We start from the raw sequence: 56,155 nt of genomic DNA on the forward strand, positions 1-56,155 counted from the left end.
CACACAGCCGAAGATTTGTACCTCACAAACATCACATACCCGATTCGCTGGAGTGTCTTAAACAAGACCTTCTGGCAACAGAATTTCTTGACGACCATAGAGCATTGGAACCACCTGATCCCATCCCGAACTCAGTAGTGAAACGATGCATCGCCGATGGTAGTGTGGGGTTTCCCCATGTGAGAGTAGGTCATCGTCAAGATTAAATTCCGAAACCCCTATCTGCATATGCAGGTAGGGGTTTTGTCTTGTAGGAGCGGGCTTGCCCCGCGATAGCATTCTGTCAGCCACATTGCATCGCGGGGCAAGGCCCGCTCCTACAGCAGTGAACGCCAGCCAAAAAAAACCACCCCGCAGGGTGGTCTCTTCACATCCAACACCTTCTCAGTCGCCGTAATACTCGCAACCGCTGGTGCAGGTCTCATGAATCCGCACCTTGGAGAGCTCCGGCAGCAGCGGCTTGACCTGGTCCCAGATCCATTTGGCGATCACTTCGCTGGTCGGGTTCTCCAGGCCAGGAATGTCGTTGAGGTAGTTGTGGTCCAGTTGCTCGTACAGCGGTTTGAAAATCGCCTTGATCTCGGAGAAGTCGCGGATCCAGCCAGTATGCGGATCGAGCGGGCCGGTCAGGTGTAAGGCAACCTTGAACGAATGACCATGCAGGCGGCCGCACTTGTGGCCTTCAGGCACGTGGGGCAGGCGGTGGGCCGATTCGAACGTAAACTCTTTGAAAATTTCCACGATGTCTTGACTCTGTAAACCAATGCTGGCGGCCAGTTTACCAGCATGGTCACTTCAGTGGTTGCAGATGCGCGTGCAGCTCGCCGGTTTCTATCAGCTCAAGCAGTTCGTCGCCCAGGCGCTGGCTCTCGGCCATCGCCTTGTGCCAGTAGCGTTGCCGGCTGCCGGCATCCCCCATGAAGCGCTTGAAGTCGCTGCGGTCCGGCAGCTTGCCGTAAGGCAGGCTGGCCAGGTACTCAGGTGAGGGTGCCAGCAGCAGGACATTGCGCAGCCGCTCAGCATCGCCGCGGCGCCACGGCAGGGCCTTGTCGAACCAGCCGGGGATGACCTTGTCGGTAAAGTGCGGGTAGAGCACGAGGTCATCGCCGGCGTAGGGCAGGTCCAGGTGGTAGTCCAGCAACCCGCCATCGCGATAGGTTCCCGGGCCCACACCGGGGATATCACGTACGCCTTCCATGACCATGGGGATCGACCCGGAAGCCAGCAGGGCATGCCGCAAGTTGGCGACATCCAGGGGCAGGCAGCGCGAAGGGAAGTCTGTCAGTGGCCGCAGTGGCGGGGCACTGCGGGCATCATGAAGGATGATCCGTTCGAAGTGCCGCGACAGGCGCGGCCGGCCGATCAGGTTATCGGCGATGACCGATGACAGGCCCATGCCCAGGCGCCCACGGTGATCGTCGGTAAGCAGGCCATGGCTTTTCACCACCATGATATTCAGTCGGTAGTGCGGGCTAGCCAGGATCTGGGCGTCACGCCCCTGGAGCAAATCATCGAGCATGCATTGACTGCTGCGGCTGACCTCGGTGGGGGTCACGCCCTTGGCAAAGTCCTGCTCGGTATACAGCTGTCCCAGGCGTTGCAGGGCCTGGACCGGGTTGGGCAGGCAGGCACTGGCAAAGCGCCAGGAGCCGACCGAAGCACCAATCAACGCTCGTTCACGGGGTGCGCCAGGCAGCCAGTGGCCGAACAGAGCCAGGTCCAGGCCCTGAATGCCCAGGGCCTTGGGGCCGCCGGCCGCACCTGGCAGCACGCCTACATCGGCGGCCTGCAAACCGCCTTCGCGTATGCGCTGCAAGGCATGTCTGCCGGCCTTGAGGGTCAGGGCCGGGTACTTGATATGGATTGCGCTCATACGGGCCTCACTACCTTGAGCCGAGAATTATAAAGAACAGCGGTCCAGAAGTGGGGCAGGGCTGCGCTATCATGTCGCCAGTTGTTTTCAGCTTCAATTAAGTTCGGTTGGATATTCTAGGTCCCGTAGAAACAATTTTGATCTCAACGGAGAGACACGATGAAAACTTTGACTGCCCTGTTCGCCACCGCTGCCCTGGTCCTGAGCGCCAACGTTGCGCTGGCTAAAGACATTCTGACCAGTGACGTGGTCAAGCTGGTTCAAGCCAAGACCATCATGTCCCTGGATGACTTGAACGCCAAGGCATTGGCCAAGCACCCAGGCGCTACCATCAAGGATTCCGAGCTGGAAGACGTTTATGGCCGCTACGTCTACAAGGTCGAGCTGCGTGACGCCCAGAACGTTGAATGGGACGTGGATCTGGATGCCAAGACCGGTGAAGTTCTCAAGGACGCCCAGGACACCTGATGAGCCCTTGCATGCGAACAGCACAGACCGTTCTCATTGCGCTGTTGGCCCTCAGCTCGCTGGTATCGGCCCGCGACCTCGATCAGGATGAAGCCCTGCAGTTGCGTGAGCAGGGCATCATCCTACCGCTGGAACAACTGCTCAAAGATGCCCTGGGACGCTATCCCGGGGCAACCTTGCTGGAGGCGGAGCTCGAAGAGAAGCACGGCCGGTACGAGTACGAGGTCGAATTGCTGACCCCAGAAGGTGTGGTGCGCGAGATCAAGCTCGATGCAACCAATGGAGCGCTGCTCAAAGACGAGGAAGATGACTGATGCGCCTGTTACTGGTCGAGGATAACGTGCCGCTGGCCGATGAACTGACCCAGAGCCTGCAACGCCAGGGCTATGCCGTCGACTGGCTGGCCGATGGCCGGGACGCGGTCTACCAGGGTAGCAGCGAACCCTACGACCTGATCATCCTCGACCTCGGCCTGCCCGGCTTGCCGGGCCTTGAGGTGCTGGCTCAGTGGCGAGCCTCGGGGCTGGTGACCCCCGTGCTGATCCTCACTGCGCGTGGCTCCTGGGCCGAGCGTATCGAGGGCCTGAAGGCCGGTGCCGATGATTACCTGAGCAAGCCGTTTCACCCGGAAGAACTGCAATTGCGCATTCAGTCGCTGCTGCGTCGCGCTCGAGGCCTGGCCAACCAGCCGACCCTGGAGGCTGCTGGCCTGCAGCTGGACGAAGGCCGTCAATGCGTGACCCGCGCCGGTGTCGACATCCAACTGACGGCTGCCGAGTTTCGCCTGCTGCGCTACTTCATGCTGCACCCGCAACAGATCCTGTCAAAAAGTCACCTGGCCGAACACCTCTATGACGGTGAGACCGAGCGCGATTCCAACGTCCTGGAAGTGCACGTCAACCACCTGCGTCGCAAGCTCGGCCGCAGTGTGATCGAAACCCGCCGCGGCCAGGGCTATCGCTATGCCGGGAGCACCGAGTGAAGTCGATCCAGGCACGCTTGAGCCTTGGCCTGATCGCGGTACTGGTGCTGGTGGGTCTGGCCTTGGCCCAGCTAAGTCTGTGGTTGTTCGAGGCGGGCTTGCAACGCTACCTGGAGACCGGCCTGCGTAAGGAAAGCGAGAACCTGCTGGTGGCGCTGGTGCGTGGCCAGAGCGGTCTTGAACTGGATGAGCGACGGATTTCCTCGGCCTACAAGCGGCCTTTTTCCGGCTACTACTTCCGCATCGATTTTGAAGGCGGCAACTGGCGGTCGCGTTCGTTATGGGACCTGGACATGCCAGCGCCGCAGACGCCAGGGCTGCATGCTGGCCTGGAACTGGGGCCTGAAGGTCAGCAACTGCTGGTGTTGCGTGCTGACTACCGGCGCCTGGGCCAGGCCATTTCCATCAGCGTCGCCCAGGACTATACCCCGGTACGCGATGGTTTCAGGCGCATGCAGCAGATCGGCCTGGGCCTGGGCCTGGTCGCGCTGTTGCTGATTCTGGTGCTGCAGCGCATCACCGTGACCCGCTCACTGCGCCCGCTCGAACGTACCCGCGAACAGATCGCCCAGTTGCAGCAAGGCCAGCGTTCGCAGCTCGACACCCAGGTGCCCAGCGAGCTCGAACCCCTGGTGGCGCAAATCAACCATCTGTTGGCCCACACTGAAGACAGCCTGCGCCGTTCGCGCAATGCCCTGGGTAACCTGGGGCATGCGCTGAAGACGCCGCTGGCGGTGCTGCTTAGCTTGGCTTCGAGCGAGCGCCTTAAAGACCTGCCGGAGGTCCGCGAGCAGTTGCGTGACCAGCTCGGGCAGATCCAGCAGCGCCTGAGCCGCGAGCTCAACCGTGCACGGCTGGCCGGTGATGCCTTGCCGGGCGCGCAGTTTGACTGTGATGCCGAGTTGCCCGGGCTGCTGTCGACCCTGGGCATGATCCATGGCGAAGGCCTGGAGCTGAGCAAGCACGTGCCGCCAGGTTTGCTCCTGCCCTGGGACCGCGAGGATCTGCTGGAGCTGCTCGGCAACCTGCTGGACAACGCCTGCAAGTGGGCCGACCGCGAAGTGCAACTGAGCATCCAAGTACAGCCGCAATGCTATTGCCTGTGGATCGACGACGATGGCCCGGGAATCCCGGAAGCGGCCCGTGAGCAGGTGCTTGAGCGGGGCACCCGGCTCGACGAGCAAGTCGACGGCCATGGTCTGGGCCTGGGCATCGTGCGCGACATCGTCGAAGCTTGGGGGGGGCAAATGGCACTGCAGGAAAGCCCCCTGGGCGGCTTGCGGGTCAGCATTGAACTGCCGCGCAGGAAGGTGCTCAATTGATGATGTAGCGGTGCTCAGTCGTGCGCTTGCGCCAGGTAAGTCAGCTCGCTTTCGAGCAGGTTGTGCAACGCCTCTATTGATACCACCTCCATGCTGTCATCCAACTGAAGTTGGATCTGTACGGTGGCGCCGGCGTGCTCAAGTGCGCCGATGAGCGTCAGCAAAAGGTTGTACTGCATCGTGATGCCGTCCTTTTCACTGATTTCCAGCGAAAAGTCCTGGGTGTCGAGGCTGATCACCGGCTGCGCTGTACCGATCTTGCGCGCAATCGCGGCAACACTTTCGGTGCTGAACGCGCGTACGAGCTTGATGATGCCGGGCAAGTTCCCGGCAGCAAGTATGGCGATGGTGTACTGGGCCATGGGCGCTCAATAGAAATCGTAGTAAATGGCCCATTCGCCAGTGACCCTGTGCTTCCAGAACATCAGGCTGCCGCTGTCGACGACATTCAGGTTGATCTTGCTGTCGGACGAGATCTGGAACACGAATTCGAAGCCATCACCTGGGTCGATCCCTGATTGGCAGAACGAAGGGTAACCGCCAATCTTGTGTTCATAGGCGTGGGTGACGTGGTCGTAGTAGCTTTCGATGACGCCATCGCGCTCCAGTTTAACGATCTCACTGACCAGCTCATCCGGAGCACCGCCGCCATCCCATAGCGGATAGTCCTCGGCAACCGCTTCGGCACGCAGGGGGAAGGCCTTGAGAAACGAGTTGGGTGTGTTCAGGTCCTTGCGCACCCGTTCATCGTCCGCCCGGTATTCGCGGATCAGCCAGTTGTTGCCCATGGGTTCGAAGTGCTCGGGAAACTCATAGGCGATGAACAGCGTCAGTACCTCAACACCTTCGAGCAGTGGACTGCAGTAGGGCAGGTCGGCCAGGTGGAACTGAGCATAGGGTAGCAGTTGCTCGCCAGCATCGTTGCACGGGATGCCTTCATCGGTGCCATACAGAAATACCCGGCCCAGCCAGCTTTCGCTGTCGCTGTCATCGGGGCGAAAACCGCCGGCGAAAAAACGTGTGGCGGGTTTGGCCAGTTGTTGCTTGATGCTTTCGATGTCCATGCGGTACTACAGTCCTTGTGCTTTATACATGTGCGCTGCTGCACTGCATGGTACGGGGCTTGGGTTGTGTTGCAAAGTTGGCAGTCTGCTAATCCTTCGTCGGGCGCGGCTGAGGAGGGCGTCCATAGGCTTGGGTAATCCGGTCGATCACCATCGCCAACGCCACAATCGCCAATCCCGCCTCGACCCCTTTACCGACATTGAGTGTCTGAATCCCCGCCAATACATCCTCGCCCAGCCCGCGCGCGCCAATCATCGAGGCGACCACGACCATAGACAGCGCCATCATCACCGACTGGTTGAGCCCGGCCATGATGCTCGGCATCGCCAGCGGCAGTTGCACCCGCCGTAGTCGCTGCCAACGACCGGCGCCCAGGCCGTGAGCGGCCTGGGTCAGGCTCGGGTCGATCTGGCTCAGGCCCAGTTCGGTCAGGCGGATCAATGGCGGCAGGGCGTAGATCAAGGTGGCGAAGATCGCTGGCACTTTGCCCAGGCCGAACAGCATCAATACCGGAATCAGGTAAACGAAACTGGGCAGGGTCTGCATGACATCGAGCACCGGCATCAGCAGCTTGCGCGCCAGGGGCCGGCTGGCCAGCAGGATGCCCAGCGGAACGCCGATCAGCACGCACAGGCCGGTGCTGACCAGCACCAGTGCGCAGGTTTGCAACAGCTTGTCCCACAAGCCGACCACGCCGATCAGAAACAACAGGCCGCTGAGTACCAGGGCGCGGCTGATGCTGCGGCTGGCGTGCCAGGTCATCAGCGCGACGATCACCAACAACAGCCACCAGGGTGTCAGGCGCAGCAGGTTCTCCAGGCCAACCAGCACTTGCAGCAAAGCATCGGAGACGTTACGCAACTGATCGCCGTAAGCCAGTACCAGCCCGTCAACGAAACGGTTGACGAGGTCGGCGAAGGAAAAGTGCAGAGCTTCGGGAAAGCCTCCACTCACAGGCCCGCCTCGACTTTTTCCGCGACCTCGGCGGGTAGCCAGGCTTTCCAGATGGTCGGGTTATCGCGCATGAACTTCAAGGCAGCGTCCTTGGGCGACTCGCGTTTTTCGCTCATCTGCGCCAGGGTCTTGTTAAGCGTGTTGATGGGCAGATCGACCTTGGCGAAGAACTCGACCAGTTGTGGGTAGTCCTTTTTGAACGGCGCGGAAACACCGATGGACAATTTCGCCGGCAACGAGCGCGTGCCTTGCGGGTTCGGGTGGCTGGCGTCGGTCAGGGTCTTCCACGCCTGGGCATTGAAAGAGGGCTCCTCCAGGCGTACCAGCTCGTAGCGCCCCATCAGCGGGGTAGGACTCCAGTAGTAGAACAAAACGGGCTTTTTACGTTTGATGGCAGAGGTGATTTCAGCATCGAGGGCGGCGCCCGAGCCACTGCGAAAGTTCACGAAGTCGTTGTTCAGGCCATAGGCCTTGAGCTTCTGGCTATTGACGATCTCGGAGGTCCAGCCGCTGGGGCTGTTGAGGAAGCGGCCCTTGTCGGGGGACTCCGGGTCTTTGAACACGGCCTTGTACTGCTTGAGGTCGGCCACCGAATGCAGGTTCGGCGCCAGATCCTTGATCACGTACGCCGGCACATACCAGCCCTCATCGGCATTTTTTACCGTGTCGCCAATGCTGAACACCTGGCCGGCTTGCTCGGCCTTGATCCAGGCCGGGCTGCGGCCGGCCCATTCTTCGCCGATGACTTGGATGTCGTTGCGGGCCAGTGCGACCTCCATGCTCACGGTACTGCCGGGCAGGGTGTCGGTAGAGTAGCCATAGCCTTTCTCGACGATCAGCCGCAGGATTTCGGTGGTGAGGCTGCCGCTTTCCCAGGTGATGTCACCAAAGTGGATGGGTGGGGTGGTGTTGGCGGCGTGGCCGGTGGTGACCAGGCTCAGCGCCAGGAAGGTGCTGGCCAGCAGGGAGGTGATCGGCTTCATTGTGCCTCGCTCGCAGGGTAAGGAGTCTGGCAAGTGTAGTAGACCGATCGCGGGGCAAGCCCGCTCCTACAGATGAGTAGGAGCGGGCTTGCCCCGCGAAGCTGTTACACCCTGAACTGATCCATTAATCCCTGCTGCTGGTTGGCCAGGCTGTTGAGCGACTGGCTGACCCGCGCCGATTCGTTGGCCTGCTCAGACAGCGACTCGGTGACGTCACGGATGGTCGCCACGTTGTTGTTGATCTCTTCGGCCACGGCGCTCTGCTCTTCAGCTGCGCTGGCGATCTGCAGGTTCATGTCGCTGATCACCGTGACCGCATCGCCGATCTGCTGCAGCGCGGTAACCGCCTGGCCGACCTGTTCGACGCTGCCCTGGGCCTGGCGGTGGCTGCTGTCCATGGCGCCGACCACTTCCTGGGTGCCGGCCTGCAGCTCTTCGATGACCAGGCGGGTTTCTTCCACCGATTCCTGGGTACGGCGGGCAAGGTTACGGACTTCGTCGGCGACCACGGCAAAACCACGACCGGCTTCACCGGCACGCGCGGCCTCGATGGCGGCGTTGAGGGCCAGCAGGTTGGTCTGCTCGGCGATCGAGCGAATCACTTCAAGCACCGAACCGATTTTCTCGCTGTTTTCAGCCAGGCCCTGGACCTGGCCCATGGCGGTGCTCATGTCGGCGGCCAGGGTGTCGATGCTGCTGGTGGTGCGGTCGATCACCGCCAGGCCCTGGCGGGTGGCCTGGTCGGCATCGCGGGCAGCCTGGGCAGCTTGTGCGGCGCTGCGGGCGACGTCCTGGGCGGTGGCGCTCATCTCGTGGGAAGCGGTGGCCACCTGGTCGACCTGGCGGTACTGCTGCTCCATGCCGGCGCTGGTCTGGCTTGCGATGGCCGAGGACTGGTCGGCGGTGTCGCGCGCGGCCTGGACCGAGCGTTTGACCTCGGCAATGGTCGGCTGCAGCTTGTCGAGGAAGCGATTGAACCAGCCCGCCAGTTCGCCCAACTCATCGTGCTTGTCGTAGTTCAGGCGGCGGGTCAGGTCGCCTTCGCCGCTGGCGATGTCCTTGAGCATGGCGGCCACGCCGAGGATTGGCCGGGTCACGGTGCGCGCCATCAGCCAGATCAGCAACAGGCCGACAACCGCCGCCAGCAAGCCCAGGCCCAGTTCGATCAGGGTGCCGCTGGTATTGCGCTGATCGAGCTCTTGCTTGAGGGCCTCGGCCGGGCCGGTCAGGGCGCTTTCCGGCACATCGAGGAGCACGCCCCAGGGCTTGCCGCCGGGGATCGGCGCGAACGAGGCGAGTACTTTCAGGCGCTGATTGTGGTGGATGCTGTGCAGGGGCGTGCTGTCGCCGAGCAAGCGGATCAGCTCGGCGCCTTTTTCCGGGTCGACCTTATCGAAGCGCTGGGCCAGTTTGCTGGCGTCCGGGCTGTAACCGGCCAGCAGGCCCACGGGGCTTAAGATGCCGACCTGGGTCTGGCCCTGGTACAGGTTGCGGCTGGCCTGTTGGCTCATGGCCTGCAGGCTGTTGAGGTTGATGTCGATGGACAGGGTGGCGATGACCTTGTCGGCCACTATCAGCGGGAACACGATGCTGGTCATCAGCACCTGCTGGCCGTTGATCTCATAGAAGTAGGGCTCGACCACGCAGACCTTGCGGGTCGTGCGCGGGCACACCGACCAGGTATTGGCCGGCTCGCCGCTAGGGCCGATGCTGGTGTCGTTCATGTCGCGCTCAGGCAACGCCATGGAGGTCAGTTGGCCTGGGGTCGGCTGCGACCAGTAAAGGGCGAAGCGACCGGTCTCGTTGCTGCCCAGTTCTTTCTGGTCGACGAACAACGAATCCTTGTTGTCCAGGGCGTTGGCTTCGAACACCAGCGACAGGCCGAGCAGATCGGGGTTGGCCTGCAGCGCGGCACGCACCTGGCGGGTCATGTCTTCGCGCAGGTCGAAGGCATCGAGAAAGCGCTTCTCGGCCTGTTCACGCAAGAACAGCACCTGGCGGGAGAAGCCGGCACCGTACTGGTAGGCGTCCATGAACTGGCGGCGGATGTTCAGCGCCTGGACTTCGCCCTGGGACTCGATGCGTCCCTGGGCCGCTTCGGTGAGCATCTGCATGCTACTGGCCTTGACCAGTTGCGTACTGTGCTCCATGCGGTACAGCGAGAGGCCAACCAGCAGGGTGACGATGCCGGCCAGGCACAAGCCGGCGAGCAGGGTGATTTTCCACTGAATGGAAAGTTGTCTGAACGGCATGGCGAAGTCCTTGGATCCTGAAAGATTGAGGCTGCCGACTGTATCGGCTGCGATGCCGTTTTCTTTATTCAAACGTTCAATTCAAATGCGTCGTTTTGATTTATTCAAGCGACACGTTGTCACAGGCCGCCAAGGCGTTTTTTTGACAAGCGCGCAGGGCTGCTTCAGAGTGTGCGCCCTCCCATAAAAATACCTGTCGTTCGGCCACTGCTCCCGAGCAGTCTGTCGCCGGATCGGTCGCTTTTTGTCTGGTTTCTAGAGGTCACAGAATGAATGCAGTAATTGCCGCGGTCGGCATCATGCTGATATTGAGCCTGTCCCGCGTGCATGTGGTGATTGCCCTGATCATTGGCGCCTTGGCCGGTGGCCTGGTTGGCGGGCTGGGTATCGAGGGCACGCTCAAGGCCTTCAATGGTGGCCTGGGTGGCGGTGCCACGGTGGCGCTTTCGTACGCCTTGCTTGGTGCCTTTGCCGTGGCCATCGCCAAGTCGGGCATGGCCCATGCCCTGGCTGATCGCGCCCTGGCCATGATCGACCGTCAAGGGCACAGCAACGGTGGCAAGGTCAAATGGCTGCTGATCGGCCTGCTGCTGGTCGTGGCGATTTCCTCGCAGAACATCCTGCCGATTCATATCGCCTTCATTCCGTTGCTGGTGCCGCCGCTGCTGTACGTGCTGACCAAGCTGCAGATCGACCGGCGCCTGGTGGCCTGCGTGATGACTTTCGGCCTGATCACCCCGTACATCTTTTTGCCGGTAGGCTTTGGCAACATCTTCCTCAATCAGATTTTGCTGGGCAGTGTCAGCCGCAGCGGCGTGGATGTTAGCGGCGTAAGTGTGACCCACGCCATGGCCATTCCGGCGGCGGGCATGCTCTTCGGCTTGCTGGTTGCCGTGTTCATCAGCTACCGAAAAAAACGCGTCTATGACCTAGAGAAAATCGAACAGGTCGAGCAGGTGACGGTGAGTTACAACCCGCTGACCCTGCTGGTGGCCGGCGTCGCCATTGCCGCGGCGTTCATCATCCAGCTGTGGCTGGATTCGATGATCATCGGCGCCATGGCTGGTTTTCTGATCTTCTCGGTGTCGGGCATCGTGCGCTGGAAAGACACCGACGACCTGTTCACCGAAGGCATGAAAATGATGGCCATGATCGGCTTCATCATGATTGCCGCCTCCGGCTTTGCCGAGGTGATGAAAGCCACCGGCGAGGTCAAGACCCTGGTCGAGGCTTCGGCGGCCTGGATCAACCACAGCAAGGGTGTCGGCGCGCTGCTCATGCTGCTGGTGGGGTTGCTGGTGACCATGGGTATCGGCTCGTCGTTCTCCACCGTGCCGATTCTGGCGGCGATCTTCGTGCCGCTGTGCGTGCAACTGGGCTTCGATCCCGTGGCGACAGTGTGCATCGTCGGTACCGCCGGCGCCCTGGGCGATGCCGGCTCACCCGCATCGGATTCGACCTTGGGGCCGACCTCGGGGCTGAACGTGGATGGCCAGCATCATCATATCTGGGACACAGTGGTGCCGACGTTCATCCACTACAATCTGCCATTGCTGGCATTCGGTTGGCTGGCGGCGATGATGCTCTAGTTGCGGCAAGAGGGCTGAGCGCCAGGCTCAGCCTTTGGCGGGGGGCGGTGAGATGCGGTTGAGGACCATGTTGCCGCTCTTGTTCTGGGTCAGGTACACCGGCAGCACCTTGGGCAGGGTGCTGACCAGGCGCTTGATCTCGCTGGTGTTGTAGATGCCGCTGATGCGGATACTGCCGGTGCTGGTATCGGCGAGCAGCAGCGGTTTTTCCAGGTAGCGGTTGATCATCGGCAGGGCTTGAGCCAGGCTCTGGTTGTCGAGGATCAACTTGCCGTTGCGCCAGGCCAGGCTGTTGTCCTGGCTGTAGGTCTGGCTCAGGTGCGGCTCGTAATCGCCGGCCTTGTAGCTGGCCTGCATGCCCGGGCCCAGGCGGTAGCTGCTGTCGCTGGCATTGCCATCACTGCTGACCAGCACCGAGCCTTCCACCAGGGTCACCCTGACTTGATCATCGTACTTCCACACATTGAACTGGGTACCGGTCACCCGCGTCCAGCCGTTGGCCGCATGCACTACAAAAGGGTGCTGGCTGTCGTGGCTGACCTTGAAGAACGCTTCACCCTTTATCAGGGTGACCCGCCGCTCGTCCTTGTAGTTGGAGTAGCGCAGTTCGGTATTGAGGTTCAGTTCCACCGTGCTGCCATCACGGAGCACCACACGATTCACCCGATCGCCCGTCTCCAGGGACTGATAGCTGCTGGGCAGCCAGCCTTGTTCCCAACCGATCCAGGCGCCTGCCGGCAGAGCGACCAGAGCGATGGCTGCGGCTGTGGCGAATTGCTGCCAGTGGCTGCGCCGCGGCTGCGGCAGGGGGACGACGTTGTCCGGGAAGGTTCGCGGCAGATGGTCGGCAGTCTGCCAGATGTCCATCATCGCCTGGTATTCCTGCAGGTGCAGCGGATGGGCCATCAGCCACTGCTCGAACGCACGTCGTTCAGCGGCACTGCAGTCTTCAGCTTGCAGGCGCAGGCACCACTGCGCGGCGGCATCGGTGATGGCATCTAGTTCGGCGGCGCTGAGACTGGTGTGGTTCATTGAAACTCCCGATTTTGTCCATTCTACCTTGCAGGGTAGGTGGGCGAGAACCGAGATAATGGCGAATGACTATCAGTTGTAAGATTTTTTACCGCTAAAAACCAGCTAAATCGTGGATCTGACAATGATTGCTTACAAATCTGCGAGGCAAAAGGTCGGCCTGTGGCAAGCCCACTCCCTCAGAGTTTGAGGTTATCGATGTGGGGCGATGCGGCGACCCGACTTGCCTCGCGGTGGCTACTAAGACCTGCGGCCCAGCAACAGGCCGACCACCAAGCCAAACCCGGCTGAAATCGCCACTGTCTGCCACGGATGGCCGCCGATGTAATCCTGGGTCGCATCGACCACCGGTTGCGCTTTGCTGCGCACACCAGTGACCGCGTCACGGGCCTGCTTCAATTTCACCCCGACCTGGGCCCGCAGGGTTTCGGCTTCTTCGCCAACCAGCGCGGCGCTGTCATTGAGCAGCTTTTCCGACTCTTCGATCAACGCCTGCAGTTCGCTGAACGCCTGATCCTTGATTTGCTCGGCATCGCCTTGCACGGTGGTTTTCCTGGCCATGGGTGCTTCCTCGTCAGTTGATGGGCATTGAACAGTGGATGCCAGCGGGTGCGGAAAGTTGCAGTGGTTTGCCGAGCGTCGGCGGCTACAGTGTAAGATAGCGCCTATTTTTCAGCGGCAGGACACCCTCATGAGTTTCAATCTGGCCAACAAGAGCTTCGCCGAACGGGCGCAGATCGAGGACGAGAAAGCCCGACTCTTCGAGCTCTGGCAGACCAACCTGGGCAAGGCCAAGGCCGACGCCGCCCGGCTGATCGCGGAAAAACCGCGGCGCAAGGGCAAGTGGGCCGAATGGGTTCGGGCAGAACTGGACGGCATGTCACCGCCCGAGTACGCCAACATGGTCCGCAGTGAAGTCAACAAGCTGATGGCGGCGGCCAAGTAAGTTTCAGGCAAACACCGCGAGCACCGCTTCGCGGACTTTCTCCAGGGCCGGGTCCGGTTGCCCACCGGTGCGCCAACCCAGCTCCACCGGGTAGTGCGGCAAGGCCAGCGGGCACGCCACCACCACCAGGCCTGCGACTTCGGCAATGGCCCGGGCGGCATGGCCGGGCAGGGTGGCCAGGCGCTGGCTGCCCTTGAGCAGGTAAGCCAGGGCGGCAAAATGACTGGTCGATGCCGCCACCCGGCGGCTCAAGCCCCGTTCGGCCAGGGCCTCGTCAACGATGCCGATAAAACCTTGCGACGACACCAGAATCTGCTCCCGCGCCACGAACTCATCCAGGCTTAACGCATTTTGCCCGGGCGCCAGGCTGTGCGGGTCGAGCAGGCACAGGTAGTCCCCTTCATCGAGTACCCGGCGGCTAAGCAGGTGGGCAGAGAACCCGCCCGAGGTCAGTGCCAGGTCGAGGCTGCGCTCAAGTAAGGCGCGGCGACGATCTGGCTGTGGGTCTGGCGAAAGATCAGGCGCAGGCCCGGGGCCAGCTGTTGTACCTGCTCGATCAGGGCGCGGCCATAAGCGATCTCGAAATCATCCGACAGGCCCAGGGTCACCGCCCGGCCTTCGAACTGCTCGGCCTGCGGATCGAGCAGGGCCAGGCTCTGCCGGCATTTGTTCAGCGCTTCGCTGATCAGCGGCTTGAGCTGGTTGGCCCTTAGGGTGGGTGCCAGGCCGCGCCCGGTGCGCGTGAACAACGGGTCGCCATAAACCTTGCGCAAACGCCGCAAGGCCGCGCTGACTGCCGATTGGGTCAGGCCCAGGCGCACGGCCGCGCGGCTGGCGCTGACTTCGTCATGGAGGGCTTCGAAGACCTTGAGCAGGTTTAGGTCGATGTTGGTGATATTCGCAGGCTTCATATCATTCAGAAACGAAGTGGTCTTTATTCATGATTGGCCCGGCGCCGACAATCTGCAACACCTATCGCCCATCCGGAGCATCCACGCATGACTAGGTCCATTGTCGCCGCCTTGCAGATCGGTTCATCGCCTGAAGGCAAAGCGCATACCCTGGAGCAGATCCTTGCCTACGAGCAGGCCATCAGTAACGCCGGCGTCAGCCTGGTGGTGATGCCAGAAGCGCTGCTGGGCGGTTATCCCAAGGGCGAGACCTTCGGCACACGCCTGGGTTACCGCCTGCCTGAAGGACGTGAAGCGTTCGCCCGCTACTTTGCCAATGCCATCGACGTGCCCGGCAGCGAAACCGATGCCCTGGCGGGTTTGTCGGCACGCACTGGCGCCAGCCTGGTGCTGGGGGTGATCGAGCGCTGCGGCCATACCCTGTATTGCAGCGTGCTGTTCTTCGAGCCCGAGCAGGGTCTGGTGGCCGTGCACCGCAAGCTGATGCCCACCGGTACCGAGCGGCTGATCTGGGGCCGTGGCGACGGCTCGACCCTGCCGGTGATCGAGGGCCGTGCCGGGCGAATCGGCGCCGCCGTGTGCTGGGAAAACTACATGCCGCTGCTACGCACGGCGATGTACGCCAAGGGCGTGGAGCTGTGGTGCGCCCCCACCGTGGACGAACGTGAGCTGTGGCAGATGAGCATGCGCCATATCGCCGCCGAAGGCCGTTGCTTTGTGATCAGCGCCTGCCAGGTGCAGGACTCGCCCAACGCGCTGGGCATCGAGGTCGCCGACTGGCCGGGTGAGCGCCAACTGATTGCCGGTGGCAGCGTGATCGTCGGGCCGCTGGGCGAGGTGCTGGCCGGACCGCTGGTTGCCGAGCGTGGGCTGTTGTGCGCCGAAATCGATACCGCAGAACTGGTGCGCGCCCGTTATGACTTCGACGTGGTCGGCCACTATGCGCGGCCGGATATCTTCGAGTTGAGCGTGGATGAGCGCAGCAAACCCGGCGTGCGCTTCATCAAGCAGGACTGAGCCTTACCAGGGTGCACCGCCCGCTTGCGGCAGGTTGAGGCGGCCACTGTCGCTGAACCGGCGAGTGCCGAACGCGCCGCCGGCCAGTTTGCCGTGCACGGTGTACGGCAAGCCATCGAGGCTGCGCACCTGGCTCAGGCCCACGGCCTGGCGCAGCACCGAGAAGGCGGTGATACTCACCGGCACCACCAGCACGCTTTCACTGAAGCGACCGATGCTGCCACTTTTGTCACTCACACCGGCTGCCAGCGGCTGGCCGTTGACCTCCAGGTTGAGGGCGATGCCGTTGTAGTCGATCGCGGTTTCGTTGGGGTTCTGCACGCGGATCTTCACTGCCATGCGCAGTTCCAGGTCCTGGCCGGGCAGAGGGTCGATACCGATCACGCTGATGTTGACCGGATCGCGGGCCTGGAACAGGGCGCAGGCGCTCAGGTTAAGAAACAGCAGCAAACCAAGGCACAGGCGCAAGCTATGGCTCATTCGGGTGGTCCTTGAAGCGTAGAGATCGACCTCCATCATAGACAGGCTTTGGTCATTGAGGGCACTGGCCGCTGTTTAGGCACGGTGAAAATCCACCCGGGCGATAAAACGCTCGGTTTCCTGGCGGGTAGTCAGGTGCCACCCGCAATACGTACATAGCCGCTGCACGATATCCAGGCCATAGCCGAACCCCGACGAGGCAGCGCAGTTGCCATCCATGCCGTTGACCAGTTGCAGGTGGCTGGCCTGAGCCTCGATATGCAGGTAGTGCGCGCCATGCTGCAGGGCGTTGCCGAGCAGATTATTGACCAGCACTTGCAGGACGCTGGGAGGGGCTTCAATGGACAGTCGCGGGTCGACTTGCATGACGATGCACTGACGCTTGCTGGCGATCAACTGTGCGTGTTTGTGCTCGCATGCTTCCAGCAAAGGTCGCAGGGCCACGGCCTGTGCCGGCAGGCGTTCATCTTCGCGGCCTAGGTAGAGGAACAGTTGCACCATGGTTTCCATTTCGCCACTGGCTTGCTCCAGGCGTGTCAGGTTGCGCGCGCGTTTTTCCTCGCTGCAACCAGGCAGGCGTAACACCGCCAGGCTGTTGCGCATCACCGCCAGAGGGGTGCGCAGTTCGTGGCTGGTGTGGCGGGTGAAGGCGCGCTCACGCTCCAGCGCATCATGCAAGCGTTCAACCAACTGCGACAGTGCGCGGCTGAGGGTGCCGACTTCGTCGCGGCGTTCATGTCCGGGCAGTTGGGTACCCGGTTGCCAGCCGCGATTCACGGCGTCAGCCAGTTGCGTCACCGGGGCGGCCAGGTGGCGAGCGCCGATGACCGCCAATAGCGCGCCGGCAATGATCACCAGCCCGGCTACCCCCCAAAGAATGCTGAACAGCAGGTTGGCATGCCGGTCCAGGGAGCTGAGCTGCGACTCGTCCAGTTCGATATAGAGGTTTTGACCGGCCGCTGGCAGGTAGATCACTTGTACATGGGTGCGTTCATCATCCAGTTCATGGCGCCCCAATGGCAGGTTGCGGTAGTCGGCGGGCAGTTTCTGGTCATTACTCCAATAGCTGCGCAGGTAGCTGGTGGCAGGCAGTTGGGCCTGCTTCGGGGCGCGCGCATGGTTTTGCTGAAAGCGCGTCACCTCACGGTCCAGATAGCTGTTGACGATATGGTCTTCGGTGACGGTGATCGAGGTCCAGATCAGCAGGCTGTAGAGCACGGCGACGATCACCGTGAAGGGCAGCAGGGTATAGAGCGCGCGGGCGAAGAACGACTTAGTCGGGTATAGCAAGGCGATAACCCTTTCCGTGAACGGTTTTGATCAGCTCACGCTCGAAGGGCCGGTCCAGGGCCTGGCGCAGGCGGTAGATATGGCTGCGTAACGGGTCACTCTCAGGCAACTCGTCAGGCCACAGGGCATGCTCCAGTTTTTTGCGGCTGACCGCATCGGGCGCCGCTTCGGCCAACAGGGAAAGCAGGCGGATCGGTACGTCTTGTAGCTCGATGGCAATGCCCTGGCGGTAGACTTTGTGGCGCTTGAGGTCGATCAGCAGCTCGCCACATTGCTGCTGCTCGGCGTTGGAGGGCAGCTTGCCGCGGCGCAGCAGGGCATGCAGGCGGCATACCAGCTCCTGCGGCTCGAAGGGTTTGATCAGGTAGTCATCGGCACCCGCCTCGTAGCCGTCCAGCTTGTCGGCCAGGGTATCGCGGGCGGTAAGGAACAGAATCGGCGTCTGGTCCTGGCGCTTGCGCAAGGCCTTGCAGGCGCGCAGGCCATCGAGCCCGGGCATGGTCACGTCCATGACGATGGCGTCATAGCGCTGCTGCAGGGTGCGCTCCAGGCAAGTCTGGCCATTGAAGGCAAAGTCGATGTCAAAGCCGACTTCGCTCAGGTAGTCGGCCAGCGAGCCGGCCAAGGTGCGGTCGTCTTCGACCAGAAGTATCTCGATCATTGTGCAGTTTCCGCGTTGACCGTCCATTGCGCACCAATGGCCTTGATGCCGGCCTCGGCACAAAGGCTATCGAAGTCCTGGCCCAGGGCATTTTGCCCCGGCGCACCGGCCACGCCAACTGCGCCGATCACCTGATTGTCGAGCACCACCGGCACACCGCCACTCAAGGTGGTCAGGCCGATGGTGTGGAAGGCCAGGCTCAGGCTCTGCTCGTGGTCGTTGGCACTGGCGATGGCGGCCGTTGGCGCGCGTCGCGAGGCGGCGGTGCGCGCCTTGCGTTCGCTGGTCTGGCGGGAGTGGCCAAAGGCGTCGTCGGACACCAGCAACACCAGCGGCTGGGCCTGGCGATCGACCACACTGACTGCCACGGCAAAGCCTTGGCGCGCACAGGCCTGGCGGGCGCTGATAGCCAGTTGCAGGGCGGCCTCGAACCCCAGGGTCGCTGGCGAGTGACTTAACGGACGGGCCTGGCAGGCGCTGATCAGCGCCACCATGGCGAAACACAGGACAGTGCTGGAGCGCTTCATTGCAATCATCTCGGGAAGGGGGAGTGCGCAACCTAGCGAACCGGGCGTGACCCAGATGTGATCTGCGGTGACATGACGTTCACCTGTGCCTCCCTAGCATGGTAGGGCAGTGCCTGTGGCGCGGCCTTGGGCTCAACCGCCGGCACTGCTTCACACGTCGCGACGCTCAGTCTGACCGTGTTCGGGATTGTCATTCACCGTCATTGGACCTATCACCATGCTGACCTTGCCCCAGCCACCTTCTGGCGCTGAACCGCGCCTGAGCATCATTGTTCCCTGTTATCAGGAAGAGCAGGTTTTGCAGGCGTTTCATCAACGCATTGGCGAGCTGATCGAGCGCCTGCCGGTGCCTTGCGAGCTGCTCTACATCAACGATGGCAGCAGCGACGACACGCCGGCCTTGTTGCGCCAGTTCCAGCAACAGCCGGGGGTGCGCTGCTTGCACTTGAGCCGCAACTTCGGCAAGGAGGCCGCCCTGCGCGCGGGCCTTGATCATGCCAGCGGCCAGGCCGTGGTGTTTATCGACGCCGACCTGCAGGATCCGCCGGAGCTGATCGGGCTGATGGTCGAGCACTGGTTGCAGGGTTATGACGTGGTCAACATGCAGCGCTCACGTCGCGATGGCGATTCATGGCTAAAGAAGTTCACGGCGCGACTGTACTACCGGATCATGCGTCATTTGGTTGGGCGTGGTCAGCTACCCGCCCAAGTCAGCGATTTTCGTCTGATCGGCCCGGCGCCCCTGGCGGCCTTGCGGGCGATGGATGAACGGGTCGGGCTGTTCAAGGGCCTGGTTGGCTGGGTCGGCTTTCGTACTATCGAACTGCCGTATGAGCGAGTAGCCCGAGCCGCCGGCACTAGTAAATGGGATTACCCGGCCCTGCTCAACCTGGCCCTGGAGGGTGCGCTGGCGTTTTCGCGCAAGCCACTGCGCTGGTACAGCGTTGCCAGCCTGGTGATTGTACTGGTGTGCCTGGGCTGGATGCTGGCCGCGCTGATTGCTGGGAGTTTCTCCCCGGTGCATCTGCTGCTGGGGGTTGGCGGGTTTCTCTGTCTTGGTGTGGCCATGCTCGGCGAGTACCTCGGCGCGACCCTGTTCGAGGTCAAGCGCCGTCCGCATTACCTGCTGCAGGGCGACTCACGGGTGCCAGGCGAACCGGTTGTGCGGCGCCCATTCGCGCGCCGGAGGCAGGCATGAGCGAGTCGCTACGCAACGCAGTGCTGTGGGCGGTGCTGGGCTTGATACTGGCGTTGCGCCTGGCCGGCCTGGGCTTGTATCCGTTGATGGATACGTCTGAGGCGCGCTATGGCGAAATGGCGCGCAAGATGCTTGAACTCGACGACTGGATCACGCCGATGTTCGACTACGGCGTGCCATTCTGGGGCAAGCCGCCGTTATCGTTCTGGACCCAGGCGGCGAGCATGCACTGGTTGGGAATCAATGAGTTTGCCCTGCGTCTGCCGGCCTGGCTTATGCATTTGCTCAGTTGCCTGCTGATCATCCACCTGGGCCATCGCGAGCGTAGCCTGGCGGTAGGGCTGCTGGCGGCGATCATCTATTCCAGTTGCACCCTCGGGCTGATCGCCAGCGGCGTGGTCCTGACTGACCCTGCGCTGAGTCTGGGGCTGCTGCTGGCCTATCAAGGCTTCTGGTATGGCATGGCCCATGGTGAGGGTAATGCCGTGCGGCTTGGCTTTGTCGGGCTGGGGTTGGGCTTGTTGGCCAAAGGGCCACTGGTGCTGGTGTTGTTCGCTGTGCCGGCGCTGACTTGGGTTGCCTACCAGCAGCAGTGGCGGCAACTGTGGCGGCTGCCGTGGCTCAGCGGGCTGTCATTGATGCTGTTGCTGGCCATGCCCTGGTATGTGCTGGCCGAGCTGAAAAGCCCGGGCTTTCTCGATTATTTTCTGCTGGGCGAGCATTGGAAGCGCTATGTCATCAGCGAGTGGAGCGGCGACCTCTACGGCAATGCTCACGCCAAACCCTTGGGGACCATCTGGTTGTATCTGCTGGGGGCGTTGTTTCCCTGGAGCCTGCTGTTGCCACTGCTGTACTGGTCTGGCAACACCCACAAGGGCAGAGCGCTGCAGGGTTTTCTCTGGTGCTGGGCATTGGCCGCGCCAGTGTTCTTCAGTTTGGCCGGCAATATTCTCTGGACCTATGTATTGCCAGCACTGCCAGCCTGGGCGTTGCTGTTGGCTAACGCTCTGACGCGCTGGCGCTGGTGGCGCCCCGTGGGGGTTGGCGGCTTTGCCCTGATTTTGCCGCTGTTTGCTCTGTTGCTGGTGCTTGAGGGCAGCCTGGAGCAGCGCCCGCAAAACCAGCGTGACCTGGTGCTGACCTGGCAGCGAGCCAGCGTCGAGCAGCCGGGCCCGCTGATCTATCTGGGGCGACGCTCCTATTCGGCCGAGTTCTACAGTGCTGGCAAGGCCCGCCGGATCGATGCGTTGAGCCAATTGCCGACTGGCAAAGTGTTCTACCTGGCCCGGCGCCTGCGTGACCTGGATTCGCCTCTGCCCGCGCCTCTGAACTGCACGTCCCTGGCCCAGGCCAATGCCAGCCTGCTGCTGCGTTGCCAGCCTTTGCCTGTACCGCTGCTCTCTAAAACTGTTAGTGGAAACCCATCTTCATGAGTCGTATCAAGTCTGCATTTTCACGCCAATGGCCTGCCGTGCGACGTTCTCCCTTGGTTTGGAGTGTCTGCCTGTTTGCATTGTTGATAGCCGTGCTGTCGCTGTTTGAAATCGACGATGCCGTGGGGCAGCTCTGGCAGGAGCGCATTACCCCAGCTCAGGTTCGCCAGCGCAGTATCTGGTTGCCCGATTATCGATTTACCGGGCGTTTGCAATTGCCAGGGGTCCAAGCCAATGCCTCGGATATTGTCTATGTCGCCGAGAGGCGCAGCTACTTTGTTGTGGTAAACAGCCCGGCACAACTCTACGAATACACCGAAGACTTTGCGCTCAAAGCGCGTCATGAGTTGCACGGATTCGAAGATCCCGAGGCGCTGGCGTATGACGGCAACGGCAACCTGCTGATTGGCGAGGAGCGTCGACAAAGCGTGGTGACGCTGCCATTGAGCCGTTTGCAAGGCCCGATTGAACGCAGCGAGCTGGGTACATTGACCATCGCTGAACGGGCAGACAACAACCGTGGCCTGGAAGGGATGGCGTTCGACCCGGGCAGCCAGGTGCTGTTCGCTTCTCGTGAACAGCGGCCGCTGCGTCTGTTCGAGGTGGCGGGCGCTGTGCAGCCCGGGGCTGCAGTCAGCTACCAGGCGGCGGTCTCGGTGTTGGGTGTGCAACGCCTGCGCATGGACGATGTATCAGCCATGCACTATGACCTGCAGAGTCGGCATCTGCTGGTGCTAAGTGACCAATCACGCTTGCTGGCGGAACTAGATAGTGGCTATGCGCCGGTCAGCTTCATGGACCTGGAAGGTGGCTTCAATGGCCTGGACCACAGTATGCCGCAGGCGGAAGGGGTGACACTGGGGCCACAGCGGCAGTTACTGATCGTCAGCGAGCCGAATCTGCTCTATCGCTACCAGCGTGTGACCGACTAGCCGGGCACGGCGGAGTTTGACGTTGAAAGTTCAGTAAGTTTTGAAAGATACTGTTTCTCATTAACGTCCGATAACGCCTCTTACTGGTCTCCCTCCTTTCCATGTTGACCTCTCCCGTGTCCGGGCTGCTGGCAAGCTTCCAGGAACATTACGATGACCTGCTGCAGTTCCTGACCCGACGCATGAGCGATCGTCAGCGCGCCGCCGACGTCGCCCAGGAGACTTACCTGAAGCTGGTGAAGATCGAGCAGCAGGATTTGCCGGTCGTGCATGCGCGCAGTTTCATCTTTCGCGTGGCCGGTAACCTGGCCATCGACACGTTGCGTCGCGAGCAACGCATGAGCAGCCATCTCGATGACAGTGAAGCGGCGCGCCAGGTAGCGTGCCCGGCGCCAGCGCCGGAAGCGGCGTTGCTGGCCAGCGAGCGCCTGGAACTGCTTGATGAAGCCTTGTTGCAACTGTCGGCCAATGCCCGCCAGGCACTGTTGCTTAACCGTGTCGAAGGCCTGACCCAGGCGCAGATCGCACAACGGCTGGGCGTTTCCGAGAGCATGGTGGCAAAATACATCGGCCAGGCCCTGCGCCATTGCCGCGACTGGCTCAAACACAACCATGACTGACGTCCACGCCATGCCCACGCCGCAACCGATCAGCGATGTGTCCGATGATGCCCTCGACTGGCAGGTGTTGCTGCATTCGGGCAACGCCAGCACCAGCGACAAAGCGCGTTACCAGCGTTGGCGCGCGCTGAGCCCGGCCCATGCCCAGGCCGCCAGCGAGGCCGAGGCGCTGTGGGCAGACCTGGGGCAGACCCGCACTGCGGCTGAAGTGCTCGCACCGGCGCCACGTCGACGGCGCTGGGGCGTGGCACTGGCTGCTTCGCTGGTGTTGGCCGTGGTCGGATATGGCGGTCTGCAGCAGGCGCCGGCCTTGCTTGCCGACTACCACACGGGTGTCGGTCAGCAGCAGCGTATTACCCTGGCCGATGGCTCACAGGTCACCCTCAACAGTGGCAGCGCCCTGTCGGTGGATTTCAGCAGCGGCGAGCGTCGGGTCTTGCTCAAGACCGGCGAGGCCTTGTTTGAACCGGCGGCCGACCCGCGGCCGTTTGTGGTCGACGCTGGTGCCGAGCCGGTGCAGGGCAGTGCGGCGGTATTCAGTGTGCGCCGCGACGGTGCGGGCAATCATGTGGTGGTTGCCCAAGGCCAGGCGCGGGTGGGTGAGCACGTCATGGAGACCTCGCCTGATGCCCGGGCACAAACCGCTTGGCAACGCGGCAAGCTGATCTTCAACGCCAAGCCGCTGCGTGAAGTGCTGGCCGAGCTTGAGCGCTATCAGCATGGGCGCATCGTGCTGTCGGACCAGCAACTGGCGGCGCTGCAGGTCAGCGGGGTGTTTGACCTGAATGATCCGCAAGGGTTGTTGCGCACCCTGGAGCAGCGTTATGCGTTGAAGGTGACCTATTTGCCCTGGTTGGCTGTGGTGTACTGAGGGGCCTCTTCGCGGGGCAAGCCCGCTACTACAGAACCAGTGGGCGCGGGCTTGCCCCGCGATACTGCAAAAATATTTTTATTTTCCCACTGCAAGTTCTTCTGCGCCCAATCGTCGTAGTGAGACTGATCAGCAATTCATTCTCATTTACAACCATTTGCCTGGAAGAAAACAGTGAAGGGTCCGCTCAAGCCAATCGCCCGTTCCACCGGTTATTTCAAACACGCCCTGCTGGCTTCGACCGCCGTGGCCGCATTGCTCGGCACCCTGCAGGTACACGCCGTCGATGCGGTGACAGCCGCCACTACCCAGCAGGAACGAGAAGTATCCCTGGACCTGCCCGCGCAGCACCTTGACCAGGCCCTGACCGCTTTCGCCGACCAGGCCGGCTTGCACCTGCTGTTCACCAGCCAGGATGTGGCCGGCCGGCAAAGCCCGGCACTCAACGGCCGCTATAGCATTGCTCAGGCTTTGCAAAGCTTGCTGGCCTGCAGCGGCATGAGCTGGCAGTTCAGCGAGCAGAACACCGTGATTTTGCGCAAGAGCGCAGCTGTGCAAAGCGTCAACCTCAAGCCCATCGAAGTCAGCGTGGCTTCGCGCACCAGCACCTCGATCAGCGAAATTCCCGGTACCGTCTGGGTGGTCGACCAGCAGCAGTTGCGTGAGCAGATCGATAGCGGCGTCAGCCTCAAGGAGGCCATCGGCAAGCTGGTGCCGGGCCTGGACCTTGCGCCGGAGGGGCGCACCAACTATGGCCAGAACATGCGCGGACGCAACGTGCTGGTGATGATCGACGGTGTCAGCCAGAACAGCTCGCGTGGCTTGTCGCGTCAGTTCGACAGCATTTCGCCGTTCAACGTCGAGCGCGTCGAGGTGCTCTCCGGTGCCAGCGCCCTCTACGGCGGCGGCGCCACAGGCGGGATCATCAACATCGTCACCAAGAAGGGCGAGGCAGGCCCGGTGCGCTTTGAAACCCAACTGGGCGCCAGCAGCGGCTTCAACAACAGCGACGACCTCGCGACCCGCGTCGCTCAGTCGATCAGTGGCGGCAACGAGCGGATCAACGCGCGCCTGGGTGTGTCCGCCGAGCAGAACGAAGCCTTCTACGACGGCGCCGGCGAGCAGATCTTCATCGACAACACCCAGACCGACCTGCAGTACAACCGTACCCTCGACCTGCTTGGCAGCTTGGGCCTGAAGTTCAATGACGAGCAGAGCCTCGACCTGCTGGCCCAGTACTACGATTCGGGAAACCACGGCAGCACCGGCATCTACTTCCCCAACCTGAACTACAACGGCCCCTCGGACCTGGAAGATGCCGAGCTGCGCGGCGGTTATTCCACCGACCTTGAGCCGCGCACCAAGCGCCTGCTGCTCAATGCCAACTACCACCACAGCGATGTGCTCGGCCAAGACTTCTACTTGCAGGCCTCGTACCGCAAGGAAGACGATAACTTCTATCCGTTCCCGTACTACAACACCGGCAAGCCTGCGGGCTCCAAGGGCGTGTACTTTGCCGCGTCGCAGCAGAACTTCGAGGTCAGCAGCCTCAAGGCGCTGTTTGCCAAGCAGTGGGACAGCCTCAAACTGACGTACGGCGTGGACCTGGACCGCGAGCGTTTCAATGCCGAGCAGACCACCTTCAACGCCCGGACCTCATCCGCAAGTGGTGGCCTGGATTTGGATGAAGCCAGCAAGGCGGCGCGCTACCCCAGCTACCGGGTCGATGGCCTTTCGGCCTATGCTCAGCTGGACTGGAAGGCGACCGATAACCTGACGGTTTCCGGTGGCGCGCGGCGCCAGCAGATGGACGTCGATGTCGGCGACTTCAAGAACGTGCCCGGCGGCAACAACGATTACCAGGTCAACCTGTTCAACCTCGGCGCGATCTATGACTTCAAGAACGGTCACCAGCTATGGAGCAACTACGGCGAAGGCTTCGATCTGCCGGACCCGGCCAAGTACTACGGCAAGCCGGGCCTGAGCGTTGAAGACAACCCGCTGGCGGGGATCAAGAGCCGCCAGGTGGAACTGGGCTGGCGCTACGCCGACCTGGATTGGGACGCCCAGGCGGCGGTGTACTACATCTGGTCGGACAAGATCATCACCACCGACATGGCCACCCTGACCATCAACGTCGAAGAACAGAAAAGCCGCGACTTCGGCTTTGAAGGTGCGCTGACCCGCCACTTCGAAAGTGGCTGGGAAGCGGGCAGCACGCTGCACCTGGTGCGCTCGGAGGAAGAAGACAAGAACGGCGACTGGATCAAGCGCGATGCCCGTTATGCTTCGCTGTCCAAGTCCACCGCTTTCGTGGGCTGGAAGGGCGATGGCCGCAGTGCACGGCTGCAGGCCAACCATGCCTTCACCCTCAAGGACGATGCCGATCACACCATCAGCGGCTACACCACCTTCGACCTGCTGGGCAGCCAGGACACAGGTTTGGGTACCTTCAGCGCCGGTGTCCAGAACCTGCTCGACAAGCAGTACAGCACCGTCTGGGGCCAACGCGCGACGCTGTTCTACTCGCCCACCTATGGCCCGGCTTACTTGTACGACTACCAGGGGCGGGGCCGCACCTACACTCTGACCTGGTCGCTGGCCTACTGAGTCAGGCGAAGGCTGCCAGCAGGTCGCTTGCAAAGGCCTGCTGGGCGTCGCTGGGCACCTGGGCGCGGTGGCGCGCCAGGACAAACGGCACGGCAAAATCCAGCGCCGGGTCCAGGCCCTGCAACAGGCCGCGCTCGACCCACGGCTCGGCGTAGTGGCAGGGCAGGTAGCCGATGTGCTGGCCGGAGAGGATAAAGGCCAGGGCGCCTTCAACCTGCTCGGAACGGGCGGCGCCACTGGTGCCGTCAAAGGGCTCCTGGCGGCTCTGGAAGCGGTAGGGGTGTTCGACCTGATCGGCCTGCTGCAAGGCGTTCAGGCTCACTTCAGGCAGGCCGGCTAGCGGATGGTGGCTGGCGCAGTACAGGCGCTGGTTCTCTTCGAACAACGGCGTGTAATCGAACGCGGCCTGCTTGCCGGAAAAATAGCCGATGGCCAGGTCCAGGCGCTGCTGCAACAGCTGGCGCTCAAGGTCTGCCGGCATGGCGCTGACCAGCTCCAGGCGCACGGATTCGTCGCGCTGGCGAAAGCGCTCGATGGCCTTTGCCAGCCGCAGAGTCACGGTGCTCTCCTGGGCCTCGGAAATACCAATGCGTACCTCGCCAAGCAAACGCCCGGCCACGCCATTGGCCTGATGGCGGAACGCCTCGATCTGCACCAGCAGTTCACGGGTGGCCTTGAGCAGCGCTTCGCCTTTGGCGGTCAGGCGAAAGCCGCCCTTGCCGCGACTGCACAAGCGATAGCCCAGACGAGTTTCCAGGCGCGCCATCTGCTGGCTGATGCTCGGCTGGCTCAGCCCCAGCACACCTTGTGCGGCGCTGAAGCCACCGGCCTCGACTACAGTGACGAACAGCCGCAGCAGGTGCAGGTCGAGGTCGTGCAGTTGTCCCAACATCAAACATTGCTCCCGATGAATGTCAGGTTAATTGACTTGCCATTTTAGTAATGTAACCCGGCAGGCATGCTGGCGGCATCCACTGACAAAGGTGCCCGACATGCGTACATCCCTGTGGTTGTTGTCCCTGCTTCTGGCCTTGCCGGTGCAGGCCGAGGAAAAAGTCCTCAATCTGTACAGTTGGGCTGACTATATCGCCCCCGAAACTTTGCAGCGTTTCGAGCAGGAAACCGGCTACAGGGTGCGCTACGACACCTTTGACACCACCGAAGTGCTGGAAACCAAGCTGCTTACCGGTGGCAGTGGCTATGATGTCGTGGTGCCGTCCGCCAGCCTGCTGGCCCGCGCCTTGACCGCAGGCGCGCTGCAGCCACTGCATGCCCAGGCAATGCCCGGCTACGCCAACCTCGACAAGGACCTGCTGGCCAAGCTGGCCGAGGTCGACCCCGGTAATCAGTACGCCGTGCCTTACACCTGGGGCACCCTGGGCCTGGGCATGAACCTTGAGGCGGTACGCCAGCGGGTCGGCGATGCACCGCTGAACAGCCTCGACCTGCTGTTCAAACCCGAGTACGCCAGCAAGCTCAAGGATTGCGGGATTGCCATGTCCGACTCGCCCCAGGAGGTGATCGGCGTGGCTTTGAATTACCTGGGCAAGGATCCCTACAGCCGCAGCAAAGACGACCTGGCGGCGGCCCAGGCGCTGCTCAAGCAATTGCAGCCGTTCATCAGCTATGTCGCCAACGGTCGGCAGATCAACGACCTGGCCAACGGCAGTGTGTGCCTGGCCCTGACCTACAACGGCGATGCGGCCATGGCCGCCGACCAGGCACACAAGGCCGGCAAGCCGTATCAGGTGATCTATCGCATTCCCCGCGAAGGCACGCTGATCTGGCAGGACAACCTGGTCATGCCCAAGGACGCACCGCATCCACAAGCGGCCCGCGCCTTCATCGCCTTCATGTTGCGCCCCGAGTCGGTGGCGCCGTTGACCAACACGCTGTTCTTCGCCAATGCCAACCAGGCCGCCACGGCGCTGGTAGACGAAGCGGTGCGCAGCGACCCGGACATCTACCCCTCGGACGAAGTGCGTGCGCGGCTGTTTGCCGACCGCAGCATGAGCCTGGCCGACATGCGCCAGCGCACTCGCCTGTGGACCGCTTTCCGTAGCCGCCAATAACAACAGACCAGGAGCCCGACCATGGACCTCGCCCCCGATAACGATCAGGCCATCACCCGTGACAGCCTGTACGGCACCATTGCCGAAAACACCTTTGCCGGTATCACCAGTTTTTCTCGCCGCCGCTACAGTCGTGACCTGCGCGGGGTCGATGTGGTGGTCAGCGGGGTGCCGTTCGACACCGCCACCAGCAACCGTCCTGGTGCGCGCTTCGGGCCGCGGGCCATTCGTGCAGCGTCGGTGCAGCAGGCCTGGGCCCGGCACTGGCCATGGGAATTCGACCCCTTCGATCACCTGGCGGTGATCGATTACGGCGACTGCAACTTCGACTACGGCAGCCCGCATACCGTGCCCGAGAGCATCCAGGCCCATGCCGAGCAGATCCTTGAAGCCGGCTGCGCCATGCTCACCCTGGGCGGCGACCATTTCATCAGCTACCCGCTGCTCAAGGCCCATGCCCGCAAGCACGGCCCGCTGGCGCTGATCCACTTCGATGCCCACAGCGACACCTGGCCGGACGAGGAGGGCCAGCGCGTCGATCACGGCACCATGTTCTGGCATGCCGCCCGTGAAGGCCTGGTAGACCCGGCGCGCTCGGTGCAGATCGGCCTGCGCACCACCAATGACGATACCCAGGGCTTTGCCGTGCTCGACGCCCGTCAGGTGCATCAGCGCGGCACCCAGGCGACCATCGAGGCGATTCGCCAGCGGGTCGGCGAACAGCCGGTGTACCTGACCTTCGATATCGACTGCCTGGACCCGGCCTACGCGCCTGGCACCGGCACCCCGGTGTGTGGCGGGCTAACCACAGTGCAGGCTCTGGAAATCCTCGGTGGGCTGCGTGGTATCAACCTGGTGGGCATGGACCTGGTGGAAGTAGCACCGGCCTATGATCATGCCGATATCACCGCCTTGGCCGGCGCGACCCTGGCCATGGAGATGCTCTGCCTGTATGCCGCCCGGCACAAGGTCGATGGCTGATCCGGTAACATAATGAATCACCTGCGGGGCAAATCGAGGTTTCCCGGCGAACCTGTCGCGCCTTAGGCTATCCAACGCTTGGGCGCGCCGGTTTTCGGCGCCGACCGGAGGTGAATACCGTGAACCGATCCCTGTCGGGCCTGGCGATGGCCCTGCTCTTGAGCTCGCCGCTGCAAGCTGCGCCCGCGGCCGGGCCGTTGCAGCTGGCGGCCAGCAACAACAACCCCTACAACAGCCCGATCATGCGCGCCAACCCCAACAGCCGCCAGGGCAGCGTCCCCGCTACGCCGCCGGTGCGCGGCCCTTCGACCCAGCCCAACCCGCGCCCGCCGACCCTGGACAACCGCGGTATCGGCAACGGTGAAAACATCCGCCGCGAACAGACCACTCCGCGCCTGGAACCCACCCGGCCGCCACGTGCACCTGCGCCCGCGCCCTGAGTAACGGGCCCACCCTGGAAGGAATCGCTGATGTCCCCACGCACCTGGTTACCCACCCTGATCACCGCGGCGCTGTTGCCGCTGCTGGCCCATGCCGCGCCCGAGCGCGACTTCAAAAGCGAGGAGGGCAGCGTCAAGGTCAGCACCCTTGCCGAAGGCTTGAGCAACCCTTGGGCTCTGGCGTTCCTGCCGGACGGCCAGGGCATCCTGGTGACCGAGCGGGCCGGCAACCTGCGCATCGTCAGCCCCGAGGGCAAAGTCGGGCCTGCCCTGGGCGGCGTCCCCCAAGTGTGGGCCAAGGGTCAGGGCGGTCTGCTTGATGTGGTCCTTTCACCGACCTTCAAGCAGGATCGTATGGTTTACCTGTCTTATGCCGAAGGCGGCGGTGAAGGCGATAAGGCGGGTACTGCAGTGGGGCGCGGGCGCTTGTCGGCCGACAACGCCAAGCTTGAAGACTTCAACGTGATTTTCCGCCAGCAGCCCAAGCTCTCCAGCGGCAACCATTTTGGCTCGCGCCTGGTGTTCGATCGCGACGGCTACCTGTTCATCGCCCTGGGCGAGAACAACCAGCGGCCGACCGCGCAGGATCTGGACAAGTTGCAGGGCAAGGTGGTGCGCATCCTGCCCGATGGCACGGTGCCCAAGGACAACCCTTTCGTCGGCCAGGACAATGTCCGTCCCGAGATCTGGTCGTTCGGCCACCGCAACCAGCAAGGCGCCGCGCTCAACCCCTGGACTGGCGAGCTGTGGACCCACGAACACGGGCCCCGTGGCGGTGACGAAATCAATATTCCAAAGCCGGGCAAAAACTATGGTTGGCCGATCGCCACCCACGGCATCAACTATTCGCTGCTGCCGATTCCGGAAGCCAAGGGCGAACATGTCGATGGCATGGTCGATCCGCACCACGTCTGGGAGAAATCCCCGGCCATCAGCGGCATGGCGTTCTACGACAATCCACGCTTCAAGCCCTGGGAGCACAGCCTGTTCATTGGCGCGCTGGCGGCCCAGGAGCTGATTCGTCTGGAGCTTGACGGTGACAAGGTGGTGCATGAGGAGCGCCTGCTCGGCGAACTCAAGGCGCGGATTCGTGATGTTCGGGTGGGGCCGGATGGGTATCTGTATCTGCTGACCGATGAGAGCGATGGGGCGCTGCTCAAGGTCGGGCTGGAGTAGGGGCGGGCTTGCCCCGCGACACGCCCACGCCGCAGAATGCCCACTTTTGCCATGGACGCCGCGCATGTCCTGCTTCACCGAACAGTCTCCCCTGGGCCGCTACCAGCAGGCAATTGCCAGCCAGGGGTTTGTCAACGACCCGGCCCAGTTGCAGGCCGCCACGGCCCTGAACACCTGCTTCGAGGCCTTGCAGCGTGGCGAAACACCACGGGGCGTTTACCTCTGGGGCCCGGTGGGGCGGGGCAAGACCTGGCTGATGGACCAGTTTTACAGTTGCCTGCAGGTGCCGTCCCGGCGCCAGCATTTTCACCACTTCATGCGCTGGGTGCACCAACGCCTGTTCCAGCTCAATGGCACCGCCGAGCCCTTGCAGGCCCTGGCGTTGTCCCTGGCTGAAGAGATCCGGGTGCTGTGCTTCGACGAGCTGTTCGTCAACGACATCGGCGATGCGATCATTCTGGGCGGCCTGTTCCAGGTGCTGTTCGAGGCCGGGGTGGTGATCGTCGCTACCTCAAACCAGCCGCCAGGCCAGCTGTACAACGACGGTTTCAACCGTGAACGCTTCTTGCCGGCGATTGCCGCGATTGAGCAGCATATGCAGGTGGTGCCGGTGGCGGGGGAGCAGGACCATCGGTTGCACCCCGGCGCTGTGACACAGCGTTACTGGATTGCCGAGACAGGCCAGCCCGCAGCCTTGGCGCAGGTCTTCGAACAACTGCGCGGCGAGCAGCCAGCCACCGACCAGCCGTTACAGATCGGTTCACGCCAACTGAACGTGGTGCAACGCTGCGACAGCGTGCTCTGGTGCCGTTACAGCGAGCTGTGTGAGCAACCCTTTGCCGCCATGGATTTCATGGCCCTGTGCGACAGCTTCCAGGCCATCCTGCTCGGCGAGGTGCCGGCCCTGGGCGCCAGCCAGCGCCCGGCGAAGATTGCCCGTGGTACCGAAGATGCTGCCCAGCGGGTGGTGGCTGGGGACCGCGAACTGCCGCAGTTGTCGGTGCATGACGACAGCGTGCGGCGCTTCATCGCCCTGGTCGATGAATGCTACGACCGTCGGATCGCCCTGTACCTGGAGGCCGAGGTGGCCCTGGAAGCGCTCTACACTCAAGGGTATCTGGAGTTCCCGTTCCGGCGTACGCTCAGCCGCTTGCGGGAGATGCAACTGCAACGCTTCTGCTGAGGAGTCGATCATGGCCGAGCTTCTTTCGCACCATCTGCTGACCATGGCCTACCAGAACGGCTGGGCCAACCACAGGGTGTACAAGGCCTGCAGGCAACTGAGCGAGGACGAGTTCGTCGCCCCGCGGGCAAGTTTCTTCCCGTCGATCAAGGCCACCCTCAACCACATCCTTACCGTCGACTGGTTCTACCTGCAGGCCCTGGAATGTGAGCAGCGCGGCGAAGCCCCCGATCCGGACAGCCAGCGTTTCTTCGAGCCCGAAGAACCTTACGCCACCTGCCAGGACCTGCACGCCGAACAATCGCAGGCCGATCACCGCCTGATCGCCTACTGCAGCCAGTTGCATGACGACCAGTTGCACCGCTACGTGAGTATCGTGCGGCCTGACTGGGTGCAGCGCGAGCAACGCCTGCGTCTGCTCTCGCACCTGTTCGAGCACCAGATCCACCACCGCGGCCAGGTGCATGCGATGCTCTGCGACACGTCGGTACGCGCGCCGCAACTGGATGAGTTTTTCTGCGAAGAGGAAGCGCACCTGCGCGCCCAGGACTTTGCCGAGCTGGGCTGGACCGAGGCGCAGATCTGGGGCCGCTAGTGCTGCATCCAACCCAGCGTCAGCAATGCCAGCACCAGGTAACGGCCGGCCTTGGCGAGCGTGACCAGCACTAAAAAGCGCCAGAACGGCTCACGCATGATTCCGGCGATGAGGGTCAGCGGGTCGCCGATCACTGGCATCCAGCTCAGCAGCAGCGACCATTGGCCGTAGCGTTGGTAACGTTGCTGGGCCTTTGCCAACTGCGCAGGCTTGAATGGAAACCAGCGCTTGTCACGCAGGTGCTCGATGCCACGGCCCAGCAGCCAGTTGACGATCGAACCGAGGACATTGCCGGCGGTGGCGATCAGCAGCAGGCTGAGCAGTGCCTCGGGCTCGCGCAACAGCAGGCCGACCAGCACCGCTTCCGATTGCAACGGCAGCAAGGTCGCGGCGCCGAAGGCGCTGAGAAACAGCGCCCAGTCGCTAAGCATCAGCAGCGGATCAGTAGTTGGCGACCACTTCGTCTTTGCCCTCGCGGGTCAGGCCAATGACCTGGTAGGCGTCCTTGTGGTCGCCCATTTCCATGCCCGGCGAGCCCATGGGCATGCCCGGTACAGCCAGGCCCTTGAGGTCGGGGCGCTTGCTCAGCAGTTGAATCTGCTCGGCCGGCACATGCCCCTCGACAAACTTGCCGTCGATCACCCCGGTGTGGCACGAGGCCAGGCGCGGCTCGACGCCCAGGCGCTGCTTGACTGCGCTCATGTTTGGCTCGACATGGTCGTTGACGGTGTAGCCGTTGTCTTGCAAGTGCTTGATCCATTCCTTGCAGCAACCGCAGTTGGGGTCACGGTAGACATCGATGGTCTGCCCAGCCTGGGCCAGGGTGCTCAGGGCCAGCAGGCCGAAGGCGACGATTTTCTTGCTCAGCATGTACTTCTCCACTTCTAGAAACGCAGGCGAACCCCGGCGACCAGGCGGGTCTGACCAATGTCGCCGTACTCATCACGGATCTGCTCGGCGTTGTCGCCGTAGGCCCGGTTGAAGCTGATGCCCAGGTAAGGGGCAACGCCGCGGGTGATTTCGTAGCGCAGGCGCAGGCCGATCTCGCTGTCGGCAAGGCCGCGGCCCTGGTCCCGTGTCGCGTCATTGCGGCCATAGAAGTTGGCCTCAAGCGACGGTTCGAGGATCCAGCGATTGCTCAGCAGGATAGCGTAACTGCTCTCCAGGCGCAGCGCGGTTTGCTGACGCTCGCCGGCATACAGGGTGGCTTCCAGCTCCAGGCCGTACAGTGGCGTGCCCTGGATGCCGAAAGCGGCCCAGGTCTGGCTACTGGCCGGTTTGAAGTCCTGGCGCAAGCCGCCGACCAGTTCCCACCAGGGGCTGATGGCATGGCCCCAGAGCGCCTGCAACTCGGCCTTGTGGGTCACGCCCTGTTCGCGCTCGCCCTCGCTGCGCAGCCACAGGCGGTCGATATCGCCGCCGATCCAGGCGTTGGCGTCCCACTTGAGGGCGCTACTGCTGTCGAAGTTCTGGTACTCCAGTTGTTCGACGACCACCGCCCAGTTGGTCTGCCGGTCGTGGACCTGATGGCCGGGCAACGGTGGGAAGGCGGCCTGGCGGTCGGCGTCGGTAATCGGTCGCAGCGGCGTACGCGGCATGTCTGTTGCCATGCTGTGGTTCATGCCCTGATGGTTCATGGCACCGTGGCCCATGGCGGCGTGATCCATGGCTTGGGCGCGTGCCTCTTCACTGGCCAGCAAGGCGAGCAGGGCGAAGCCGCCGAGCAGCGGACGCAAGATCGGCTCATTCATCGACGCGTACCTCGCGGAACATGCCCATCTCCATGTGATAGAGCAGGTGGCAGTGATAGGCCCAACGCCCCAGGGCGTCGGCGCTGACCCGGTAGCTACGGCGGCTGCCCGGGGGGATGTCGAGGGTGTGCTTGCGCACCTGGAAGCGCCCGTGTTCGTCTTCCAGGTCGCTCCACAGGCCGTGCAGGTGGATCGGGTGAGCCATCATCGTGTCATTGACTAGGGTGATGCGCAGGCGCTCGCCGTAGGTCAGGCGCAGCGGCTCGGCGTCGGAGAACTTGATGCCGTTGAACGACCAGGCAAAGCGCTCCATGTGCCCGGTCAGGTGCAGCTCGATCTCCCGTGACGGTTCGCGGCCGTCGGGGTCGGCGAAGGTGCTTTTCAGGTCGGCATAGGTCAGCACCCGCCTGCCGTTGTTGCGCAAGCCGATACCGGGGTCGGCGAGATTGGGCTTGGGGCTCATGGTTTGCATGTCGACCAGCGGGTTGCCGGTCTCGCTGGCCGGATGCTGCTGCATCCCGGCCATCATCGAGTGGTCCATGCCGGCCATCTGGCTATGGTCCATGCCACCCATGTTGGCCATGGCGCCGTGGCCCATGTCGGCCATGGTCAGGATCGGTCGCGGATCGGGTTGCGGCACCTCGGCGCTCAGCCCGTTGCTGCGTGCCAGGGTGCCGCGGGCATAACCGCTACGGTCCATGCTCTGGGCATACAGGGTGTAGGCGGGCAGATCGCCGACCCGTACCAGCACATCATAGGTTTCGGCCACGGCAATGCGCAGCTCATCGACTTCGACGGGCTGCACTGGCTGGCCATCGGCGGCGATCACCGTCAGCTTCAGGCCGGGAATGCGGAAGTCGAAGTAGCTCATTGCCGAGCCGTTGATCAGGCGCAGGCGTACGGTTTCACCGGGTTGGAACAGGCAGGTGAAGTTGCCGTCCGGCGGCAGGCCGTTGAGCAGGTAGGTGTAGGTGGCGGCGCTGATGTCGGCAAGGTCGGTGGGGCTCATGCGCATGGCGGCCCAGGCCTTGCGCTCGGCAACGCTTTGCTGCCAGCCGTTGGTGGCGACATCGTCGATGAAATCGCCAACGGTGCGCTTGTGGTAGTTGAAGGCGTCCGACTGCTTTTTCAGGGTCGCCATCAGCTCATCGGGTGCCTGGTCGCTCCAGTCGCTGAGCAGCAGGACATAGTCGCGTTGATAGGGGTGGGGCTCGGGCACTTTCGGTTCGATCACGATCGCCCCGTAGACGCCGGCCTGCTCCTGCAAGCCGGAATGGCTGTGGTACCAATAGGTGCCGCTCTGCTCCAGGGTGAAGCGGTAGAGGTATTCTCCGCCGGCTTCAATACCGGCAAAGCTCAGGCCCGGCACGCCGTCCATGTTGGCCGGGAGGATGATCCCGTGCCAGTGCAGCGAGGTCGGCTCGTTCAGGCGGTTGCGCACCCGCAGGGTCACGGTGTCGCCTTCGCGCCAGTGCAGGGTAGGGCCGGGCAGGCTGTTGTTGATAGTCAGCGCGGTGCGCGCCTGGCCTGTGAGGTTCACTGGGGTCTGGCCGATGAACAGCTCGAAGTGTTCACCGCGAAGCTCATTGGCAAACACGCTGGGCGCGGCAAACGCCGGCAGGCGCCAGAGGCCGAGCCCGGCCAGGGCGCTGCCGGCGGCAAAGCCCTTGACGAAGGTGCGGCGGGTGGGGTGTCGAAGCATGGGTGCCATTCCAGGGGCTGGGATGGCACGACCTTAGCCAGTGCTGACTGTCAGCAAACTGAGCAGTGGATTACAGATTTGTCAGTTGGCCATGCACGAGGCGCTTCACTGGCGGCCGCAGGTCGGTATACTCCGCGCCGCACGGAGCCCACCACTTTGAAGGAACAGCGATACATGCAGGCAATCAAGGCCTATTTTCAACGCCACGGCCACGACGCGTTCAAGCTCGGCCAGGGGCGTATCAGCGGTTACATCTCGGCCGCCCTGGGGTTGCTCAGCCTGCTGGCGGTGCTGTGCTTCCTGTTCCCCCAGTGGCTGACCTTTGCCGAGTTTCGCAAGGTCTACAGCGTGCACTTTGCGCGGACCGCGCTGTTGATCGGGCTGATCCTGGCCTTTGCCCTGGGCACCCTGAACATCCTCCTCAACAAGCGCAAGCGCCTGGGCTTTACCGGCATCAGCGCGGCAGGGCTGGCGATGTTCCTTGGTGGCACCAACATTCAGACCCAGACCATCGGCCAGACCCCGTACTCGCTGGGGCTGGACTGGTTCGTACTGGCGCTGTTGATCTCGGCGCTGATCTTCATTCCGCTGGAAAAACTCTACGCCAAGGATCCGCAGCAGAACATCCTGCGTCCGCACTGGCGCACCGATCTCAGCTATTTTTTCGTCAGCCACATGCTGGTGCAGTTCATCCTGATTTTCGTCACTGCATCGTCTGGCTGGCTGGCCGGCTGGGTGCTCTCAGATACCCTGCAGGCCAAGGTGCAGAGCCTGCCGATCGTCGTGCAGTTCTTGCTGGCGGTGTTCGTCGCCGACCTCGGTCAGTACTGGTTGCACCGTCTGTATCACGTGGTGCCGTGGATGTGGCGTTTTCATGCGGTGCACCATTCGAGCACGCACATGGACTGGTTGGCCGGTTCGCGCATCCACTTCTGTGAAATCCTTCTGACCCGCACCGGGGTGCTGGCGCCGCTGATCCTGCTGGGCTTCTCGCCCCAGGCGATGAACGCCTATGTAATCCTGGTCGGTGTCCAGGCAGTACTGGCCCATGCCAACGTGCGTATCGACGGAGGCTGGCTCAATTACCTGCTGGTGCTGCCGCGCTATCACCATTGGCACCACGCCCGGCACAAGGACTACATCTACAAGAACTACGCGATCCACACGCCCTTGGTAGACATGCTGTTCGGCACCTTCAAGCTGCCGCCCAAGGAGTGGCCGGCTCGCTACGGTGTGTTTGGCAAGGATTTGCCCGAAGGTATCGTCCGCCAGCACCTGTACCCGCTGCGCAAACCCGAGCCAAAGGCACCAACACCACCCCCTTCGGCCTGAAGTCTTTGCGCGTGAGCCCGACTGCGTTAGCCTTGAGGGGTTAACGCCATTGGGAGCAAGGAGTATCCATGGACAAGGTTATCGTGATCACTGGCGCCAGCCGCGGTATTGGCGCCGCTACCGCACGCCTGGCGGCGCAGGCCGGCTACCGTATCTGTATCAACTACCTGAACGATGACGAGGCGGCCCAGCGCGTACTGGCCGAAGTCCGCGAGCTGGGCGCCGAGGCCATTGCGGTCAAGGCAGATGTCAGTGTCGAGGACGAGATCATCCAGCTGTTCCAGCGCGTCGATGCCGAGCTTGGGGCGGTCACCGCGCTGGTCAACAACGCCGGCACTATCGGCCAGAAGAGCCGGGTCGAGGAAGTCTCCGAATTTCGCTTGCTCAAGCTGATGAAGACCAACGTGGTCGGGCCGATGTTGTGTGCCAAGCATGCGCTGCTGCGCATGTCGACACGCCATGGCGGGCAGGGTGGCGGTATCGTCAACGTGTCGTCGGTGGCTGCACGTCTGGGTTCGCCCAATGAGTACGTCGACTACGCTGCCTCCAAAGGGGCGCTGGACACCTTCACCCTGGGCCTGGCCAAGGAAGTCGCCGGTGAAGGTGTGCGGGTCAATGCCGTGCGTCCGGGCTACATTTTTACCGACTTCCATGCCCTGAGCGGCGACCCGGAACGGGTCAGCAAGCTGGAACCCGGTATTCCCATGGGGCGGGGCGGTCAGGCTGTGGAGGTGGCAGAGGCGATCATCTGGCTGCTGTCAGACAAGGCCTCGTACGCCACAGGCAGTTTCCTCGATCTGGGCGGCGGGCGCTGATCAGCCGATCATCTCCTCGATGCGCCGGGCCAGGCTATCGAGGCTGAAGGGTTTGGTCAGCACCCGCGTTGTGGGCTCGAACACGCCGTTGCCAAGCACGGCCTGTTCGGCGTAACCGGTAATGAACAGCACTTTCAGCCTTGGCCTGAGCTTACGGGCGGCGGCGACCAGTTGCTGGCCGTTCATGCCCCCGGGCATGCCGACATCGCTGATCAACAGGTCGATGCTGACGCCCTTGTGTAGCGCCGCCAGGGCACTGTGGCCGTCGGCAAACTCAATCCGCTCATAGCCCAGGTCGCTGAGCACCTCACCCACCAGCATGCGGATGGTCGCTTCATCGTCCACCAGCATCACTGTTATGTCGCGCAACTCACGTTGCTTGGGTACCCGCGCCAGCGGTTCGCTGGAAGGCATGCTAGCTGCCTCCAACCGCGGCAGGTACAGGTGCACGCTGGTGCCTTGGCCGGGTTCGGAGTACACCCGCACTTGTCCGCCGGACTGCCGTACGAAGCCATAGACCATCGGCAAGCCAAGGCCTGTGCCCTGGCCCACCGGCTTGGTGGTGTAGAACGGTTCCAACGCCCGTGCCAGCACATGAGGCGGCATGCCACTGCCGTTGTCGCTGACGCTCAGCATCAGGTAGTCGCCGGGCGTCAGGTCCAGGTGGGTGGCGACCTGTTCGTCGGCCTGCAGGTGACGGGTTTCAATGTTGATCCGGCCCCCCGCCGAGAGGGCGTCACGGGCGTTGATACAAAGATTGAGGAGGGCGTTTTCCAGCTGCGAAGGGTCGATGCTGGCCCGGCACGGGGCACTGGCGGTGAACAGCTCGATGTCGATATGCGGGCCGACGCTGCGGCGGATCAGTTCGATCATGCCGCTCACCAGGCGGTTGACATCGATGGTGCGCGGCTCCAGGGTCTGGCGCCGGGAGAAGGCCAGCAGGCGGTGGATCAGTGCTGCGGCGCGGTTGCAGGTATCTTGCGCGGTATGCAAGTAGGCGTCGACTTCCTGGTGCAGGCCACGGCCCAGCAGTTTGCGCGACAGCTCCAGCGAGCCAAGGATGCCGGTCAGCAGGTTGTTGAAGTCATGGGCGATGCCGCCGGTGAGCTGGCCTACCGCTTCCATCTTTTGCGACTGGCGCAAGGCTTCTTCGGTCTTGCGCAGGCGCTTTTGCTCCTGCACCCGCTCGCTGATGTCGTAGGCGAACAGGTAAGCGCCGATCAATTGCCCGTGTTGGTCATGCAAGGGGCTGAAACGCAGTTCGAAGTGACGGTGCTGGTCACCTTGGCCAAATTCGGCAACTTCGGCGAACGCCTCTCCCTTGAGGGCACGGGTCCAGAGCTGCAGGCCTCGGGCGCAATCGTCGGGGCATTGGGCCATGGCCTCAGGCATGCTGTCGCCAACACTGGGGGTCAGGCCGAACACCCGTGTAAAGCCTTCACGGGCAGCACTGTTGATTGCCAGCCAGCGCATATCCAGGCCCACCACCTGGATTTGCGCCAGGGTCGCCTCGACCACATCGGTGAGCACTCTGCGCTCAGCCACCGCCTGTGCAACGCGTTCCTCCAACTCTTCATTGAGGTGCTTGAGTGCGGCCTCCGCACGTTTGCGCGCCGTGACGTCCTGGAACAGCACCGCAACCTGCTTGCGGCTGGCCGGCTCCATGCGAAAGGCGCAGACATCCAGGTGCCGGCCGGTGGCGACCAGTTCCTGATCGAAGCGGATCGGCTCACCGCTGTGCAGGACCGCCCCATAGCGGGCGAGCCAGCCATTGGCCTCGTCGGGCACCATTTCGCGCAGTTTCTGCCCGACTACATTGTCGATACCGGCATGCTTGGCGTAGGCGGCGTTGGCTTCGACATGGATGTAATCACTGAGCGGGCCATGGGGGCCGTCGAAGAACTCGATGATGCAGAAGCCTTCGTCCATTGCATCGAACAGAAAACGGTAGCGCTGCTGGGTATCGGTCAGGGCCTGCGCTGACTCGGCAGGCTCTGCGCACGTGTGCTCGGCCAGCTGGGCCCTGAGCTGGATGTTCTGTTGCTGCAGTTGTTCAAGCTGCAGGCGAAGGGACTGCACTTCACTCGACGACATGCGGGCGTTCCGACCTGAGGGACTGTGGCAAATGTAGCGCCCCCATCGGTACTCAACAACTGCGCTGTGACAACCTCAAAGACCTTGTTGGCGGGCGCTGGCCCATTCCCACCAGAGGGCATTCAGTTCGCAGTAGGGTGCTATCCGCCCGGTGGTCTCGGCGTACAGGTCATCCTTGTCGAGTTTCGAGGGAATGAAGCCCTGGTTGCGCAGGTCACGATTGATCAGCGAGGCACTGCTGTCCAGCGCCTTGATCGGCTGACGTAGGTAAGGACGCGGGTCTTCACCGTAGTAGACCTTGGCTGGGCCGAAGGGCACACCTTCCAGGCGGATATGGCCCAGGGCGTTCAAAAAGCCTTCGGCGATGCTGCCATCGGCGAACAGCACTTTGTAGGCGGCGCCGGGAACACCGCCGAGCTTGCCATCATCCAGGCTCAGCTCCAGCCAGTTGCTGGTCAGGGTCAGATCGTCCTGCTCCAGGCTCAGCTTGCCGCCATCTACGGCCGCTGGGTGAGCGCTGACAGTGGCATGTTCACGCAGGCGGTCAACGCGTCGTGACTGCGGCTTGCTGGTTTGCGCCGGGATGCTGTTGCTGCTGCCCGAAGCCTGGGCGCTGCTGTTGCGTTGCAGCGCAAGCCAAGGCAGCAGGCGTTCGTCGATACGTTCGATCAGGTCGTCCAGATGTTCACCCACCTGCTCAAGATCAGCCAACACCAGCGCCTGGTGAGGGCCATCAAGGTCCAGGAAGGTCGCACTGGTCTGTACCGCTGCAATGATCTGCGCCAGCTCGGCGCGCAGTACTTCGGCGTTCAGGCTCTCTTCGAGCAATGCATCCGGACTGGTCTTCAACTGGCAGTTGAGCAGTACATGACGCAGTAGGTCGTAGAGTTGCTCGGCGTGTTTTTCCGGGTCGCGATTGACCAGACGCAGTACCCGCTTGAGCCCGTGTCCCGGGCCGGGCACCCAGCCGAGCAGGGCCAGGGCGAGGTCGAAGAAGGCGTCGTCTTCTTCCTGTTGATCGGTCGCAAGGTTCAGCGCCAGGATTGCTTCGACAGTGTCGTAGGCATTCAGGGCCTGGGCGAGGTGGGCAACGCTTGCGGCGTCAATGGCATCGGACAGGGTGACGCCGGCCGCCTTGATGTCATAGGCGAAGTCTTCGTCGCTGTCGTCTTCGTCGATGATCTCTTCGGCTTGTTCTTCGTCCTGTTGATCTTCTGCGTCACCCAGGCACTCCCATTGAATGGCCTGGTACGCGGGCAGGCTGCGGGCGTGCTCGAGCAAGTCGTGGGGGAAAATCACGTGCAACAGCGCGCGGGTATCGATGCCATAAAGCAGGGCCACTGCCGCGGCCTCGAACGACCAGTAACCGACGTAGCCGCTTTCATCGTCGCCATGGGTGTCGTACCAGCTGGCGTGCAGGAAATGTTCGTACCATTGCTCGCAGTAGCCCTGCAGGCGGTTGGCCGCTTGCTCGGGACTGGTGGCATAAATGGTGTGCACCAGTGGCGTGGCGTAGTCCTGGTACCAGTGATCGACGTCATGGCGGTCGGGCAGTACCCGGCTCAGCAGGTCTTCATAGAGGGTGTCTTCTTCGGCGTAGCCGCCGTTGTCCATCAGCGTGACAAAGCGTTCGAGCAGGTCGTGGCGGCCCAGCAGGATGCACAGGCTGATAACCTGCAGGCATTCGTGGTGTTCTTCGATATCGTCCAGATTCAGCGGGGCGATGTCGGGCGCCTCGGTGTAGATGGCCATCTTGCGCTGCAGTTGCTCATACTCGCTGATCAGCGCTTCGAGCAGGGCGGGCAAGGCGTCGAAGGCGACGCCGGCGGTATAGCTGATCAGCAGCTTGTCCAGTGCCAGGCCCTTGAGGCGCTTGCCGCTGAACACTGCTTCCTGCTCGTCGGAGTCGGCCTGCAGGCGGTTGTTCTGCAGGAAAGCGCGCGTCTCTTCGGCGTTTTCGAGGAAGTGCTCGTAGCGCTGAGGCGTAAGAAAATGCTGTCGCTTGTGCATGCCATCCATCCCTGGGAAATTCGAGCGCGCAGGGTGCAGCAAGCGTACTCGAAGTTCAACCGCCGCTCAGAACGAGCGAACAATCTTGCCCAGGGTTTCCATGGCCTTTTCCGATTGCTCGGTCCAGGGGCTGCCGTAGTTCAGACGGATACAGTTGCGAAAGCGCCGGGTCGGGGAAAAGATCGGCCCGGGAGCGATGCTGATGCCTTGCGCCAACGCCATCTGGAACAGCTTGAGCGAGTCCATCTGCTCGGGCAGTTCCAGCCACAGGAAATAACCACCGGCCGGATGGCTGACCCGGGTTTGCGCCGGAAAGTACCGAGCAATGGCGGCGAGCATGGCCGCCTGCTGTTCTTCCAGGGCATAGCGCAGCCTGCGCAGGTGACGGTCGTAGCCGCCGTGTTGCAGGTAGTCGGCAATCGCCGCCTGGGCCGGCATCGAGGCACACAGCGAGGTCATCAGCTTCAGCCGTTCGATCTTTTGCGCGTAACGCCCGGCCGCTACCCAACCGATTCGGTAGCCCGGCGCCAGGCTCTTGGCGAACGAGCCACAGTGCATCACCAGGCCGTCGGTGTCGAAGGCCTTGGCCGGCTTCGGTGCCTGCTGGGCGTAATACAGTTCAGCGTAGACATCGTCTTCGATCAGCGGCACCTGATGCTCGCGCAACAGTTCAACCAGTTGTTGTTTCTTCTCTTCCGGCATGCTTGCGCCCACCGGGTTCTGAAAGTTGGTCATGCACCACACGGCCTTGACCGGGTGTTTGGCCAGTGTTTGGGCCAGCACCCCCAGGTCGATGCCTTCGCGCGGGTGCACGGGGATTTCCACGGCCTTGAGCTTGAGCCGCTCGAGGATCTGCAGGCAGGCATAGAAGGCCGGTGCCTCGATCGCCACCAGGTCGCCCGGCTCGGTCACCGCCTGCAGGCACAGGTTCAGTGCCTCCAGCGCGCCGTTGGTGATCAGCAGTTCTTCCATGGGCAGCATCAGGCCGCCGACCATGTAGCGCAGGGCGATCTGCCGGCGCAGTTGCGGGTTGCCCGGCGACAGGTCGGTGACCACCATCCGCGGGTCCATCTCGCGGCTGGCGCTGGCCATGGAGCGGGCCAGGCGCGGTAACGGGAACAGGTTGGGGCTGGGGAAAGCCGAGCCAAAGGCCACGGTTTGCGGGTCCTTGATCGAGTCGAGGATCGAGAACACCAGCTCGCTGACATCCACTTTGGTGGATTCGCTGGCTTGCTCGATGATCTGCGGCTCGCTGAACTGGCGCGGTGCATGGGCGTTGACGAAGTAGCCCGAGCGCGGCCGGGCGCGGATCAGCCCGCGACGTTCCAGCAGGTAATAGGCCTGGAACACCGTGGACGGGCTGACGCCGTGGGTCTGGCTTGCGTATCGCACCGACGGCACACGCTGGCCGGGGCCCAGGACCCCGGAGCGAATCAGTTCGGCAATGTCGTCGGCAAATTTCTCGTAGCGTTTCATCATGGCTCGAAAGGTTTCGGATGCTCGGGCAGTGTATGGGATCAGCGGTTCAAAGGCGCGACAAAACGGCTATGAGCAACGCTGCGGATGCCCGGCTCGTCAGTGTCGAGCAGTTCGAAGCTGATTTCCTGGGAGCTGCTTTGCGGGCGGTCGGCCAACATTGCCACCGACACCGGCACGTCGCTCATCTCCCCGGCCGCCAGGCTGAACTCGGTCTTGCCGTGCAGTTCAAAACCGTCGGCATCGAGCAGGCGCAGGCGATAGTGCTGAGTCTGCTGGGTCTTGTTGATGACCTTGAGGGTGTAGATGTTTTCGATCTGGCCCAGGTTGTTCTCGCGGAACAGGCCGCGGTCCTTGATCACGTCCATCGACACCATTGGCCGCTGATTCAGGGCGATGACCAGGGCACCGATCATCACCACCAGGGCGGTGATGTAGCCGAGCAGGCGCGGGCGCAGCCAATTGGTAGTGCCGCCTTGCAGGGTGTGTTCGGACTTGTAGCCAACCAGGCCGCGGGCATAGCCCATCTTGTCCATGATTGAGTCACAGGCATCGATACAGGCCGCGCAACCGATGCACTCCATCTGCAGGCCATCACGGATGTCGATGCCGGTGGGGCAGACCTGCACGCACATATGGCAATCGATGCAATCACCCAGGCCCTTGGCCTTGTGGTCGACGTCTTTCTTGCGCGGGCCGCGCGATTCGCCGCGTGCCGGGTCGTAAGCGATGGTCAGGGTGTCCTTGTCGAACATCACGCTCTGGAACCGGGCATAGGGGCACATGTGCATGCACACCGCTTCGCGCATCCAACCGGCGTTGATGTAGGTGGCGCCGGTGAAGAACAGGATCCAGAACAGGCTGACCCCGCCCAGTTGCAGGGTGAACAGCTCTTCGGCGAGCGGGCGGATGGGCGTGAAATAGCCGACGAAGGTCAAGCCGGTGAGCAGGCTGATGGCCAGCCACAAGGTGTGCTTGGCCGAGCGTCGAGCCAGTTTGTTCAGGCTCCAGGGTGCAGCGTCGAGTTTTATCCGCTGGTTACGTTCGCCTTCAGTGATTTTCTCGCACCACATGAAGACCCAGGTCCAGGAACTCTGCGGGCAGGTGTAGCCACACCACACCCGACCGGCGAACACGGTGATGGCGAACAGGCCGAAGGCGCAGATGATCAGCAGGGCCGAGAGCAGGATGAAATCCTGCGGCCAGAACGTCGCGCCGAAGATGTGGAACTTGCTGTCAGCCAGGTCCCAAAGTACAGCCTGACGACCGCCCCAGTTCAGCCAGACGGTGCCGAAGAACAGCAAAAACAGAAAACCCGCGCCAGCCAGGCGCAGGTTACGAAACAAGCCGGTGAAACTACGGGTATGGATGTGTCTGTCGCTGCTGGCAGGCTTCTTCTTGAAGGTGGAAGGCTCAGCAATTTCAACGATCTGGACGGGGATTCTATCGCTCATGGTTCGTCGCTCATCAGGCCTCGATCAGGCCAGAGCACTATGGCGCCCCATCTGTTTGCATAACAGGCTCAGCTATTTCGATAAAAACCATATCAGATTTTCCATGAAATCCCAGCAGGCCTCAGATAATCGAGCCTTGCTCGGTCTCTTTGAGGTGCCTGCGACCATCCACCGCACCTGCAACAGTCAGGGCATCGGCTTCCTGTTCGGTGATCGGTACGCGCACGCCTTGGCGCTCAGCCACCGACATGCGCAGGACCTCGTCGGTGACGATCCGTACCTCGCGGGCTTCACCCTGGACATGCATGGCCTCGCTGATCAGGGTGCAGCGTTGATTACTCGGGTCAATTTCAATGGGCATGGCCGCGTCCTCGTTACTGGGGTCATGTGATTGGGACCGCACGAGCACCGGGGATGCTGGCGGCAACCGATCAGCGGTCAGCGGCGCAGTTGCCGGCACTGGTGGTGAACCGCTTCGAGAAGGACGACGAGGATGAAAACGGGGAGGGCAGGAAGCACTGAGGGGAGCCTAGGCTCCCCTCAAAGACTGTTGCGTGCTCTTTTTTATTATTGGAGGGCGGCCTATTGTTGTTTTTGGCGACCGTTGCCTCTGCTTCATTGGCGATCCCCATCCGGGATCAAGAGCAAACGTATTTTTTTGAGCGCTGATAGACCTTCATCATTGCTGATCCAACCGTGACCTGAGCTACCTTGGGGTAGTTTTATTGTTTTGAGTCCGGTTGCGGGGCAAGCCCCTGGAAAGCACATCCTCTCCAAAAAAATCTGTTAGCTGCGCCTCTGTCGTGTTGTTCTTGTTATGTCAGAGTCGTTTCGTCTTATTTTTATTGGGTGTGTCGCACTTTTTATTGTTCTTGTACCTGAGATATAGCAGGTGCCGTGCCAACTTTTAAAAACTCAATAAAATCAATGGTTTGAAAGTTTTCCTAAAAAACGGTCCCGGGAAATTCTGTCGATTTGTTTCCGTGTTACCCGGAATTTCCCTGAAAAGTGCGGGGGCGGTAACACCCAGACGCCGATCCAGCTGTTACCGCGTGTGTTTACTGTGCGTGACGGGCGCGAGCCACCCGCGACCCGCTGGCGCGACCAAGCACTTCACTGATACGCAAGCCTGCGGCAATCAAGCGCTCCAGGTCGATTCCGGTGTCGATACCCAGGCCCTGGAGCATGTACAGCACGTCTTCACTGGCAACGTTACCGCTGGCGCCCTTGGCATAGGGGCAGCCGCCGAGGCCCGCAACAGAGCTGTCGAACACACTGATCCCTTCGAGCAGGCTGGCATAGACGTTGGCCAGGGCCTGGCCGTAGGTGTCATGGAAGTGACCGGCCAGTTGCTCGCGTGGTACCTGGGCGCTCACCACATCGAACAGGCGCCGGGTAGCACCTGGGGTGCCGGTGCCGATGGTGTCGCCTAGCGACACTTCATAGCAGCCCATGGCGTACAGCTCACGGGCCACAGGAGCAACCTGTTCGGCATTGATCATGCCTTCATAGGGGCAGCCCAATACACAGGACACATAACCGCGTACGCGCACCCCATGTTGGCGCGCCGCTTCCATGATTGGCACGAAGCGCTGCAGGCTGTCGCTGATCGAGCAGTTGATATTGCGCTGGGAGAACGCCTCGGACGCTGCGGCGAACACCGCCACCTCCTTGACCCCGGCCGCCAGCGCATCCTCGAAACCCCGCAGGTTCGGCGCCAGCGCGGCGTAGGTCACACCGCTGTATTGCTGGATCTTGGCAAACACCTCGGCGGAGCCGGCCATCTGCGGCACCCACTTGGGCGAGACGAAGCTGCCCACCTCTATATAGGACAGGCCAGCCGCGCTCAAGTCATCAACCAGCCGCACCTTGTCGGCGACGCTGATGGGCTGGGCTTCGTTCTGCAGGCCGTCACGCGGGCCGACTTCGACCAGGCGAACTTTTTCAGGCAATGACATGGGCAGGGTTCCTCAGGGCTCAATGGCTGTTTTTCTGGTTGTTCAGGGTCGCGGCTAGGGCTTGCTCGCAGCGCTCTTCGGCGGTGTCCAGCTCCAGTTGCATCTGCTGGATGTCGAGCAGTTGCTGCTCAAGCTGGGCGCGGCGTTCGGCGATCTTTGCCAGCATGCTGTGCAGTTGCTTGAGGTTACCGCTGGTAGGGTCATAGAGTTCGATCAGCTCACGGCACTCGGCCAGGGAAAAGCCGATGCGCTTGCCGCGCAGGATCAGCTTCAGGCTGACCTTGTCGCGGGCTGAATACACACGCTCCAGGCCACGGCGTTCCGGGCTGAGCAGGCCCTGTTCTTCATAGAAGCGAATGGCCCGGGTGGTGATGTCCAGCTCGCGGGACAGGTCGGAGATGCTATAGGTCTGGCTGCTCATTGCTTGGCTCGGAAAAGGGGCATGGAGCTAAGCTAATTGCAGGTTGACGTATACGTCAAGCAAGGATTGCTGGGGTTGCAATCCCGCGCCTTCTCAAGCCTCAGCCATGGCTGCCCGCTCATCCTGTGCCACCACGCCCTGGCACAGCTCGATGATCTGTTCACGCATCCAGCGGTTGGCCGGGTCCTGGTCGGTGCTTTCATGCCAGTACAGGTGGGTTTCCAGCGCAGGTACATCAACCGGCAGATTGACGTGGTTGAGCTGATGGCGGCGGGCAAAGCGTTCCGGCACGGTCATGACCATGTCGGTCTGCTGCAAAACCTGCGAGGCCATCAGGTAGTGCTGGGAGCGCAAGGCGATCTTGCGCTGCACGCCCATCTTGCCCAGGGCGAGGTCGACATAACCCAGGCCATTGCGGCGGCTGGAAATATGAATGTGGGTCAAGCCCAGGTAGTCATCCAGGCTGAGCTTGTCCTTGAACAGCGGGTGGCCCTGGCGCATGGCACACACGTAGCGGTCTTGCATCAACTTGACGTGACGCACCTGAGGGTCGGTGTTGAGCGGCGCATCGACGGCAAAGTCCAGGCGTCCGGCGGCCAGTTCCTTGGTGGTCTCCCGGCGTTTGCACGCAAAGCTCTCGATCACCACTGCCGGGGCCAGGCGGCGCAGGCGCTGGAACAGCGGTGGCAGGATTACCGCCTCGGTGAGGTCGGTCATGCTGATGCGAAACGTTTTGTTGGCCTGCAGCGGGTTGAAGATGCGGCTTTCCTGCACCGACACCCGTAGCAGCGAGAGGGCATTGCGCACCGGGCCGATAATGTTCTGCGCCATGGGCGTAGGCACCATGCCCTGGGCGGTGCGCACGAACAGCGGGTCGTTGAAGGTTTCGCGCAGGCGCGCCAGGGCGTTGGACACCGCTGGCTGGGTGATACCGACAATCTGCCCGGCCCGGGTCAGGTTGGCTTCGGTGTAGATGGCATCGAAGACGATGAACAGATTGAGGTCGACCTTGCTCAGGTTCATGGGCGCTGCTCTTGTTGGTGTTATAGGTGGATCATATATCGGTTATGAATGTTAATACACGCCGAGAATAGGCTAGGTGGATTTTGCTGGCTGATCTAGGATCGATAGCAGACCCCTTTCCTCTGAAGGTACTGCCCATGGATTTCGCCTATTCACCCAAGGTCCAGGCGCTGCGTGAACGTGTCGCGGCGTTTATGGAGGCCTATGTCTATCCCGCCGAAGCGGTGTTCGAGCGCCAGGTTGCCGAAGGCGACCGCTGGCAGCCTACCGCGATCATGGAAGAGCTCAAGGCCAAGGCCAAGGCCGAGGGTTTGTGGAACCTGTTTCTGCCGGAATCGGAACTGGGCGCGGGCCTGAGCAACCTTGAATACGCACCCCTGGCCGAGATCATGGGCCGCTCGCTGCTGGGCCCCGAGCCGTTCAACTGTTCGGCGCCGGACACCGGCAACATGGAAGTGCTGGTGCGCTACGCCAACGAAGAACAGAAGCGCTTTTGGCTTGAACCGCTACTGCGCGGTGACATCCGTTCGGCTTTTGCAATGACCGAGCCCGATGTGGCTTCGTCCGACGCCACCAACATGGCCGCCCGCGCGGTGCGTGACGGTGACGAGTGGGTAATCAACGGCCGCAAGTGGTGGACGTCCGGTGCCTGCGATCCGCGCTGCAAGATCATGATCTTCATGGGCCTGAGCAACCCTGACGGCCCACGCCACCAGCAGCACTCGATGATCCTGGTGCCCACCGATACCCCCGGGGTGAAGATCGTTCGCCCGCTGCCGGTGTTCGGCTACGACGATGCGCCCCATGGCCACGCCGAAGTGCTGTTCGAGAATGTACGCGTGCCTTACGAAAACGTGCTGCTTGGCGAGGGTCGCGGTTTCGAGATTGCCCAGGGGCGCCTTGGCCCGGGACGCATCCACCACTGCATGCGTTCGATTGGCATGGCTGAGCGGGCCCTGGAACTGATGTGCAAACGCTCGGTTGAACGCACCGCCTTCGGTCGGCCACTGGCACGCCTGGGTGGCAACGTCGACAAGATTGCCGATTCGCGGATGGAGATCGACATGGCCCGGCTGCTGACCCTCAAGGCCGCCTACATGATGGACACCGTTGGCAACAAGGTCGCCCGCAGCGAAATCGCCCAGATCAAGGTGGTGGCGCCGAACGTGGCCCTCAAGGTCATTGATCGGGCGATCCAGATCCACGGCGGCGCCGGTGTCTCGGCCGACTTCCCGCTGGCCTACATGTACGCCATGCAGCGCACCCTGCGCCTGGCCGACGGCCCGGACGAAGTGCACCGCGCGGCGATCGGCAAGTACGAGATCGGCAAGTACGTGCCCAGGGAAATGCTCCGCAGCAGTCATTGATGTTTGCCGTGCAAGCCCGCCTCTTTTTCAGCGGCGGGCTTGCTCCGCGAGCGGGTCGAGAACAGCGAAAACAATACCCCAGCGCTGAGCAGGGCGATGGTCACCCCCAGCGACAGCATCGGCGGCACGGCACCGATCAGGCCGTGGTAGAAAATCTTGCCACCGATGAACACCAGCACCAGCGCCAGAGCGTACTTGAGGTAGATAAAGCGGTGCATCAGCGCTGCCAGGGCAAAGTACAGCGCGCGTAACCCGAGTATCGCGAAGATGTTCGAGGTGTAGACGATGAACGGATCCTGAGTGATGGCGAAGATCGCCGGCACGCTGTCGACGGCGAACACCAGGTCAGCCAGCTCGATCAGCACCAGGGCCAGGAACAGCGGCGTGGCATAGCGCAACGCTTTACTTTGCCCAGCCGGGATGAGGTGCACGAAAAAGCGCGGGCCATGCAGCTCGTCGGTCACCCGCAGGTGGCGTCGGACGAACTTGAGTACCGGATTGTTGGCCAGGTCCGGGTGGGATTCTTCCCCGGAGCACAGCATCTTTAATCCGGTGAACAGCAAGAAGGCGCCGAATACATAGAGGATCCAGCCGAACTCCTGCACCAGCGCACTGCCCAGGCCGATCATGATCGCGCGCAGCACCACGACCCCGAGGATGCCCCAAAACAGCACCCGGTGCTGGTAGCGGCGGGGGATGGCGAAGAAGCTAAAGATCATCGCCATGACGAACACGTTGTCCATCGATAGCGACTGCTCGATCAGAAAGCCGGTGTAGAACTCCAGGGCTTTCTGCGCGCCCAGCTCGAACCACACCCATACACCGAACAGCATGCCGACGCTGAAATAGCCGCCATACAGCAGCAGGCTTTCGCGCATTTCGATTTCGTGCAGTTTGCGGTGCAGCACGCCGAGGTCCAGCACCAGCAAGGCCAGAACGATGCCGAGAAAAGCCAGCCAGAACCACAGGCTGGTACCGAGAAAGTCGTTATCGAGAAATACCTGTAGAGCTGCCATGAGCCCCTCCTTATTGTCGACGTTGCTGAGCAACAGTGACTCCGACATGGCGGCTTGGCAGCCGTCAGAGGGGCCCGGCGTCACTAAGGACAAGCCTAGACCCGCGAGCGCGGTGGGCACGGGCGGCGCTGTAACATTTCTTTGCCGGCTGTTTGGTAATATTTCTCTTTAATATTTGCAAACAATTATCATTAAGAAATACTCTCTGCACCCTTCGCCGCAGCACTTCACCGCTGCGGCGCATAAAAACAACAACAGCCGTGATTGGCCAATCACAACAGATTGACCATCGAAGGGGTTTGCAAGTGCATCAACACACAGCGTTCAAGTCAGGGGTGATGGCAGGGGAAGCCGTTACCTTGAAGCTGCAGCGTCATCCGTTGGCCATGGCAGTACTGGGCGTTAGCCTGATGCTGCAGGCCAGCGCGCTGCTGGCCGAAGAGCAAGGCAAGGGAACGCTGGAGCTGGGAGCAACGGCCATCAATGACTCGTCATTGGGCGAGACCACAGAAGGCAGCGGTTCGTACACCACCGGGGCGACCCGTACCGCGACCAAACTGACCCTGTCGCCGCGGCAAACCCCGCAGTCGGTCAGTGTCATCACCCGTCAGCAAATGGACGACCAGGGCCTGACCAACATCAGCGATGTGCTGGGCAAGACCCCGGGCATCACCGTCACCAAGCTCGACAGCAGCCGCGCCGCGTTCAAGGCCCGTGGTTTTGACATCGATAACTTCCAGATCGATGGCATTCCGACCGCATTTCGGTTTGGCAACAGCATCGACCAGACCGACATGGTCATCTTCGACCGCGTTGAAGTGTTGCGCGGCGCCACCGGCCTGCTCAGTGGTTTCGGCAGCCCGTCGGCAACCGTCAACCTGGTGCGCAAGCGCCCGACCAAGGAGCTGTCGGGCTACATATCGGCCGGTGTCGGCAGTTGGGACACCTACCGCAGTGAGTTCGACATCGGCGGTTCGCTGACGCCGTCAGGCAATGTGCGCGGGCGCTTCGTTACTGCATATGAAGACGGCCAGTCGTTCATGGATCACCTGCAAGAGAACAAGCAGGTGTTCTACGGCATTGTCGAAGCCGACCTCACCGATAGCACCTTGCTCAGCGTCGGCCTCAGCCGCCAGAGCAACCGCCCGGACGGCTCGTCCTGGGGCGCGTCGACACCGCTGGTAGACAGCAACGGCAATAAATTCAGCTTCTCCCGCTCGTTCAACCCCGGCACCAAATGGAGCCAGTGGGACAACACGGCCGACAACGCATTTGTGACTCTGGAGCAGCGCTTGGCCAACGACTGGTCGGTGAAGGCGTCGATCAGCCGCAGTGAGTCGGACTCACCGATCACCCTGGGCTCGGCGGCCAGTGGCAACCCCAACCCGGTGGATGGCAGCGGCATGTCGATCTGGCGCGGACGCTACCGCTACCAGACCAGCCAGAATGCCTACGACTTGTACGCCAGCGGTCCGTTCCAGCTGTTGGGCCGCGAGCATGAATTGGTAGCCGGGTTGTCGCACCGCGATATCCGCTCCCATGAAAGCAACTGGCCGTTCTTCTTCGATAGCGTGCCGACGGTCAATGGCTGGAGCGGTGACTTCCCCGAGCCGGATTGGGGACGCCCGATCAGCAAGGCCGATACCGACCTCAAGGAAACCGCGGCCTACCTGACCGGGCGCTTCAAGCCCACCGACGATCTGGCGCTGATCGTTGGCAGCCGGGTGTCGAACTGGAAACTCGACAGCTCATCGCTGGATGTTGCCAGTGGTCAGCGCAGCAAAACCCAGGACCTGCAGGAAACCGGCGTTGTCGTGCCCTATGCCGGGGTGGTCTATGACCTCAACGACAACTACTCGGTCTATGCCAGCTACACCAGCATCTTCAAACCTCATGAAAGCGAACAGGATGCCAACGGCAAAATGATCGAGCCGGAGGAGGGCGATGCCTACGAACTGGGCCTCAAGGGCGAGTTCTTCGACGGGCGTCTGAATGCCAGCCTGGCGGTGTTCGAGGTCAAGCAGAACAACCTGCCGGAAGATGTCGGCTTTAACCCGGTGACCAACAAGACCGTGTACCGGGCGGTACAAGGCGCCAAAAGCAAAGGCTTCGAGCTTGAGGTGGCCGGTGAGCTGACACCTGGTTGGCAGGTACAGGGTGGCTTTACCCATCGCATCACTCGCGATGGCGAAGGCGACAAGATTTCCACCGTCGAACCGGAGAACCTGCTGCGCCTGTCGACCAACTACCGCCTGCCGGGCCAGTTCAACAAGCTGACCATCGGCGGCTCGGCCAACTGGCAGAGCAAGGTCTGGAAAGACGTGTGGAACCCGGCCAGCAACAGCAGCGATTTTCGTTACACCCAATCCAGCTATTGGGTGCTCGATGCCATGGCCAAGTACCAGGTCACCGACCAGCTGTCGGTTACCCTCAATGGCAACAACCTCACCGACAAGAAGTATTTCAGCAACCTGGGCTTCTATGAAGGCGGTTACTACGGTGACCCGCGCAACTTCATGCTGACCACCCGCTACGACTTCTGACCCTCTCGCGCTCCTGCCCTGCATGGGGCAGGGGCGTGCCTTCAATAGGTCCACACCTCGACCCGACGGTTGCGGATCCTGCCTTCTTCAGCGGTATTGGCTGCTACCGGCAGTTCATCACCCAGGCCGATGATTTCGCGCAGTTCGACGCCGCTACGGGCCAGTTCCCGGCGTACCGCCATGGCACGCAGACGCGAGAGCAGGGTTGCGCGCTGCGGGTCATCCTTGGTATCGCCGAACCCCACCAGTACCACTTTGCCGACCAGCTTGTGCTTTGCCTGCAGGTAGTCAACGACCCGCTGCACATCACGCAGGGCCTTATTGTCGAGGCTGGCGTTACCTTCCTGGAAACGGAAGTTGACCGACAGGCGCCGGGCATCGTTGGCAAGCGTCAGGTAACGCTGGGGCATCTCGCGGCGGGGCTGAACCTTGACACTCTGCAGCTCTTGGCCGACAAAACCGTTACGGGCAACGATGGCCTGGCCCAGGGGGCTTTGGGCGAACTCGACCAGGGCACGGGCCAGCGGGTTGGCCTGGCCCGGTGGTAGATAGAAGTACAGTCGCCGCGACAGCGGATAGTCTTCGCTGGCCACCAGGGCCGGTGTCGGCAGCATGGCCTGGGACTCACCGTCGGCAATCGCCACGACCTTGGTGCCATGCACCGTGGCCAGGCTGCTGAAACCGATGGCCTGACGATCGCCAAGCACGCTGTTTGCCAGTTGTTCGGCCGATTCGAAGCGCCGGGCGTTGTCGGCCAGAGGGTGCTGTGCCGGGTCGAGGACCAGGGCCTTGAAGGTCTCGAAGGTGCCGGAGCGGTCATCGCGGGCGTACAGGTTGATGGGCCCGTTAGCGACACCCAGTTGCTCCCAACGGCTGATCTGCCCAGAAAAAACCTGCGCAAGCTCAGTGGTGGTCAGCTGTGGCAGCGGGTTGTCGGGATGGACGATCACCGCGACACCATCCAGGGCAATGATCTGTTCTGCGGCGGCACTGTTGAGGTCGCCCAGGGCTCGCAGTTCGCTCAGCTCAGTGTCCTTGATCGGCCGAGACGAAGCCGCCAGCGCCGCCTGGCCGGACTTGAGTGCGGTGAAACCGGTACTGGAGCCGTGGGCGGCGATATCAATGCGCAACGCTTGTCCGTTGCTGCCTTGGGCGCGAACCTGGAGTTCGTTGGCGGCATCGGTTCTCAGGATGCTGATGGCGCTGGCACCTTGTTGCTCGAGCATCCCTGTGACCAGCGCCGGTGCCAGCGCGGCACCGATGGTGTTGGAGCCTTGGATACGCAATTGCGCCTGCGGGTCAGCGGCGCCAAGCAGCGGGAGCAGGCAAAGCACAAGCAGGGGGAAGTGGCGCAACATGCCGTCTGGCACTCATGGGCAAAGGGTTTGCCGGGAGATTAAGACGATAAAGTGACCAAAAGATGACACTGAATTACATCCCTGTGGGAGCGGGCTTGCCCCGCGATAGCGGCGGTGCGGCCACGCACCAATCGCGGGGCAAGCCCGCTCCCACAGACAGTTGCTCACACAGGTGCAGTCAGTTCAGCTCAAGCCAGATCGGCGCATGGTCCGAGGGCTTTTCCATTGCGCGCAGGTCGTAGTCGACCCCGGCATCCTTGATCCGTGGCAGCAGCCCGTGGGAGGCCATGATCAGGTCGATGCGCAGGCCGCGCTTGGGCTCGTCTTCAAAGCCGCGGCTGCGGTAGTCGAACCAGCTGAAGCGGTCGGCTACGTCCGGGTACAGGTGGCGGAAGCTGTCGACCAGGCCCCAGTTCTTCAGGCGTTCCATCCACTCGCGCTCTTCGGGCAGGAAGCTGCACTTGCCGGTCTTCAGCCAGCGCTTGGCATTGTCGGCACCGATACCGATGTCGCAATCTTGTGGCGAGATGTTCACATCACCCATCACCAGCAACGGCTGGTCGTTCTTGAACTGGTTTTCCAGCAGCGCCTGCAGATCGTTGTAAAAGCGTTGCTTGGCCGGGAATTTGGTCGGGTGATCACGGCTTTCTCCCTGGGGGAAGTAGCCGTTCATGATGGTAATCGGCGTGCCATCGGCATCGGCGAAGGTGCCCCAGATGAACCGGCGCTGGGCGTCTTCCTCGTCGGTGCTAAAGCCCTTGTGCAGGCTCAGTGGGGCCTGGCGCGAGAGCAGGGCGACACCATAGTGGCCTTTCTGCCCATGAAAGTGCACGTGGTAGCCCAGAGCCTGGACTTCGGCGAGCGGGAACTGCTCGTCGCTGACCTTGGTTTCCTGCAGGCCGATGACATCGGGCTGGTGCTTTTCGATCAACGCCGCCAACTGGTGGGGCCGGGCTCGCAGGCCATTGATGTTGAACGAGACGATCTTCATGGCAAGCACAATCCTGGTAAAACCCAGGATGCTAGCCGACATTGGCGGTGTCGGCCAGCGTGGCGAGCCACTCGATAGGTTGCTAACCTGTGGCACGAGGTGAACGTTGGCACCCCGAACACCTCAAAGGCAATGAATGCCCATTTCCGGAGGATTGCCAGCATGCCCGAACCGACTGCCGCACAGGCGCAAGTCCGCCTGCTCGATGGCGGCTACAGCCGCGAAGCGCGCTCGCTGCTGTATCACGCCTATCGCCACGAACCGACCTTTGCATTTCTGTTCGAAGCCCAGCGCCCGGGATTTGACCAGCGCATTCGTGCCACCGTGCGTGAGCGGGTCAAGCAGCATTTTCTCCAGGAACTGCCAGCGATTGGCCTGCTG

The 56,155-nt window shown here is 62.2% G+C and carries 52 protein-coding genes, 1 rRNA gene and 3 pseudogenes (1 of these 56 cut by a window edge); 25 read left to right on the forward strand and 31 right to left on the reverse strand.

Features of this window, described 5'->3' with window-relative positions; genetic code table 11:
• Positions 1-86 precede the first annotated feature (86 nt).
• Positions 87-202: ribosomal RNA gene (gene rrf / locus M5G17_RS00005) — 5S ribosomal RNA — on the forward strand.
• Between the two features lie 182 nt (positions 203-384).
• Here the strand turns inward: rrf and queD are convergent.
• Both queD and M5G17_RS00015 read right to left on the reverse strand, forming a co-directional pair.
• Positions 385-741 carry a 6-carboxytetrahydropterin synthase QueD gene (gene queD, locus M5G17_RS00010; protein WP_010226613.1) on the reverse strand — a complete coding sequence of 119 codons (357 nt, stop codon included), beginning with the start codon at positions 739-741 and terminating at the stop codon, positions 385-387.
• 49 nt (positions 742-790) lie between these two features.
• Positions 791-1,873 (reverse strand): patatin-like phospholipase domain-containing protein, encoded by a 1,083-nt coding sequence (locus M5G17_RS00015; protein WP_273891001.1) that lies wholly within the window; start codon positions 1,871-1,873, stop codon positions 791-793.
• 159 nt (positions 1,874-2,032) lie between these two features.
• On the opposite strand from M5G17_RS00015, the gene M5G17_RS00020 reads away from it, so the two are divergent.
• Genes M5G17_RS00020 through M5G17_RS00035 form a run of 4 tightly spaced genes read left to right on the forward strand, consistent with a single transcriptional unit; the run spans position 2,033 to position 4,645 of the window.
• Entirely contained in the window at positions 2,033-2,341 is a 309-nt protein-coding gene (locus M5G17_RS00020; protein ID WP_273891002.1) for a PepSY domain-containing protein, read from the forward strand.
• Between the two features lie 11 nt (positions 2,342-2,352).
• On the forward strand, positions 2,353-2,655 hold the full coding sequence (locus tag M5G17_RS00025) for a PepSY domain-containing protein (protein WP_420793363.1): 303 nt from the start codon (positions 2,353-2,355) through the stop codon (positions 2,653-2,655).
• Entirely contained in the window at positions 2,655-3,323 is a 669-nt protein-coding gene (locus M5G17_RS00030; protein WP_273891004.1) for a response regulator transcription factor, read from the forward strand. The genes M5G17_RS00025 and M5G17_RS00030 overlap by 1 nt, the downstream gene beginning before the upstream one ends.
• Positions 3,320-4,645 (forward strand): sensor histidine kinase, encoded by a 1,326-nt coding sequence (locus M5G17_RS00035; protein WP_273891005.1) that lies wholly within the window; start codon positions 3,320-3,322, stop codon positions 4,643-4,645. The genes M5G17_RS00030 and M5G17_RS00035 overlap by 4 nt, the downstream gene beginning before the upstream one ends.
• Before the next feature lie 14 nt (positions 4,646-4,659).
• Here the strand turns inward: M5G17_RS00035 and M5G17_RS00040 are convergent, their stop codons facing one another.
• The 6 genes and pseudogenes from M5G17_RS00040 to M5G17_RS27475 form a co-directional block, all read right to left on the reverse strand.
• Positions 4,660-5,007 carry a hypothetical protein gene (locus tag M5G17_RS00040; RefSeq protein ID WP_273891006.1) on the reverse strand — a complete coding sequence of 116 codons (348 nt, stop codon included), beginning with the start codon at positions 5,005-5,007 and terminating at the stop codon, positions 4,660-4,662.
• Between the two features lie 6 nt (positions 5,008-5,013).
• Complete coding sequence (locus M5G17_RS00045; RefSeq protein WP_273891007.1) at positions 5,014-5,709, reverse strand: DUF1963 domain-containing protein; 696 nt, start codon at positions 5,707-5,709, stop codon at positions 5,014-5,016.
• Positions 5,710-5,797: 88 nt separating this feature from the next.
• On the reverse strand, positions 5,798-6,664 hold the full coding sequence (locus M5G17_RS00050) for an ABC transporter permease (RefSeq protein ID WP_273891008.1): 867 nt from the start codon (positions 6,662-6,664) through the stop codon (positions 5,798-5,800).
• Positions 6,661-7,647 (reverse strand): ABC transporter substrate-binding protein, encoded by a 987-nt coding sequence (locus M5G17_RS00055; RefSeq protein ID WP_273891009.1) that lies wholly within the window; start codon positions 7,645-7,647, stop codon positions 6,661-6,663. The genes M5G17_RS00050 and M5G17_RS00055 overlap by 4 nt, the downstream gene beginning before the upstream one ends.
• Positions 7,648-7,751: 104 nt before the next feature.
• Positions 7,752-8,507, reverse strand: coding sequence for a methyl-accepting chemotaxis protein (locus M5G17_RS27470; protein WP_407691968.1), 756 nt, complete (start codon positions 8,505-8,507; stop codon positions 7,752-7,754).
• A gap of 102 nt (positions 8,508-8,609) precedes the next feature.
• Positions 8,610-9,899, reverse strand: a pseudogene (locus M5G17_RS27475) (cache domain-containing protein); the annotation flags it as partial.
• Positions 9,900-10,168: 269 nt separating this feature from the next.
• On the opposite strand from M5G17_RS27475, the gene M5G17_RS00065 reads away from it, so the two are divergent.
• Positions 10,169-11,488, forward strand: coding sequence for a Na+/H+ antiporter family protein (locus M5G17_RS00065; protein ID WP_273891011.1), 1,320 nt, complete (start codon positions 10,169-10,171; stop codon positions 11,486-11,488).
• Between the two features lie 27 nt (positions 11,489-11,515).
• On the opposite strand, the gene M5G17_RS00070 is transcribed toward M5G17_RS00065, so the two are convergent.
• Together M5G17_RS00070 and M5G17_RS00075 are read right to left on the reverse strand one after the other, a co-directional pair.
• On the reverse strand, positions 11,516-12,520 hold the full coding sequence (locus tag M5G17_RS00070) for a FecR family protein (RefSeq protein WP_273891012.1): 1,005 nt from the start codon (positions 12,518-12,520) through the stop codon (positions 11,516-11,518).
• 240 nt (positions 12,521-12,760) lie between these two features.
• Entirely contained in the window at positions 12,761-13,081 is a 321-nt protein-coding gene (locus tag M5G17_RS00075; RefSeq protein WP_273891013.1) for an ElaB/YgaM/YqjD family protein, read from the reverse strand.
• 130 nt (positions 13,082-13,211) lie between these two features.
• On the opposite strand from M5G17_RS00075, the gene M5G17_RS00080 reads away from it, so the two are divergent.
• The gene (locus M5G17_RS00080; protein WP_010226580.1) at positions 13,212-13,466 is read left to right on the forward strand and encodes a hypothetical protein; all 255 of its coding nucleotides are present in this window, start codon (positions 13,212-13,214) and stop codon (positions 13,464-13,466) included.
• Positions 13,467-13,469: 3 nt separating this feature from the next.
• Here M5G17_RS00080 and M5G17_RS00085 read toward each other — a convergent pair.
• Positions 13,470-14,377 (reverse strand): annotated as a pseudogene (locus M5G17_RS00085) (LysR family transcriptional regulator).
• Between the two features lie 87 nt (positions 14,378-14,464).
• Between M5G17_RS00085 and M5G17_RS00090 the strand changes: the two are divergent.
• Positions 14,465-15,394, forward strand: coding sequence for a carbon-nitrogen hydrolase family protein (locus M5G17_RS00090; protein ID WP_273891014.1), 930 nt, complete (start codon positions 14,465-14,467; stop codon positions 15,392-15,394).
• A gap of 3 nt (positions 15,395-15,397) precedes the next feature.
• Here M5G17_RS00090 and M5G17_RS00095 read toward each other — a convergent pair whose 3' ends face one another.
• The 4 genes from M5G17_RS00095 to M5G17_RS00110 form a co-directional block, all read right to left on the reverse strand.
• Positions 15,398-15,874 (reverse strand): LEA/WHy family protein, encoded by a 477-nt coding sequence (locus M5G17_RS00095; RefSeq protein ID WP_273891015.1) that lies wholly within the window; start codon positions 15,872-15,874, stop codon positions 15,398-15,400.
• Positions 15,875-15,949: 75 nt separating this feature from the next.
• Positions 15,950-17,164 (reverse strand): sensor histidine kinase, encoded by a 1,215-nt coding sequence (locus M5G17_RS00100; protein ID WP_273891016.1) that lies wholly within the window; start codon positions 17,162-17,164, stop codon positions 15,950-15,952.
• Positions 17,148-17,825 carry a response regulator transcription factor gene (locus M5G17_RS00105; protein WP_273891017.1) on the reverse strand — a complete coding sequence of 226 codons (678 nt, stop codon included), beginning with the start codon at positions 17,823-17,825 and terminating at the stop codon, positions 17,148-17,150. Before M5G17_RS00105 ends, M5G17_RS00100 begins: the two co-directional genes overlap by 17 nt.
• Positions 17,822-18,352 carry a GlcG/HbpS family heme-binding protein gene (locus M5G17_RS00110; RefSeq protein ID WP_273891018.1) on the reverse strand — a complete coding sequence of 177 codons (531 nt, stop codon included), beginning with the start codon at positions 18,350-18,352 and terminating at the stop codon, positions 17,822-17,824. The genes M5G17_RS00105 and M5G17_RS00110 overlap by 4 nt, the downstream gene beginning before the upstream one ends.
• 217 nt (positions 18,353-18,569) lie before the next feature.
• Between M5G17_RS00110 and M5G17_RS00115 the strand changes: the two genes are divergently transcribed.
• The 6 genes and pseudogenes from M5G17_RS00115 (at position 18,570) to M5G17_RS00140 (ending at position 26,016) form a co-directional block, all read left to right on the forward strand.
• Positions 18,570-19,550, forward strand: a complete 981-nt coding sequence (locus tag M5G17_RS00115) for a glycosyltransferase family 2 protein (protein WP_273891019.1) — start codon at positions 18,570-18,572, stop codon at positions 19,548-19,550.
• The gene (locus tag M5G17_RS00120; RefSeq protein WP_273891020.1) at positions 19,547-20,983 is read left to right on the forward strand and encodes an ArnT family glycosyltransferase; all 1,437 of its coding nucleotides are present in this window, start codon (positions 19,547-19,549) and stop codon (positions 20,981-20,983) included. The genes M5G17_RS00115 and M5G17_RS00120 overlap by 4 nt, the downstream gene beginning before the upstream one ends.
• Positions 20,984-21,075: 92 nt before the next feature.
• Positions 21,076-21,915 (forward strand): SdiA-regulated domain-containing protein, encoded by an 840-nt coding sequence (locus tag M5G17_RS00125; protein WP_273891021.1) that lies wholly within the window; start codon positions 21,076-21,078, stop codon positions 21,913-21,915.
• A gap of 101 nt (positions 21,916-22,016) precedes the next feature.
• Positions 22,017-22,523, forward strand: a pseudogene (locus M5G17_RS00130) (RNA polymerase sigma factor); the annotation flags it as partial.
• Positions 22,524-22,527: 4 nt separating this feature from the next.
• Complete coding sequence (locus M5G17_RS00135) at positions 22,528-23,406, forward strand: FecR family protein (protein WP_273891022.1); 879 nt, start codon at positions 22,528-22,530, stop codon at positions 23,404-23,406.
• 174 nt (positions 23,407-23,580) lie between these two features.
• A complete protein-coding gene (locus M5G17_RS00140; RefSeq protein WP_273891023.1) occupies positions 23,581-26,016 on the forward strand; it encodes a TonB-dependent receptor in 2,436 nt (811 codons plus the stop codon).
• Position 26,017: 1 nt separating this feature from the next.
• Here M5G17_RS00140 and M5G17_RS00145 read toward each other — a convergent pair whose 3' ends face one another.
• Positions 26,018-26,908, reverse strand: coding sequence for a LysR family transcriptional regulator (locus M5G17_RS00145; protein ID WP_273891024.1), 891 nt, complete (start codon positions 26,906-26,908; stop codon positions 26,018-26,020).
• 100 nt (positions 26,909-27,008) lie between these two features.
• Between M5G17_RS00145 and M5G17_RS00150 the strand changes: the two genes are divergently transcribed.
• The 6 genes from M5G17_RS00150 (at position 27,009) to M5G17_RS00175 (ending at position 32,463) form a co-directional block, all read left to right on the forward strand.
• Entirely contained in the window at positions 27,009-28,088 is a 1,080-nt protein-coding gene (locus M5G17_RS00150; protein WP_273891025.1) for a polyamine ABC transporter substrate-binding protein, read from the forward strand.
• A gap of 21 nt (positions 28,089-28,109) precedes the next feature.
• A complete protein-coding gene (speB, locus tag M5G17_RS00155; protein WP_273891026.1) occupies positions 28,110-29,069 on the forward strand; it encodes an agmatinase in 960 nt (319 codons plus the stop codon).
• A 119-nt stretch (positions 29,070-29,188) separates the two neighbouring features.
• Positions 29,189-29,509, forward strand: coding sequence for a hypothetical protein (locus M5G17_RS00160; RefSeq protein ID WP_273891027.1), 321 nt, complete (start codon positions 29,189-29,191; stop codon positions 29,507-29,509).
• Between the two features lie 30 nt (positions 29,510-29,539).
• The gene (locus M5G17_RS00165; RefSeq protein ID WP_273891028.1) at positions 29,540-30,685 is read left to right on the forward strand and encodes a PQQ-dependent sugar dehydrogenase; all 1,146 of its coding nucleotides are present in this window, start codon (positions 29,540-29,542) and stop codon (positions 30,683-30,685) included.
• A gap of 64 nt (positions 30,686-30,749) precedes the next feature.
• Positions 30,750-31,868, forward strand: a complete 1,119-nt coding sequence (gene zapE, locus M5G17_RS00170; RefSeq protein WP_273891029.1) for a cell division protein ZapE — start codon at positions 30,750-30,752, stop codon at positions 31,866-31,868.
• 10 nt (positions 31,869-31,878) lie between these two features.
• Entirely contained in the window at positions 31,879-32,463 is a 585-nt protein-coding gene (locus tag M5G17_RS00175; RefSeq protein WP_273891030.1) for a DinB family protein, read from the forward strand.
• On the opposite strand, the gene M5G17_RS00180 is transcribed toward M5G17_RS00175, so the two are convergent.
• From M5G17_RS00180 to M5G17_RS00195, 4 genes are read right to left on the reverse strand one after another with little or no spacing between them, the layout of a single operon-like run.
• The gene (locus M5G17_RS00180; RefSeq protein ID WP_273891031.1) at positions 32,460-32,894 is read right to left on the reverse strand and encodes a YqaA family protein; all 435 of its coding nucleotides are present in this window, start codon (positions 32,892-32,894) and stop codon (positions 32,460-32,462) included. The two genes, M5G17_RS00175 and M5G17_RS00180, sit on opposite strands and share 4 nt — an antisense overlap.
• Positions 32,895-32,904: 10 nt before the next feature.
• Positions 32,905-33,333: a DUF411 domain-containing protein gene (locus tag M5G17_RS00185; protein WP_273891032.1), complete on the reverse strand. Its 429-nt coding sequence runs from the start codon at positions 33,331-33,333 to the stop codon at positions 32,905-32,907.
• 14 nt (positions 33,334-33,347) lie between these two features.
• Entirely contained in the window at positions 33,348-34,214 is an 867-nt protein-coding gene (locus tag M5G17_RS00190; protein ID WP_273891033.1) for a copper resistance protein B, read from the reverse strand.
• On the reverse strand, positions 34,207-35,916 hold the full coding sequence (locus M5G17_RS00195; protein ID WP_273891034.1) for a copper resistance system multicopper oxidase: 1,710 nt from the start codon (positions 35,914-35,916) through the stop codon (positions 34,207-34,209). Before M5G17_RS00195 ends, M5G17_RS00190 begins: the two co-directional genes overlap by 8 nt.
• A 174-nt stretch (positions 35,917-36,090) precedes the next feature.
• On the opposite strand from M5G17_RS00195, the gene M5G17_RS00200 reads away from it, so the two are divergent.
• Both M5G17_RS00200 and M5G17_RS00205 read left to right on the forward strand, forming a co-directional pair.
• Positions 36,091-37,248 carry a sterol desaturase family protein gene (locus M5G17_RS00200; protein ID WP_273891035.1) on the forward strand — a complete coding sequence of 386 codons (1,158 nt, stop codon included), beginning with the start codon at positions 36,091-36,093 and terminating at the stop codon, positions 37,246-37,248.
• Between the two features lie 68 nt (positions 37,249-37,316).
• Complete coding sequence (locus tag M5G17_RS00205; RefSeq protein WP_273891036.1) at positions 37,317-38,063, forward strand: SDR family oxidoreductase; 747 nt, start codon at positions 37,317-37,319, stop codon at positions 38,061-38,063.
• On the opposite strand, the gene M5G17_RS00210 is transcribed toward M5G17_RS00205, so the two are convergent.
• The 8 genes from M5G17_RS00210 to M5G17_RS00245 form a co-directional block, all read right to left on the reverse strand.
• Complete coding sequence (locus tag M5G17_RS00210; RefSeq protein ID WP_273891037.1) at positions 38,064-40,157, reverse strand: hybrid sensor histidine kinase/response regulator; 2,094 nt, start codon at positions 40,155-40,157, stop codon at positions 38,064-38,066.
• Positions 40,158-40,232: 75 nt separating this feature from the next.
• Positions 40,233-42,167, reverse strand: a complete 1,935-nt coding sequence (locus tag M5G17_RS00215; protein ID WP_273891038.1) for a PoNe immunity protein domain-containing protein — start codon at positions 42,165-42,167, stop codon at positions 40,233-40,235.
• Positions 42,168-42,233: 66 nt separating this feature from the next.
• Positions 42,234-43,643 (reverse strand): GntR family transcriptional regulator MpaR, encoded by a 1,410-nt coding sequence (gene mapR / locus M5G17_RS00220; RefSeq protein WP_130266792.1) that lies wholly within the window; start codon positions 43,641-43,643, stop codon positions 42,234-42,236.
• 41 nt (positions 43,644-43,684) lie between these two features.
• Complete coding sequence (ccoG, locus tag M5G17_RS00225) at positions 43,685-45,097, reverse strand: cytochrome c oxidase accessory protein CcoG (RefSeq protein ID WP_273891039.1); 1,413 nt, start codon at positions 45,095-45,097, stop codon at positions 43,685-43,687.
• A 121-nt stretch (positions 45,098-45,218) separates the two neighbouring features.
• Entirely contained in the window at positions 45,219-45,458 is a 240-nt protein-coding gene (locus M5G17_RS00230) for a DUF3203 family protein (protein WP_273891040.1), read from the reverse strand.
• A gap of 697 nt (positions 45,459-46,155) precedes the next feature.
• Positions 46,156-47,055 carry a hydroxymethylglutaryl-CoA lyase gene (locus tag M5G17_RS00235; RefSeq protein ID WP_273891041.1) on the reverse strand — a complete coding sequence of 300 codons (900 nt, stop codon included), beginning with the start codon at positions 47,053-47,055 and terminating at the stop codon, positions 46,156-46,158.
• A gap of 19 nt (positions 47,056-47,074) precedes the next feature.
• Positions 47,075-47,476 (reverse strand): MerR family transcriptional regulator, encoded by a 402-nt coding sequence (locus tag M5G17_RS00240; protein ID WP_028944211.1) that lies wholly within the window; start codon positions 47,474-47,476, stop codon positions 47,075-47,077.
• Between the two features lie 93 nt (positions 47,477-47,569).
• The gene (locus tag M5G17_RS00245; RefSeq protein ID WP_273891042.1) at positions 47,570-48,499 is read right to left on the reverse strand and encodes a LysR family transcriptional regulator; all 930 of its coding nucleotides are present in this window, start codon (positions 48,497-48,499) and stop codon (positions 47,570-47,572) included.
• Positions 48,500-48,636: 137 nt separating this feature from the next.
• Here M5G17_RS00245 and M5G17_RS00250 point away from each other — a divergent pair, with 137 nt between their 5' ends.
• Positions 48,637-49,866 carry an acyl-CoA dehydrogenase gene (locus M5G17_RS00250; protein ID WP_273891043.1) on the forward strand — a complete coding sequence of 410 codons (1,230 nt, stop codon included), beginning with the start codon at positions 48,637-48,639 and terminating at the stop codon, positions 49,864-49,866.
• On the opposite strand, the gene M5G17_RS00255 is transcribed toward M5G17_RS00250, so the two are convergent.
• On the reverse strand, positions 49,860-50,882 hold the full coding sequence (locus tag M5G17_RS00255) for a TerC family protein (RefSeq protein ID WP_273891044.1): 1,023 nt from the start codon (positions 50,880-50,882) through the stop codon (positions 49,860-49,862). The two genes, M5G17_RS00250 and M5G17_RS00255, sit on opposite strands and share 7 nt — an antisense overlap.
• A 305-nt stretch (positions 50,883-51,187) precedes the next feature.
• On the opposite strand from M5G17_RS00255, the gene M5G17_RS00260 reads away from it, so the two are divergent.
• Positions 51,188-53,425: a TonB-dependent siderophore receptor gene (locus M5G17_RS00260; RefSeq protein WP_273891045.1), complete on the forward strand. Its 2,238-nt coding sequence runs from the start codon at positions 51,188-51,190 to the stop codon at positions 53,423-53,425.
• Between the two features lie 41 nt (positions 53,426-53,466).
• On the opposite strand, the gene M5G17_RS00265 is transcribed toward M5G17_RS00260, so the two are convergent.
• Together M5G17_RS00265 and xthA are read right to left on the reverse strand one after the other, a co-directional pair.
• The gene (locus tag M5G17_RS00265; RefSeq protein WP_273891046.1) at positions 53,467-54,783 is read right to left on the reverse strand and encodes a substrate-binding domain-containing protein; all 1,317 of its coding nucleotides are present in this window, start codon (positions 54,781-54,783) and stop codon (positions 53,467-53,469) included.
• Positions 54,784-54,961: 178 nt separating this feature from the next.
• Positions 54,962-55,774 carry an exodeoxyribonuclease III gene (xthA, locus tag M5G17_RS00270; protein WP_273891047.1) on the reverse strand — a complete coding sequence of 271 codons (813 nt, stop codon included), beginning with the start codon at positions 55,772-55,774 and terminating at the stop codon, positions 54,962-54,964.
• Positions 55,775-55,936: 162 nt separating this feature from the next.
• On the opposite strand from xthA, the gene M5G17_RS00275 reads away from it, so the two are divergent.
• Positions 55,937-56,155: the start of a GNAT family N-acetyltransferase gene (locus M5G17_RS00275; protein WP_273891048.1), read on the forward strand. It continues 432 nt past the right edge of the window; only the first 219 of its 651 coding nucleotides appear in the window; the start codon lies at positions 55,937-55,939; the stop codon falls past the right edge of the window.

This window comes from Pseudomonas rubra, assembly GCF_028656935.1.
GTDB lineage: Bacteria > Pseudomonadota > Gammaproteobacteria > Pseudomonadales > Pseudomonadaceae > Aquipseudomonas > Aquipseudomonas rubra.

Bases quoted from the DNA above. Each gene is read 5' to 3' on its own strand.
- M5G17_RS00015 (WP_273891001.1), bottom strand. From the start codon at position 1,873: ATGAGCGCAATCCATATCAAGTACCCGGCCCTGACCCTCAAGGCCGGC.
- M5G17_RS00020 (WP_273891002.1), top strand. From the start codon at position 2,033: ATGAAAACTTTGACTGCCCTGTTCGCCACCGCTGCCCTGGTCCTGAGC.
- M5G17_RS00025 (WP_420793363.1), top strand. From the start codon at position 2,353: ATGCGAACAGCACAGACCGTTCTCATTGCGCTGTTGGCCCTCAGCTCG.
- M5G17_RS00030 (WP_273891004.1), top strand. From the start codon at position 2,655: ATGCGCCTGTTACTGGTCGAGGATAACGTGCCGCTGGCCGATGAACTG.
- M5G17_RS00040 (WP_273891006.1), bottom strand. From the start codon at position 5,007: ATGGCCCAGTACACCATCGCCATACTTGCTGCCGGGAACTTGCCCGGC.
- M5G17_RS00045 (WP_273891007.1), bottom strand. From the start codon at position 5,709: ATGGACATCGAAAGCATCAAGCAACAACTGGCCAAACCCGCCACACGT.
- M5G17_RS00055 (WP_273891009.1), bottom strand. From the start codon at position 7,647: ATGAAGCCGATCACCTCCCTGCTGGCCAGCACCTTCCTGGCGCTGAGC.
- M5G17_RS27470 (WP_407691968.1), bottom strand. From the start codon at position 8,507: ATGGAGCAGCAGTACCGCCAGGTCGACCAGGTGGCCACCGCTTCCCAC.
- M5G17_RS00065 (WP_273891011.1), top strand. From the start codon at position 10,169: ATGAATGCAGTAATTGCCGCGGTCGGCATCATGCTGATATTGAGCCTG.
- M5G17_RS00070 (WP_273891012.1), bottom strand. From the start codon at position 12,520: ATGAACCACACCAGTCTCAGCGCCGCCGAACTAGATGCCATCACCGAT.
- M5G17_RS00075 (WP_273891013.1), bottom strand. From the start codon at position 13,081: ATGGCCAGGAAAACCACCGTGCAAGGCGATGCCGAGCAAATCAAGGAT.
- M5G17_RS00080 (WP_010226580.1), top strand. From the start codon at position 13,212: ATGAGTTTCAATCTGGCCAACAAGAGCTTCGCCGAACGGGCGCAGATC.
- M5G17_RS00090 (WP_273891014.1), top strand. From the start codon at position 14,465: ATGACTAGGTCCATTGTCGCCGCCTTGCAGATCGGTTCATCGCCTGAA.
- M5G17_RS00095 (WP_273891015.1), bottom strand. From the start codon at position 15,874: ATGAGCCATAGCTTGCGCCTGTGCCTTGGTTTGCTGCTGTTTCTTAAC.
- M5G17_RS00105 (WP_273891017.1), bottom strand. From the start codon at position 17,825: ATGATCGAGATACTTCTGGTCGAAGACGACCGCACCTTGGCCGGCTCG.
- M5G17_RS00110 (WP_273891018.1), bottom strand. From the start codon at position 18,352: ATGAAGCGCTCCAGCACTGTCCTGTGTTTCGCCATGGTGGCGCTGATC.
- M5G17_RS00115 (WP_273891019.1), top strand. From the start codon at position 18,570: ATGCTGACCTTGCCCCAGCCACCTTCTGGCGCTGAACCGCGCCTGAGC.
- M5G17_RS00120 (WP_273891020.1), top strand. From the start codon at position 19,547: ATGAGCGAGTCGCTACGCAACGCAGTGCTGTGGGCGGTGCTGGGCTTG.
- M5G17_RS00135 (WP_273891022.1), top strand. From the start codon at position 22,528: ATGACTGACGTCCACGCCATGCCCACGCCGCAACCGATCAGCGATGTG.
- M5G17_RS00145 (WP_273891024.1), bottom strand. From the start codon at position 26,908: ATGTTGGGACAACTGCACGACCTCGACCTGCACCTGCTGCGGCTGTTC.
- M5G17_RS00150 (WP_273891025.1), top strand. From the start codon at position 27,009: ATGCGTACATCCCTGTGGTTGTTGTCCCTGCTTCTGGCCTTGCCGGTG.
- speB (WP_273891026.1), top strand. From the start codon at position 28,110: ATGGACCTCGCCCCCGATAACGATCAGGCCATCACCCGTGACAGCCTG.
- M5G17_RS00165 (WP_273891028.1), top strand. From the start codon at position 29,540: ATGTCCCCACGCACCTGGTTACCCACCCTGATCACCGCGGCGCTGTTG.
- zapE (WP_273891029.1), top strand. From the start codon at position 30,750: ATGTCCTGCTTCACCGAACAGTCTCCCCTGGGCCGCTACCAGCAGGCA.
- M5G17_RS00175 (WP_273891030.1), top strand. From the start codon at position 31,879: ATGGCCGAGCTTCTTTCGCACCATCTGCTGACCATGGCCTACCAGAAC.
- M5G17_RS00180 (WP_273891031.1), bottom strand. From the start codon at position 32,894: ATGCTTAGCGACTGGGCGCTGTTTCTCAGCGCCTTCGGCGCCGCGACC.
- M5G17_RS00185 (WP_273891032.1), bottom strand. From the start codon at position 33,333: ATGCTGAGCAAGAAAATCGTCGCCTTCGGCCTGCTGGCCCTGAGCACC.
- M5G17_RS00190 (WP_273891033.1), bottom strand. From the start codon at position 34,214: ATGAATGAGCCGATCTTGCGTCCGCTGCTCGGCGGCTTCGCCCTGCTC.
- M5G17_RS00195 (WP_273891034.1), bottom strand. From the start codon at position 35,916: ATGCTTCGACACCCCACCCGCCGCACCTTCGTCAAGGGCTTTGCCGCC.
- M5G17_RS00200 (WP_273891035.1), top strand. From the start codon at position 36,091: ATGCAGGCAATCAAGGCCTATTTTCAACGCCACGGCCACGACGCGTTC.
- M5G17_RS00205 (WP_273891036.1), top strand. From the start codon at position 37,317: ATGGACAAGGTTATCGTGATCACTGGCGCCAGCCGCGGTATTGGCGCC.
- M5G17_RS00210 (WP_273891037.1), bottom strand. From the start codon at position 40,157: ATGTCGTCGAGTGAAGTGCAGTCCCTTCGCCTGCAGCTTGAACAACTG.
- M5G17_RS00215 (WP_273891038.1), bottom strand. From the start codon at position 42,167: ATGCACAAGCGACAGCATTTTCTTACGCCTCAGCGCTACGAGCACTTC.
- mapR (WP_130266792.1), bottom strand. From the start codon at position 43,643: ATGAAACGCTACGAGAAATTTGCCGACGACATTGCCGAACTGATTCGC.
- ccoG (WP_273891039.1), bottom strand. From the start codon at position 45,097: ATGAGCGATAGAATCCCCGTCCAGATCGTTGAAATTGCTGAGCCTTCC.
- M5G17_RS00230 (WP_273891040.1), bottom strand. From the start codon at position 45,458: ATGCCCATTGAAATTGACCCGAGTAATCAACGCTGCACCCTGATCAGC.
- M5G17_RS00235 (WP_273891041.1), bottom strand. From the start codon at position 47,055: ATGTCATTGCCTGAAAAAGTTCGCCTGGTCGAAGTCGGCCCGCGTGAC.
- M5G17_RS00240 (WP_028944211.1), bottom strand. From the start codon at position 47,476: ATGAGCAGCCAGACCTATAGCATCTCCGACCTGTCCCGCGAGCTGGAC.
- M5G17_RS00245 (WP_273891042.1), bottom strand. From the start codon at position 48,499: ATGAACCTGAGCAAGGTCGACCTCAATCTGTTCATCGTCTTCGATGCC.
- M5G17_RS00250 (WP_273891043.1), top strand. From the start codon at position 48,637: ATGGATTTCGCCTATTCACCCAAGGTCCAGGCGCTGCGTGAACGTGTC.
- M5G17_RS00255 (WP_273891044.1), bottom strand. From the start codon at position 50,882: ATGGCAGCTCTACAGGTATTTCTCGATAACGACTTTCTCGGTACCAGC.
- M5G17_RS00265 (WP_273891046.1), bottom strand. From the start codon at position 54,783: ATGTTGCGCCACTTCCCCCTGCTTGTGCTTTGCCTGCTCCCGCTGCTT.
- xthA (WP_273891047.1), bottom strand. From the start codon at position 55,774: ATGAAGATCGTCTCGTTCAACATCAATGGCCTGCGAGCCCGGCCCCAC.